This window comes from Cupriavidus sp. 96C5-1, assembly GCF_057798855.1.
Genome location: NZ_JBYOJU010000012.1, coordinates 55233 through 111412 on the forward strand (window position 1 = coordinate 55233; position 56180 = coordinate 111412).

At 64.9% G+C, this 56180-nt stretch carries 56 protein-coding genes and 1 tRNA gene (1 of these 57 only partly in view); 50 read left to right on the forward strand and 7 right to left on the reverse strand.

Features of this window, described 5'->3' with window-relative positions; all coding sequences use genetic code 11:
* Both msrP and msrQ read left to right on the forward strand, forming a co-directional pair.
* A protein-coding gene (gene msrP / locus AC3FOF_RS15565; RefSeq protein WP_017225326.1) for a protein-methionine-sulfoxide reductase catalytic subunit MsrP crosses the window boundary here: on the forward strand, window positions 1-887 show its 3' portion. 115 nt of this gene lie to the left of the window's left edge; 887 of the gene's 1002 nt are visible here — the last part of the coding sequence; its start codon lies beyond the left edge, outside the window; its stop codon occupies window positions 885-887.
* The gene (gene msrQ / locus AC3FOF_RS15570) at window positions 887-1585 is read left to right on the forward strand and encodes a protein-methionine-sulfoxide reductase heme-binding subunit MsrQ (RefSeq protein ID WP_017225327.1); all 699 of its coding nucleotides are present in this window, start codon (window positions 887-889) and stop codon (window positions 1583-1585) included. Before msrP ends, msrQ begins: the two co-directional genes overlap by 1 nt.
* A 98-nt stretch (window positions 1586-1683) precedes the next feature.
* Here msrQ and lysA read toward each other — a convergent pair whose 3' ends face one another.
* Window positions 1684-2952 carry a diaminopimelate decarboxylase gene (gene lysA, locus AC3FOF_RS15575; protein ID WP_488727112.1) on the reverse strand — a complete coding sequence of 423 codons (1269 nt, stop codon included), beginning with the start codon at window positions 2950-2952 and terminating at the stop codon, window positions 1684-1686.
* 356 nt (window positions 2953-3308) lie between these two features.
* Between lysA and cyaY the strand changes: the two genes are divergently transcribed.
* On the forward strand, window positions 3309-3644 hold the full coding sequence (gene cyaY, locus AC3FOF_RS15580; protein WP_035814322.1) for an iron donor protein CyaY: 336 nt from the start codon (window positions 3309-3311) through the stop codon (window positions 3642-3644).
* A 74-nt stretch (window positions 3645-3718) separates the two neighbouring features.
* On the opposite strand, the gene AC3FOF_RS15585 is transcribed toward cyaY, so the two are convergent.
* Entirely contained in the window at window positions 3719-6091 is a 2373-nt protein-coding gene (locus AC3FOF_RS15585; RefSeq protein WP_035814298.1) for a penicillin-binding protein 1A, read from the reverse strand.
* A gap of 370 nt (window positions 6092-6461) precedes the next feature.
* Here AC3FOF_RS15585 and pilM point away from each other — a divergent pair, with 370 nt between their 5' ends.
* The 11 genes from pilM (at window position 6462) to AC3FOF_RS15640 (ending at window position 22341) form a co-directional block, all read left to right on the forward strand.
* Window positions 6462-7532, forward strand: coding sequence for a type IV pilus assembly protein PilM (gene pilM / locus AC3FOF_RS15590; protein ID WP_488727076.1), 1071 nt, complete (start codon window positions 6462-6464; stop codon window positions 7530-7532).
* Between the two features lie 18 nt (window positions 7533-7550).
* Window positions 7551-8198, forward strand: a complete 648-nt coding sequence (locus tag AC3FOF_RS15595) for a PilN domain-containing protein (RefSeq protein WP_488727077.1) — start codon at window positions 7551-7553, stop codon at window positions 8196-8198.
* 2 nt (window positions 8199-8200) lie between these two features.
* Window positions 8201-8881 carry a type IV pilus inner membrane component PilO gene (locus AC3FOF_RS15600; RefSeq protein WP_276265921.1) on the forward strand — a complete coding sequence of 227 codons (681 nt, stop codon included), beginning with the start codon at window positions 8201-8203 and terminating at the stop codon, window positions 8879-8881.
* A complete protein-coding gene (locus AC3FOF_RS15605) occupies window positions 8878-9411 on the forward strand; it encodes a pilus assembly protein PilP (RefSeq protein WP_488727078.1) in 534 nt (177 codons plus the stop codon). The genes AC3FOF_RS15600 and AC3FOF_RS15605 overlap by 4 nt, the downstream gene beginning before the upstream one ends.
* Window positions 9408-11585, forward strand: coding sequence for a type IV pilus secretin PilQ (locus AC3FOF_RS15610; RefSeq protein ID WP_488727079.1), 2178 nt, complete (start codon window positions 9408-9410; stop codon window positions 11583-11585). Before AC3FOF_RS15605 ends, AC3FOF_RS15610 begins: the two co-directional genes overlap by 4 nt.
* Before the next feature lie 277 nt (window positions 11586-11862).
* Window positions 11863-12438, forward strand: coding sequence for a shikimate kinase (locus AC3FOF_RS15615; RefSeq protein WP_017228793.1), 576 nt, complete (start codon window positions 11863-11865; stop codon window positions 12436-12438).
* Window positions 12425-13531, forward strand: coding sequence for a 3-dehydroquinate synthase (aroB, locus tag AC3FOF_RS15620; protein WP_276265918.1), 1107 nt, complete (start codon window positions 12425-12427; stop codon window positions 13529-13531). The genes AC3FOF_RS15615 and aroB overlap by 14 nt, the downstream gene beginning before the upstream one ends.
* A 75-nt stretch (window positions 13532-13606) precedes the next feature.
* The gene (locus AC3FOF_RS15625; RefSeq protein WP_488727080.1) at window positions 13607-14746 is read left to right on the forward strand and encodes a deoxyguanosinetriphosphate triphosphohydrolase; all 1140 of its coding nucleotides are present in this window, start codon (window positions 13607-13609) and stop codon (window positions 14744-14746) included.
* A 123-nt stretch (window positions 14747-14869) separates the two neighbouring features.
* Complete coding sequence (locus AC3FOF_RS15630) at window positions 14870-15592, forward strand: transposase (RefSeq protein WP_035814308.1); 723 nt, start codon at window positions 14870-14872, stop codon at window positions 15590-15592.
* A gap of 372 nt (window positions 15593-15964) precedes the next feature.
* Window positions 15965-20740: a glutamate synthase subunit alpha gene (locus AC3FOF_RS15635; RefSeq protein ID WP_017228797.1), complete on the forward strand. Its 4776-nt coding sequence runs from the start codon at window positions 15965-15967 to the stop codon at window positions 20738-20740.
* Between the two features lie 137 nt (window positions 20741-20877).
* Window positions 20878-22341 carry a glutamate synthase subunit beta gene (locus AC3FOF_RS15640; RefSeq protein ID WP_488727081.1) on the forward strand — a complete coding sequence of 488 codons (1464 nt, stop codon included), beginning with the start codon at window positions 20878-20880 and terminating at the stop codon, window positions 22339-22341.
* 77 nt (window positions 22342-22418) lie between these two features.
* Here AC3FOF_RS15640 and AC3FOF_RS15645 read toward each other — a convergent pair whose 3' ends face one another.
* Window positions 22419-22958: a GNAT family N-acetyltransferase gene (locus AC3FOF_RS15645; protein WP_017228799.1), complete on the reverse strand. Its 540-nt coding sequence runs from the start codon at window positions 22956-22958 to the stop codon at window positions 22419-22421.
* Between the two features lie 320 nt (window positions 22959-23278).
* Between AC3FOF_RS15645 and AC3FOF_RS15650 the strand changes: the two genes are divergently transcribed.
* From AC3FOF_RS15650 to AC3FOF_RS15780, 27 genes are all read left to right on the forward strand, one after another.
* Complete coding sequence (locus AC3FOF_RS15650; RefSeq protein ID WP_276269308.1) at window positions 23279-24469, forward strand: tripartite tricarboxylate transporter substrate-binding protein; 1191 nt, start codon at window positions 23279-23281, stop codon at window positions 24467-24469.
* A gap of 163 nt (window positions 24470-24632) precedes the next feature.
* Window positions 24633-25454 carry an ABC transporter ATP-binding protein gene (locus tag AC3FOF_RS15655; RefSeq protein WP_017228801.1) on the forward strand — a complete coding sequence of 274 codons (822 nt, stop codon included), beginning with the start codon at window positions 24633-24635 and terminating at the stop codon, window positions 25452-25454.
* A complete protein-coding gene (gene mlaE / locus AC3FOF_RS15660) occupies window positions 25451-26227 on the forward strand; it encodes a lipid asymmetry maintenance ABC transporter permease subunit MlaE (RefSeq protein ID WP_017228802.1) in 777 nt (258 codons plus the stop codon). The genes AC3FOF_RS15655 and mlaE overlap by 4 nt, the downstream gene beginning before the upstream one ends.
* Before the next feature lie 48 nt (window positions 26228-26275).
* The gene (gene mlaD / locus AC3FOF_RS15665) at window positions 26276-26809 is read left to right on the forward strand and encodes an outer membrane lipid asymmetry maintenance protein MlaD (protein WP_488727082.1); all 534 of its coding nucleotides are present in this window, start codon (window positions 26276-26278) and stop codon (window positions 26807-26809) included.
* A complete protein-coding gene (locus tag AC3FOF_RS15670) occupies window positions 26806-27630 on the forward strand; it encodes an MlaA family lipoprotein (protein WP_017228804.1) in 825 nt (274 codons plus the stop codon). The genes mlaD and AC3FOF_RS15670 overlap by 4 nt, the downstream gene beginning before the upstream one ends.
* A 204-nt stretch (window positions 27631-27834) precedes the next feature.
* The gene (locus AC3FOF_RS15675) at window positions 27835-28458 is read left to right on the forward strand and encodes an MlaC/ttg2D family ABC transporter substrate-binding protein (protein WP_035814326.1); all 624 of its coding nucleotides are present in this window, start codon (window positions 27835-27837) and stop codon (window positions 28456-28458) included.
* Window positions 28459-28574: 116 nt separating this feature from the next.
* Complete coding sequence (locus AC3FOF_RS15680) at window positions 28575-28910, forward strand: STAS domain-containing protein (protein WP_488727113.1); 336 nt, start codon at window positions 28575-28577, stop codon at window positions 28908-28910.
* A gap of 247 nt (window positions 28911-29157) precedes the next feature.
* Window positions 29158-30108: an ABC transporter ATP-binding protein gene (locus AC3FOF_RS15685; protein ID WP_017228807.1), complete on the forward strand. Its 951-nt coding sequence runs from the start codon at window positions 29158-29160 to the stop codon at window positions 30106-30108.
* A 56-nt stretch (window positions 30109-30164) separates the two neighbouring features.
* Window positions 30165-30935: an ABC transporter permease gene (locus AC3FOF_RS15690; protein ID WP_276264975.1), complete on the forward strand. Its 771-nt coding sequence runs from the start codon at window positions 30165-30167 to the stop codon at window positions 30933-30935.
* 76 nt (window positions 30936-31011) lie between these two features.
* Window positions 31012-31257: a BolA family protein gene (locus AC3FOF_RS15695; protein WP_017228809.1), complete on the forward strand. Its 246-nt coding sequence runs from the start codon at window positions 31012-31014 to the stop codon at window positions 31255-31257.
* A gap of 171 nt (window positions 31258-31428) precedes the next feature.
* Window positions 31429-32679: a UDP-N-acetylglucosamine 1-carboxyvinyltransferase gene (gene murA, locus AC3FOF_RS15700; RefSeq protein WP_017228810.1), complete on the forward strand. Its 1251-nt coding sequence runs from the start codon at window positions 31429-31431 to the stop codon at window positions 32677-32679.
* A gap of 28 nt (window positions 32680-32707) precedes the next feature.
* Window positions 32708-33370 (forward strand): ATP phosphoribosyltransferase, encoded by a 663-nt coding sequence (gene hisG / locus AC3FOF_RS15705; protein WP_017228811.1) that lies wholly within the window; start codon window positions 32708-32710, stop codon window positions 33368-33370.
* A gap of 33 nt (window positions 33371-33403) precedes the next feature.
* Complete coding sequence (gene hisD, locus AC3FOF_RS15710; RefSeq protein WP_017228812.1) at window positions 33404-34741, forward strand: histidinol dehydrogenase; 1338 nt, start codon at window positions 33404-33406, stop codon at window positions 34739-34741.
* Window positions 34742-34829: 88 nt separating this feature from the next.
* A complete protein-coding gene (hisC, locus tag AC3FOF_RS15715; protein ID WP_488727083.1) occupies window positions 34830-35930 on the forward strand; it encodes a histidinol-phosphate transaminase in 1101 nt (366 codons plus the stop codon).
* A 4-nt stretch (window positions 35931-35934) separates the two neighbouring features.
* A complete protein-coding gene (gene hisB / locus AC3FOF_RS15720; protein WP_017228814.1) occupies window positions 35935-36528 on the forward strand; it encodes an imidazoleglycerol-phosphate dehydratase HisB in 594 nt (197 codons plus the stop codon).
* A gap of 120 nt (window positions 36529-36648) precedes the next feature.
* The gene (locus AC3FOF_RS15725; protein WP_017228815.1) at window positions 36649-37272 is read left to right on the forward strand and encodes a YchE family NAAT transporter; all 624 of its coding nucleotides are present in this window, start codon (window positions 36649-36651) and stop codon (window positions 37270-37272) included.
* A complete protein-coding gene (gene hisH / locus AC3FOF_RS15730) occupies window positions 37269-37922 on the forward strand; it encodes an imidazole glycerol phosphate synthase subunit HisH (RefSeq protein WP_035814311.1) in 654 nt (217 codons plus the stop codon). The genes AC3FOF_RS15725 and hisH overlap by 4 nt, the downstream gene beginning before the upstream one ends.
* A 91-nt stretch (window positions 37923-38013) precedes the next feature.
* Window positions 38014-38760 carry a 1-(5-phosphoribosyl)-5-[(5-phosphoribosylamino)methylideneamino]imidazole-4-carboxamide isomerase gene (gene hisA / locus AC3FOF_RS15735; protein ID WP_017228817.1) on the forward strand — a complete coding sequence of 249 codons (747 nt, stop codon included), beginning with the start codon at window positions 38014-38016 and terminating at the stop codon, window positions 38758-38760.
* 78 nt (window positions 38761-38838) lie between these two features.
* Window positions 38839-39609 (forward strand): imidazole glycerol phosphate synthase subunit HisF, encoded by a 771-nt coding sequence (gene hisF, locus AC3FOF_RS15740; protein WP_276264972.1) that lies wholly within the window; start codon window positions 38839-38841, stop codon window positions 39607-39609.
* A gap of 15 nt (window positions 39610-39624) precedes the next feature.
* Complete coding sequence (gene hisI / locus AC3FOF_RS15745) at window positions 39625-40032, forward strand: phosphoribosyl-AMP cyclohydrolase (protein WP_017228819.1); 408 nt, start codon at window positions 39625-39627, stop codon at window positions 40030-40032.
* Window positions 40029-40409 (forward strand): phosphoribosyl-ATP diphosphatase, encoded by a 381-nt coding sequence (locus AC3FOF_RS15750; RefSeq protein WP_017228820.1) that lies wholly within the window; start codon window positions 40029-40031, stop codon window positions 40407-40409. Before hisI ends, AC3FOF_RS15750 begins: the two co-directional genes overlap by 4 nt.
* 60 nt (window positions 40410-40469) lie before the next feature.
* A complete protein-coding gene (locus AC3FOF_RS15755; protein ID WP_017228821.1) occupies window positions 40470-40844 on the forward strand; it encodes a DUF4870 family protein in 375 nt (124 codons plus the stop codon).
* 140 nt (window positions 40845-40984) lie between these two features.
* Window positions 40985-41341: a histidine triad nucleotide-binding protein gene (locus AC3FOF_RS15760; protein WP_017228822.1), complete on the forward strand. Its 357-nt coding sequence runs from the start codon at window positions 40985-40987 to the stop codon at window positions 41339-41341.
* 224 nt (window positions 41342-41565) lie between these two features.
* Window positions 41566-41802, forward strand: a complete 237-nt coding sequence (gene tatA / locus AC3FOF_RS15765; RefSeq protein WP_017228823.1) for a Sec-independent protein translocase subunit TatA — start codon at window positions 41566-41568, stop codon at window positions 41800-41802.
* A gap of 172 nt (window positions 41803-41974) precedes the next feature.
* Window positions 41975-42484 (forward strand): Sec-independent protein translocase protein TatB, encoded by a 510-nt coding sequence (gene tatB, locus AC3FOF_RS15770; protein WP_017228824.1) that lies wholly within the window; start codon window positions 41975-41977, stop codon window positions 42482-42484.
* A 142-nt stretch (window positions 42485-42626) separates the two neighbouring features.
* On the forward strand, window positions 42627-43424 hold the full coding sequence (gene tatC, locus AC3FOF_RS15775; RefSeq protein ID WP_017228825.1) for a twin-arginine translocase subunit TatC: 798 nt from the start codon (window positions 42627-42629) through the stop codon (window positions 43422-43424).
* A gap of 244 nt (window positions 43425-43668) precedes the next feature.
* Window positions 43669-44760, forward strand: coding sequence for a porin (locus AC3FOF_RS15780; RefSeq protein WP_017228826.1), 1092 nt, complete (start codon window positions 43669-43671; stop codon window positions 44758-44760).
* 490 nt (window positions 44761-45250) lie between these two features.
* Here the strand turns inward: AC3FOF_RS15780 and AC3FOF_RS15785 are convergent, their stop codons facing one another.
* Window positions 45251-46447, reverse strand: a complete 1197-nt coding sequence (locus tag AC3FOF_RS15785; RefSeq protein WP_017228827.1) for a Do family serine endopeptidase — start codon at window positions 46445-46447, stop codon at window positions 45251-45253.
* A 19-nt stretch (window positions 46448-46466) separates the two neighbouring features.
* Here AC3FOF_RS15785 and AC3FOF_RS15790 point away from each other — a divergent pair, with 19 nt between their 5' ends.
* The gene (locus AC3FOF_RS15790) at window positions 46467-47213 is read left to right on the forward strand and encodes a Nif3-like dinuclear metal center hexameric protein (RefSeq protein WP_035814329.1); all 747 of its coding nucleotides are present in this window, start codon (window positions 46467-46469) and stop codon (window positions 47211-47213) included.
* A gap of 89 nt (window positions 47214-47302) precedes the next feature.
* On the opposite strand, the gene mscL is transcribed toward AC3FOF_RS15790, so the two are convergent.
* On the reverse strand, window positions 47303-47740 hold the full coding sequence (mscL, locus tag AC3FOF_RS15795; RefSeq protein WP_017228829.1) for a large conductance mechanosensitive channel protein MscL: 438 nt from the start codon (window positions 47738-47740) through the stop codon (window positions 47303-47305).
* A gap of 212 nt (window positions 47741-47952) precedes the next feature.
* Here mscL and petA point away from each other — a divergent pair, with 212 nt between their 5' ends.
* The 6 genes from petA to AC3FOF_RS15825 all read left to right on the forward strand — a co-directional run bounded on the left by petA (window position 47953) and on the right by AC3FOF_RS15825 (window position 52337).
* Window positions 47953-48570 (forward strand): ubiquinol-cytochrome c reductase iron-sulfur subunit, encoded by a 618-nt coding sequence (gene petA, locus AC3FOF_RS15800; RefSeq protein ID WP_017228830.1) that lies wholly within the window; start codon window positions 47953-47955, stop codon window positions 48568-48570.
* Between the two features lie 2 nt (window positions 48571-48572).
* Complete coding sequence (locus AC3FOF_RS15805) at window positions 48573-49976, forward strand: cytochrome b (protein ID WP_017228831.1); 1404 nt, start codon at window positions 48573-48575, stop codon at window positions 49974-49976.
* 37 nt (window positions 49977-50013) lie between these two features.
* A complete protein-coding gene (locus AC3FOF_RS15810; RefSeq protein ID WP_017228832.1) occupies window positions 50014-50757 on the forward strand; it encodes a cytochrome c1 in 744 nt (247 codons plus the stop codon).
* A gap of 267 nt (window positions 50758-51024) precedes the next feature.
* Entirely contained in the window at window positions 51025-51636 is a 612-nt protein-coding gene (locus tag AC3FOF_RS15815) for a glutathione S-transferase N-terminal domain-containing protein (RefSeq protein ID WP_017228833.1), read from the forward strand.
* A 69-nt stretch (window positions 51637-51705) separates the two neighbouring features.
* Window positions 51706-52200, forward strand: coding sequence for a ClpXP protease specificity-enhancing factor (locus AC3FOF_RS15820; protein ID WP_017228834.1), 495 nt, complete (start codon window positions 51706-51708; stop codon window positions 52198-52200).
* Window positions 52201-52261: 61 nt separating this feature from the next.
* A tRNA-Thr gene (locus AC3FOF_RS15825) sits at window positions 52262-52337 on the forward strand.
* Window positions 52338-52575: 238 nt separating this feature from the next.
* On the opposite strand, the gene AC3FOF_RS15830 is transcribed toward AC3FOF_RS15825, so the two are convergent.
* Entirely contained in the window at window positions 52576-52914 is a 339-nt protein-coding gene (locus AC3FOF_RS15830) for a DUF1484 family protein (RefSeq protein WP_488727084.1), read from the reverse strand.
* Window positions 52915-53264: 350 nt separating this feature from the next.
* On the opposite strand from AC3FOF_RS15830, the gene AC3FOF_RS15835 reads away from it, so the two are divergent.
* Together AC3FOF_RS15835 and AC3FOF_RS15840 are read left to right on the forward strand one after the other, a co-directional pair.
* Entirely contained in the window at window positions 53265-54317 is a 1053-nt protein-coding gene (locus AC3FOF_RS15835; RefSeq protein ID WP_488727085.1) for a restriction endonuclease, read from the forward strand.
* Window positions 54318-54610: 293 nt separating this feature from the next.
* Window positions 54611-55498, forward strand: coding sequence for an endo alpha-1,4 polygalactosaminidase (locus tag AC3FOF_RS15840; protein ID WP_488727086.1), 888 nt, complete (start codon window positions 54611-54613; stop codon window positions 55496-55498).
* 17 nt (window positions 55499-55515) lie between these two features.
* Here the strand turns inward: AC3FOF_RS15840 and AC3FOF_RS15845 are convergent, their stop codons facing one another.
* The gene (locus tag AC3FOF_RS15845) at window positions 55516-56046 is read right to left on the reverse strand and encodes a PH domain-containing protein (protein WP_017228837.1); all 531 of its coding nucleotides are present in this window, start codon (window positions 56044-56046) and stop codon (window positions 55516-55518) included.
* Window positions 56047-56180: the final 134 nt, after the last annotated feature.

The following is a 56180-nucleotide window of genomic DNA, read 5'->3' on the forward strand; positions in this document are numbered from 1 at the left end:
CAGCAGGGAGCACGCTGGCCCCGTGGTTCGCGCGCGATGCGCTGGCGCAGGCTCCGCGCGGCCAGAAGTTGCCGGCCACGCCCAATAACGCGTATGTCGTGACGGAGAAGCGCACGCCATACGAGGATGTCACCACCTACAACAACTACTACGAGTTCGGCACCGACAAGTCGGACCCCGCGCGCAACGCGGGCACCCTGCGTACCCGGCCCTGGCAGGTCGCGGTCGAAGGCCTGGTGAAGAAGCCCAAGGTCTACGATATCGACGAGCTTATGCGCCTGATGCCGATGGAAGAGCGCGTCTACCGGCTGCGCTGCGTCGAGGGCTGGTCGATGGTGATTCCCTGGAGCGGCTATTCCCTGGCCGAATTGATTCGCCGCGTCGAGCCGCAGGCCGGCGCGAAGTACGTGGAATTCGTCACTCTCGACGACAAGAAGCAGATGCCGGGTGTCAGCAGCCGCGTGCTGGACTGGCCCTATACCGAGGGCCTGCGCATGGACGAGGCCATGCACCCGCTGACCCTGCTGGCCTTCGGCCTCTATGGCGAGGTGCTGCCCAGGCAGAACGGCGCACCCGTACGCGTGGTGGTGCCCTGGAAGTACGGCTTCAAGAGCGCCAAGTCCATCGTCAGGATCCGCTTTGTCGACAAGCAGCCTGGCACCAGCTGGAACCAGGCGGCGGCGCAGGAGTATGGCTTCTACTCCAACGTCAATCCGGACGTGGACCACCCGCGCTGGAGCCAGGCCACGGAGCGCCGCATCGGCGAGGACAAGGGCAGTGGCTTTGGCGCCTTGTTCGCGCCCAAGCGCAAGACCTTGCCGTTCAACGGCTACGCTGCGCAGGTGGCCTCGCTGTACCAGGGCATGGACCTGAGGAAATTTTTCTGATGCCGTCCCCGGAACTCTCATCGCAGCGCCGGCCAGTACCCGCGGCGGCGGCAAGCGCGGCGCGCAGCGGTGGGCAGCCCGGTCTGGCCAATCTCGCCCCCGAGCGCCTGCGCAAGGTGAAGCTTGCGGTGTGGCTGCTTGCCATGCTGCCGTTCCTGCGCCTGCTGTATCTCGGCTTTACCGGCCAGTTCGGCGCCAATCCGCTGGAGTTCGTCACGCGTTCCACCGGCACGTGGACGCTGGTGATGCTGTGCGTCACGCTGGCGGTGACGCCGCTGCGCCGGCTCACCGGCTGGAACTGGCTGATCCGCCTGCGCCGCATGCTCGGGCTGTTCGCCTTTTTCTACGGGCTGCAGCATTTCCTGCTGTGGATCGGGGTGGACCGCGGGTTCGATGTGGCCTACATGATCAAGGACATCGCCAAGCGACCCTTTATCACGGTGGGCTTTGCTGCCTTCGTGCTGATGGTGCCGCTGGCTGCTACCTCCGCCGATGCCATGGTCCGGCGGCTGGGCGGCAAGCGCTGGCAATGCCTGCATCGCGCGGTGTATGCCATCGCCGTGCTGGCCATCCTGCACTACTGGTGGCACAAGGCCGGCAAGCACGATTTCGCCACGGTCTCGATCTATGCGGCGGCGGTTTTCGGCATGCTGGCGATGCGGGCCTGGTGGTGGTGGCGCAAGCCTGCGCGCCGGTGATCCGCCGGTCTTCGGCTGGCGCTCAAGATCGGGCGCGATCATATCCGGCCGGCCGCATGCCATCGCGGCCAGCCGGACGCGCCGGCGGGAAAGGCGCTTCAGCCTGCCAGCAGGCGTTCGTCGCGGAACAGGTCTTCCACGCGCTCGCGGCCGCGCACCAGGTGCACGTCGGCGCCGTCGACCATGACTTCGGCCGCGCGCGGGCGGGTGTTGTAGTTGGAGCTCATGACGAAGCCGTAGGCGCCGGCCGACATCACCGCCAGCAGGTCGCCCGGCTGCACTGCCAGCGCGCGGTCGCGGCCAAGCCAGTCGCCGGATTCGCACACCGGGCCGACCACGTCGTAGGTGATCGCGGCGCTGCCGTCCGCGTCACGCGACTGGACCGGCTCGATACGGTGGTAGGCCTCGTACATGGCAGGGCGCGCCAGGTCGTTCATGGCGGCATCGACTATGCAGAAGTTCTTGGCGGCGCCCGGCTTGAGGAACTCGACCTGGGTCAGCAGCACGCCGGCATTGCCCACCAGCGAGCGGCCCGGCTCGAACAGCACTTCGCGATGGCCATGGCCGCGCTCGGCCACGCGGTCCAGCAGCGTGCGGGCAAAGCCGGTGATGTCCGGCGGGGTTTCGTCGTCGTAGGTGATGCCGAGACCACCGCCAACGTCGATATGTTCCAGCTTGATGCCTTCGCGCTCGAGCGCTTCCACTACGTCCAGCACCTTGTCCAGCGCTTCCAGGTAGGGCGCGACTTCGGTGATCTGCGAGCCGATATGGCAATCGATGCCAGCCACTTCCAGGTGCGGCAGCGCGGCGGCGGCGCGGTAGGTGGGCAGCACGTCCTCGAAGGCCACGCCGAACTTGTTGCCCTTCAGGCCGGTGGAGATATACGGGTGGGTCTTGGCGTCCACATCCGGGTTGATGCGCAGCGATACGCGCGCGCGCTTGCCCAGGCTGCCGGCCACGGCGTTGAGGCGGTCCAGTTCGGGGATCGACTCCACATTGAACGACAGCACATCGTGCGCCAGCGCCAGTTCCATCTCGGCGGCGGTCTTGCCCACGCCGGAGAACACCACCTTGCGCGGATCGCCGCCCACCGCCAGCACGCGCTGCAGCTCGCCGCCGGAAACGATGTCGAAGCCCGCGCCGAGCTTGGCGAAGACCTGCAGCACGGCCAGGTTGGAATTGGCCTTCATGGCATATTGCACGCGCGCGCGGCGGCCCTCGCAGGCCTTGGCGTAGGCGTTGTAGGCGGCGGTCAGCGCGGCGCGCGAGTAGACGAAAGTGGGGGTGCCGTATTCGGCTGCGATGCGCGCGAGGGGGACGTGCTCGACGGCGAGCGCGCCGTCGTGGCGATGGAAGAAAGCGGTCATGGTTACTTGGCGGTGGGGGGGGGCGGCCGGGGCCGGTGCGGAACCCTGGGCTGCTGGCAGCGGCATGGCCGGATTGCTCAGGCCGGGATCCGGTACACCGGGCTGGGCCGGCGCGGGTGGCTGCTTGGGCATCACCAGCGGGCCGCGGATGCCGCATCCCGACAGCAGGGGCATCGCAAGGCTGGCGGCAATCGCCGATACAATCGCAACACGACGCAACATCGGGTCGTCCTTAAAGAGTCGTCCCGGGCCGATCCCTCCATACGGAATGGGGGCGGCGGGACCTGCGGAAATACGAAAACCTGTTCAACACGTTACCGGCCGAGCGGCGCTGGCCGGCGGCCCTGGAGTTTAGCATGCCCCCCATGAGTGAAAGTGAGTTCCTGGCCCTGGCCCAGCAAGAGCTGGACCGGCTGGAGAGCGCGGTGGAAACCGCCGCCGATGCGGCTGACGCGGATATCGAAATCAACCGCGCCGGCAACCTCATCGAGCTCGAGTTTGAAGACGGCTCCAAGATCATCGTCAACAGCCAGGCGCCGATGCAGGAGCTGTGGGTGGCGGCGCGCGCGGGCGGCTTCCACTTCCGCCACGACGGCCAGCACTGGATCGATACGCGCGGCGGCGGCGAGCTGTACGCGGCGCTGTCCGGCTATGTGAGCCAGCAGGCGGGGGTCACGCTGAAGCTGGCCTGACGCACCGCGCGGGAACGAAAAAGCCGGCTCGATCGAGCCGGCTTTTTGTTGGGCCGAAGCTCCCGGGGCGGATTTCAGCCCCCGCCGAACATCTCCAGGATGCGCTTCTTCTCCGCCTCGACGTCGGCAGGCGATTGCGTGCTCTCTTCCGGCTTGCCCGGCCATGGATCGCCCAGGCCCACCGAAGCCACGCCGGCGCCGCCCGCGTTTTCCTCGAAGGCCCAGTCGCCTCCCACCATCACCACGCCTTCCGGCGCCTGGCGCTCCGGGATCTCCGGCACGCCCTTGAGCATCTTGCCCATGTAACCCACCCAGATCGGCAGGGCCAGGCCGCCGCCGGTCTCGCGCACGCCCAGGCTCTTGGGCTGGTCGTAGCCCATCCAGGCGATGGCCACCAGCTTGGGCGTGTAGCCCGCGAACCAGGCGTCCACGGCGTCGTTGGTGGTACCGGTCTTGCCGGCCAGGTCGTTGCGGCCCAGGCGCTGCTTGGCGCTGTTCGCCGTGCCGCTGCGCACGACCTCGCGCAGCATGCTGTCGGCGATGAAGGCGGTGCGGGCGTCGAGCACGCGCACCGCATCCTCGCCGGCGCGCTGGGGCTTGGTCTCGGAAATCACGTTGCCGCGGGCATCGACCACCTTCTGGATCAGGTAGGGATTGACGCGGAAGCCGCCATTGGCAAACACCGAGTAGGCCCCCGCCATCTGCAGCGGGGTGACGCTGCCGGCACCGAGCGCCATCGGCAGGTAGGCAGGGTGCTTGTCGGCATCGAAGCCGAAGCGCGTGATGTAGTCCTGGGCGTACTGCGTGCCGATGGCGCGCAGGATGCGCACGGACACCAGGTTCTTGGACTTGGCCAGCGCGCGGCGCATGGTCATCGGGCCTTCGAACTTGCCATCGTAGTTCTTCGGCTCCCACACCTGGCCGCCGTTGTCGCTGATGCTCACCGGCGCGTCGTTGATCACGGTGGCGGGCGAGAAGCCCTTTTCCAGTGCCGCCGAATAGATGAACGGCTTGAAGCTCGAACCCGGCTGGCGCCAGGCCTGCGTCACGTGGTTGAACTTGTTGCGGTTGAAGTCGAAGCCGCCGACCATCGAACGGATCTCGCCGTCTTCCGGGTTGAGCGAGATAAAGGCAGCCGATACCTCAGGCAACTGCGTGACCGTCCATGCGCCTTTCTCGTCCTGCGTGACGCGGATGATCGCACCCGGGCGGATCTTGGCCTTGGGCTGCGCGTTGGACGCCAGCGAGGGCGCGATAAAGCGCAGCGCCTGGCCTTCGATGGTGGCGACTTCGCCCGACAGCAGCGTGGCCTGCACCTGCTTGGCGGAAACGCTGGTGACCACGGCCGAGCGCAGGTCGTCGCTGCCCGGGTGCTCCAGCAGCGCGTCGTCGATGGCCTGCTCGCGCTCGTCGGCGCTGGAAGGCAGGTCGATAAAGGCCTCGGGGCCGCGGTAGCCATGGCGGCGCTCGTAGTTCATGATGCCCGAGCGCACGGCCTCGTAGGCAGCGTCCTGGTCGGTCTTGTTGAGCGTAGTGTAGACGGTCAGGCCGCGGGTGTAGGTTTCCTCGCGGTATTGCGCGTACATCAGCTGGCGCACGATCTCGGCCACGTACTCGGCGTGGGTGGAGAATTCGTTGCCTTCGCCGCGGACCTTCAGTTCTTCATGGATGGCCTGCTCGTATTGCTCGGGCGTGATATAGCGCAGGTCGCGCATGCGCTGCAGGATGTATTCCTGCCGCACCTTGGCGCGCTTCGGGTTCACCACCGGGTTGTAGGCCGAAGGCGCCTTCGGCAGGCCGGCCAGCATGGCGGCCTCGGCCGGCGTCACGTCCTTGATCGACTTGCCGAAATACACCCGTGCCGCGCTGGCGAAGCCGTAGGAGCGCTGCCCCAGGTAGATCTGGTTCATGTACAGCTCGAGGATCTGGTCCTTGGAGAGGTTGGCCTCGATCTTGTAGGCCAGCAGCATCTCGTAGAGCTTGCGGGTGAAGGTCTTCTCGCTGGACAGGAAGAAATTGCGCGCCACCTGCATGGTGATGGTGGAGGCGCCCTGCGACAGACCGCCGCGCAGGTTGGCCAGGCCGGCGCGCAGCACGCCGACGAAGTCGACGCCGCCGTGCTCGTAGAAGCGGTCGTCCTCGATGGCCAGCACGGCCTTTTTCATGACGTCCGGGATCTGGGCGATCGGCACGAAATTGCGTCGTTCCTCGCCGAACTCGCCGATCAGCACGTTATCGGCGGTGTAGATCCGCAACGGGATCTTGGGCCGGTAGTCGGTGATGGTATCGAGCGAGGGCAGGTTGGGGGCGGCCACCAGCAGCGCGTATCCCACCAGCAGAGCCACCGCCACGATCCCGGCCACCAGCAGGCCCAGAGCCCAGAACGTTATCCGCATCCAGATCGGACGCCGGGCGGGCAGGGACGGCTTCTGTTGTGCTGTGGCCATAGGGAAATACCTAGTTAGAGGTGCCGGGATTATATCTCCCGGGATCGCCTGACCTCGGCGCGCTGTGGCGCGGCCGCCGCTATTGCGCTGTTACAAGATGTAATGGGATTGAGACCTGCATGAAATGAAAAGAAGGGCGGGGCGGAGCGGGGAAGGACGAGCGTCGGATTTTGGCAACGCTTTATGTGAGGGGCCCACGAAAAGCAATCGTGGTCAAACCGGCACATTGCCAGCGCCCCGTTTTTTAGTGAGAATCCACCAACTAAAAGAGCAAAACGTTTCATCCAAGAAACAATACAGACTCGCCAAATTAGAGCAACCAAGCCAAGGCGAGTTCAACGGTCAGGGGGTCACCTTGCGGCGAGGTATCTTGTCGGGGTTGTTGCGCCGTACGACGGTCGGCGTTGACATCGGGTCGTCCAGCGTTAAGGTAGTCGAGTTGTCGGTGGGCAGCGGCAAACAGGACTATCGCCTGGAGAAATGCGCCAGCGAATTGCTGGACCGTCAGGCCGTTGCCGATGGCAACGTGGTCAATATCGAAGCGGTGGGCATTGCCCTCAAGCGTGCGCTCGGCAAGGCCGGGATTCGCACCAGGGAGGTTGTGCTCGGCGTGCCCTCGATGCTGACGGAATCCCAGACCGTCAGCCTCCCGGACAATCTGTCCGAGGACGAACTCTATGTGCAGGTGGAATCCGAGGCGCATCGTCTCTATCCGCCATCGCAGGCCGTCAATTTCGATTTTGCCGTGATCGGCCCCAGCGAGACCGAGGGCGGCATCGGCGTGCGCGTGACCGCAGCCAACAGCGACCGCGTGCAGGAGCGCGTCACCGCCGCCGAGATGGCAGGGCTGAAGCCGCATGTGATGGATGTCGAGGAATACGCGGTCCAGCGCTCGGTGGTGCAGATGCTGGGCGTGCCGGCGGACATCAACGAGACCGATGCCAAGGACCTGCCCGTGGTGGCGGTGGTTCACCTCGGCGGCAGCCGTTCCAAGGCGATCTTCTACCAGGGCTGGAAAGAGCTCTACGAGCAACCGCTCAACAGCTACGGCGACCAGCTCACCCAGAGCGCGGCGCGCATGTTCACGCTGGACGCCCTCAAGGCCGAGATCAAGAAGCGCAAGAACACCCTGCCGGAAGCCTGGCGTACCCAGTTGCTGCAGCCCTCCCTGGAGGCGCTGGCGGCTGAGGTGCATGGCGCGGTGCGCAATTTCCTCGCGACTTCGAGCACTGGCCGGGTCGACGAGATCCTGCTCTCGGGTGGCCACGCATCGCTGATCGGCGTGCAGTCGGCCATCGAGCAGCAGGCCGGGATCACCACCACGCTGGCCAACCCGTTCGCCAACATGATGACAGCCGGCAAGGTCAACGAGCGCTATCTGCAGCGCGACCTGCCAGCCTACATCGTGAGCGCCGGGCTTGCGCTGCGCGGCCTGCAGTAAGCCAGCGAGGGAAGCCGCATGTCTATCAACACGATCCCGACAGTCAACCTGCTGCCTTACCACGAAGCCCGCAAGGCAGCGCGGCGCAAGAAGGTCTACACCATGCTGGGCGGGGCGGCGCTAGCCGGCGCGCTGGTGGTGGTGCTGGGCGGTGCGTATATCGATCACCGCATCGAAGCCATCTCCGGCCTGAACCAGGTGCTGGCCGCGGAGAATGGCCGCATGGATATGCAGATCCGCGAGGTCAACACGCTGCGCAAGGATATCGAAGGGCTGCTGCAGCGCCAGAAGGCCATCGAGGGCCTGCAGAACGAGCGCAACCGCCCCGTGCAACTGCTGGAGGAACTGGTGCGGCAGGTGCCCGAAGGCGTCTACCTGACCACGCTCAAGCAGAGCGGCGACGCGTTCACCGTGACGGGCATCGCCCAGTCGAACGAGCGCGTGTCGGAGCTGCTGCGCAATCTCGGCCAGGTGCAGTGGCTGGACAAGGCCGAGCTGATCGAATCCAAGGCCGTGATGATGACCAACAACCTGCGTGAACAGCGGCGCCTGTTCGACTTCTCGATGCGCTTCGCCTACCGCGCGCCGGAAGCGGCGGAGGACGGCAAGACGGGCAAGGCCGGCGGTGCGAGCGCCGCCAGTGCGGCAAACGGCGGGAAGGGCTGATCATGGCACTCGATAGCGAAATCTCGCTGGCCGCGCTGAACGATCTCGGCGCGCAGTTCCGCGGCCTCAACCTCAACGAGCCCGAAACCTGGCCGGCCGCGCCGCGCATCCTGTTCGCCGTTCTGGCGGCGGTGCTGGTATTGCTGCTGGGCTGGCAGTTCTACTGGAGCGGCAAGCTCGACGAACTGGATCGCAAGCACGCCGAGCAGGAAAGCCTGAAGCAGGCCTACCAGAGCAAGGTGGCGCAGGTGGCCAACCTGGACGCGCTGCGCAAGCAAAAGGCCGAAGTGGAGCAGCGCGTGGCGCTGGTCGAGCGCCAGTTGCCAAACAAGACGGAGATGGATGCGCTGCTGGCCGACGTGAACCACGCCGGCGTGGCGCGTGGCCTGCAGTTCGAACTGTTCAAGCCGCAGCCCGCCGTGCTCAAGCCCTACTTTGCCGAGATCCCGGTCAACCTGAAAGTCACCGGTCGCTATCACGACGTGGCGCAGTTCAATGCCGACGTTGCCGCGCTGTCGCGCATCGTGTCGATGCAGGGGATGCAGTTCACGACCGGCAAGGACGGCGGCCTGACGATGGAGGCCGTGGCAATGGCCTATCGCGCGCTCGACCCAGAGGAACAGGCGGCGCAGCGCAAGGCGGAGGCCGCTGCGGCCAAGACGGCCGCGGGAGCGAAGAAATGAGGCGAGCGATCCAGCTTTCGCGCCTGCGCGCCTGCGCCTGTGCGCTCGCCGGCGCTGCGTTGCTGGCGGCCTGCGGGGCCAGCGAGGAAGACGGCCTGCGCCAGTGGATGGCGCAATCCCGTGCCGCCAAGGCGCCGCCGCCGGCACCCTTGCCCGAACCCAGGCCCTACGTGCCGCGCGACTATGCCGGGCGCAACTCGCCCGAGCCCTTTGCCCAGAACAAGATCGGCGACCTCAACCGGGTGCTGGCGGAGTCGCCGGAATCCGGCCGCCGCCGCGAGCCGCTGGAGGATTACCCGCTTGAGAACTTCAAGATGCTGGGGTCGATGAAGAAGCGCGGCGAGACCTACGGCATCGTGCAGGTAGATAACAAGATCCACCACGTCAAGGTGGGGCAGTATCTCGGCCAGAACTATGGCCGGGTGGTCCGCATCAGCGATTCCGAGATCGTGTTGCGCGAATTGGTCAGGGAAGGGGTAGCCGAGTGGAAAGAGAAAATGACCAGCCTGAAGCTGGAGGGGGCGGCATGATCATGGGTCGCTGGTACCGCGCGCTCGCTGGCGCCGCGGTGATGATGCTGGTACTGGGCGCGCCGGCTGCATCGGCGCAATCTTCGACAACCGGCAACACGGTCAAGCGCGTGGATGCCAGCATGGTGGGCGAGCAGACCGTCTTCACCGTCGAATTGCAGGGACCGCCGGCGCAGAAGCCGGCGGATTTCACCACGCAGAACCCGCCCAAGCTCGCCATCGATTTTCTCGATACCGGCTTTGCCGCCGGACGCGCGCAGTACGACTATTCCGGCAAGCTGCTCAAGAGCGCCAATGTGGTGCAGATCGGCAATCGCACCCGTGTGATCCTCGACCTCGCCCGTGTGGCCAGCTATCGGACCGAGGTGCGCGGCAACCTGTTCGTGGTGCTGCTCGACAACGTTGCTCCGTCAGCGCGGGCGGCGGTGCCCACCTTCGCGCCCAGCTCCGCGCAGGCGCAGGCGGTGCCGGCGGACCGGCCCGCCGTGCGCAATATCGACTTCCGGCGCGGGCCGGATGGCGCGGGGCGCGTCGTGGTCGATCTTTCCGCGCGCGATTCCGGCATCAATATCGCGCAGCAGGGCCAGAACGTGGTGGTCGACTTCCTCAACGCGTCGTTGCCCGATGCCCTGCGCCGGCGCTATGACGTGACCGACTTCGGCACGCCCGTGCAGGGCATGCGGGCAGCGGACAACAACGGCAGCACCCGCCTGACCATCGAGCCGCGCGGCAACTGGGAGTACAGCTCCTACCAGACCGATACGCAGTTCGTGGTGGAGGTGCGCCCGGTCAAGGAGGATCCTGCCAAGCTGATCAGCGGCGCGGGCTTCCGCGGCGAACGGCTCTCGCTGAACTTCCAGAACATCGACATCCGCTCGCTGCTGCAGGTGTTTGCCGATTTCACCAACCTCAACATCATCACCAGCGAAAGCGTGCAGGGCAACCTGACGCTGCGGCTGAAGGATGTGCCGTGGGACCAGGCGCTGCAGATCGTGCTCGACGCCAAGGGGCTGGCCTCGCGCCGCAACGGCAATGTGCTGTGGGTGGCACCCAAGGCCGAGCTGGCCACCAAGGAAAAACTCGAGCTCGAATCGCAGCAACAGATCAACGACCTCGAGCCGATCCGAAGCCAGGTGTTCCAGCTCAACTACCAGCGCGCCGAGGACGTGAGGCGCATGCTGCTCGGCCTGGCCGCGGTGGGCAGCACCGGCGGTGCGGCAGCAGGCGCGCTTGGCAGCATGGGTGGGATCGGTGCTGTGGCTGGCGTGGGCGGCGCGGCAGCCAATACCCGCATGCTGTCCAAGCGCGGGTCGCTGACTGCCGATCCCCGTACCAACCAGCTGTTCGTGTCCGATATCGCGATCAAGCTGGAAGAAGTGCAGAGCTTCCTCGGCAAGATCGATGTTCCGGTGCGCCAGGTCATCATCGAGGCGCGCATCGTCGAGGCCAACGATAGCTTCAGCCGCAACCTGGGCGTGAGGCTGGGCTTTGCCTCAAAGACGGCCGGCGCCGGCTACGGCAACACCTACACCAATGTGGTGAGCCCGGTCACGCAGAACGCCACCTGGGACAACGGGCCCGCGCTGAGCCTGCCCGCGGCGGCGATCAACGGCGTCAACCCCGGCTCGGTCGCGGTCAGCCTGTTCAGCAATACGGCGGGCCGGTTCCTGGCGCTGGAGCTGTCTGCGCTGGAGGCGGATGGGCGGGGCAAGATCATCTCCAGCCCGCGCGTGGTCACCGCCAACAATATCAAGGCGCTGATCGAGCAGGGCACGGAGCTGCCCTACCAGGCAGCCACGTCCAGCGGCGCGACCTCGGTGCAGTTCCGCAAGGCCAACCTCAAGCTGGAAGTGACGCCGCAGATCACGCCGGAAGGCAACGTATTGCTGGACGTCGATGTCAACAAGGACAGCGTGGGCATCCAGACCACTTCGGGCTTTGCGATCGACACCAAGCACGTGCAGACACAGGTCCTGGTCGAGAACGGCGGCACGGTGGTGATTGGCGGCATCTATACGCAAACCGAGTCCACCAACGTCAACAAGGTGCCGCTGCTGGGCGACATCCCGGTGCTCGGCAACCTGTTCAAGGATAACGCCAAGGTGAACAACCGCACCGAGCTGCTGGTGTTCCTGACACCGCGGGTGCTCAACGATAACGTGTCGCTGAAATAGCCCCGGCCGCGCCGGATGCAGTAGACTGACAGGCCGCATCGATCCGATGCGGCTTTTTTATTGCCCAGGCGGTTGAGCTGGGCGAGGGTGCATGGCAGGCGTGCAAGGCTGGTCGCAAGGCGGGTTGCCTTGTGTCGATTGCGCCGCGCCACTTGCCCGGAACGTCCCAACATAAGAAGATGATGCAGTTTTCTACCGCGAGGACCGGCCAGAGACCCGGCTCCCGCCCGACACGCCAGTGACAGTCACCCGCCCGAACCTTTTCTTTGTTGGCCTGATGGGTGCCGGCAAGACCACCGTCGGCCGAACCGTGGCCCGGCGCCTGAGCTACCCCTTCTTCGATTCGGACCACGAACTCGAGGCGCGTTGCGGCGTGCGTATCCCGATCATTTTCGAACATGAGGGCGAAGCCGGTTTTCGCGACCGCGAAGCGCTGATGATCGACGAACTCAGCCAGCGCAGCGGCATCGTGCTGGCCACCGGCGGCGGCGCCGTGCTGCGGCCGGAGAACCGCGCCCACCTGAAGGCGCGCGGCACGGTGGTCTACCTGCGCGCCAGCCCGCACGACCTGTGGCTGCGCACCAGGCACGACCGCAATCGCCCGCTGCTGCAGACCGAGGACCCCAAAGGGCGGCTGGAAGCGCTCTATGGCGAGCGCGACCCGCTGTACCGCGAGGTGGCGGATTTCATCATCGAAACCGGCAAGCCTTCGGTGGCGCAGCTTGCTAATATGGTGTTGATGCAACTTGAGATGGCCGGTTTCACCGTGGCCGCCGAAGAGCCCGAAAGGGACGACGGCGAGTGTGCGGAAAAGCTCCCGGCGCAGGACCAGAATCACGATGATCACCCTTGAAGTCAGTCTGGGGGAGCGCAGCTACCCCATCCATATCGGCACCGGCCTGCTGGACCAGGCCGAATTGCTCCGCCCCCATGTGCGCGGGCAGCACGCCGTCATCGTCACCAATGAAACCGTGGGGCCGCTCTATGCCGCCCGGGTCCAGGCCACGCTGGCGGCGCTTGGCAAGACCGTGCGCACCGTGACCCTGCCCGACGGCGAAGCCTTCAAGCAGTGGGAAACGCTCAACCTGATCTTCGACGCGCTGCTGACCGCGGGCGCCGACCGCAAGACCACGCTGATCGCCCTGGGCGGCGGCGTGGTGGGCGATATGACCGGGTTTGCCGCCGCCTGCTATATGCGCGGCGTGCCCTTCGTGCAGATGCCTACCACCCTGCTGGCCCAGGTGGATTCCTCCGTGGGCGGCAAGACCGGCATCAACCACCCGCTGGGCAAGAACATGATCGGCGCCTTCCACCAGCCCAACGCGGTGATCGCCGATATCGACACGCTGCGCACGCTGCCGGAGCGCGAACTGGCGGCTGGCCTGGCCGAAGTGATCAAGCACGGCGCCATCGCCGATGCCGAGTACTTCGGCTGGATCGAGCGCAATATCCACGCGCTCAACGCCTGCGACCCCGACCTCATGATGCTGGCAGTACAGCGCTCCTGCGAGATCAAGGCCGCGGTGGTGGCCAAGGACGAGCGCGAGGGCGGCCTGCGCGCCATCCTGAATTTCGGCCACACCTTCGGCCACGCCATCGAGGCCGGCATGGGCTACGGCGAGTGGCTGCACGGCGAGGCGGTGGGCTGCGGCATGGTGATGGCGGCGGACCTGTCGCATCGCCTGGGATTCATCGATACCGAGACGCGCTCGCGCGTGGTGCAACTGACGCGCGCCGCCATGCTGCCTGTCGTGGCGCCGGAACTCGGCACCGACCGCTACATCGAACTGATGAAAGTGGACAAGAAGGCCGAGGCCGGCAGCGTCAAGTTCATCTTGCTGCGCAAGCTGGGCGAAGCCTTCATTACCACCGTGCCGGATCCTGACCTGCGCGCTACCTTGCAGCATGCGGTGCTCAGGCCGCCTACCGAGGCGCCGGTCGCCTGACGCGATCGGTTGTGCCTTGCAACCCCACCCGGGCGGCACACGGCCACCCGGGCGGATGCCCGACCGGATTGCCGCATGACCGACCTCGAAAGCCATCTCGCCCCTTATGCCGCCCGTTCCGCGCACACCCGCGGGCGGGTGCATGTTGAACCGCCCTCGTCGTCGCGCACGGAGTTCCAGCGCGACCGCGACCGCGTCATCCACAGCACGGCCTTCCGGCGGCTCGAGTACAAGACCCAGGTTTTTGTCAATCATGAGGGTGATCTTTTCCGCACCCGGCTCACGCATAGCCTGGAGGTGGCGCAGATCGCCCGCTCCATCGCGCGCAACCTGCGCCTGAACGAGGACCTCGTCGAAGCCATCTCGCTGGCGCACGATCTCGGGCACACGCCCTTTGGCCACGCTGGCCAGGATGCGCTGAACAACTGTATGAAGAACCACGGCGGCTTCGAGCACAACCTGCAGAGCCTGCTGGTGGTGGATGAGCTGGAAGAGCGCTATGGCGGCTTCAACGGGCTCAACCTGACCTTCGAGACACGCGAGGGCGTGCTCAAGCACTGCTCGCGCGTCAACGCCTCGGCGCTGGGCGAGTTGGGCCGGCGCTTCCTGGAGGGCACCCAGCCCTCGCTGGAAGCCCAGTTGGCCAACCTGGCGGACGAGATCGCCTACAACAACCACGATATCGACGATGGCCTGCGTTCCGGCCTGCTGACGCTGGAGCAGATGGACGAGGTGCCCATGTGGGGCCGGCACCGGGCCGAGGCGGTGGCAGCGTTCCCCGGCATCAACGGGCGGCGGGTCATCAACGAAACCGTGCGGCGCATGATCAACACGCTGATCGTCGACCTGATCGAAACCACCAGCCGCAATATCGCCGCTGCCAACCCGCGCACCATCGACGCGGTGCGGGCAGCCGGCCCGCTGGTGGCGTTCAGCCCGGCGGTGCGCGAGGAAGCGGTGGCGCTCAAGCGCTTCCTGTTCCGTCATCTTTATCGCCATTACCTTGTCATGCGCATGTCGGCGAAGGCGCAGCGCATCATCTCCGACCTGTTCGATGCCTTCATGGCTGACCCGCGCCTGCTGCCGCCGCAATACCAGGCCGGGCAGGGCCGCGATCAGTCCCGCCTGATCTCGCACTATATCGCCGGCATGACCGACCGCTACGCGATCCGCGAGCACCGCCGCATCTTCGCGGTCGACGAGGGCGGCAGCTGACGCCGCCCGGGGCAGCGGAAAAATTGGGGACGGATCAGCTGGCGGCTAGGCTATCATCGGGCATGGCATTCGCTTGAGACAGTGACCCGGTGGCCGCATGCCGCCGATCTTCTTCACCCCATCATGGCCCGACTTCCTCGTTTTTCCCCAGCCGCGCTGCCGGCGCTCGTGTTGCAACGCGGCAACAATCGCCAGCCGGTCTTTCTTGGTGCGGACGACTACCTGCACTACCTCGACTGCCTGCGCATGGCGGCGCGCGAGCATGACCTGGCGATCCATGCCTACGCCTTGCGGCCCAATCATGTGCATCTGGTGGCCACGCCACGGCATGCCGATTCGCTCAGCCTGACCATGCAGGCCGTGGGCCGCCGCTATGCGCGCTATTTCAACCGGGCCGCTGGCCGGACCGGCACGCTGTGGGATGGCCGCTTCCGCTCGGCGGTGTTCGATCCCGGGCAATGGATGCTGCCGGCGATGCTTTACGTGGAGGGCAACGCGGTGCGCGCGGGCGACGCGAGTGCGCCCGAGGCCGATCGCTGGAGCAGTTACCGCCATCATGCCGGCATCGAGGCCAGCCCCTTTGTAAGCGATCACTCTGCCTATTGGGCGCTTGGCAATACGCCGTTCGAGCGCCAGTCCAACTATCGCGGCGTGGTGGCCGAGGGCCTGTCGTCCATGACGCTGGCCACGCTGCGCAGTCACGCGCATAGCGGCTGGCCGCTGGGCGACGCCGCGTTCCTGGCGCAGCTCGAACGCCAGGGCGGGCGGCGTGTGCACCCGTTGCCGAAGGGGCGGCCGGCGGGCCGCACCGCCCAGGCCCGCGAGCCCGAACCCGATCCTGCGTAAAGCGGACGTCACGCCAAGCCGCGCAGCCGTGCGAGCCCTCCACGGCACGCACCGCAATGCACCATCTTTAGTGTGTCCCCATTTAAATGCCATCCCCGATGTGGTGCGGGGAAAATTATGATCTGACCCCATTTAAAATTTTTGCGGGACGGGAACGATTCTTTTATAGTTCCTCCACCCACATTCATTGTGCGGCGCGTCACGCTTGCGTACGCCGCTGCGGCCCCGCTGTCCCTCTTGTTGCCCCCGAGCCGGTTTCCAAGCCGGTCCAGGTGGAAGAGTGCGGTTCCCGTTCCGGTCTGCCTTGCTGGCTGCGCAGCCCTCACCGGAATCAAGCCCGTGGATCAATCGCAATCCCAATCGAAGCAAACGATGGCCCAAGCCCAGGCCGTAGCGTCTGAGGCCGCCGCGCTCGCGCCCGCCTCGCGTCCGCAGGCTCAGGGCATGTATGACCCCGCCAATGAACATGACGCCTGCGGCGTCGGCATGGTTGCCCACATCAAGGGCAAGAAGAGCCATGAAATCGTCCAGCAAGGCCTGAAGATCCTGGAGAACCTGGATCACCGGGGCGCGGTCGGCGCGGATGCGCTGATGGGCGACGGTGCCGGTATCCTGATCCAGATCCCGGACCAGTTCTACCGCGAGGAAATGGCCAGGCAGGGCGTGACCCTGCCGCCGTCCGGCGAGTACGGCGTGGGCATGATCTTCCTGCCGAAGGAACACGCTTCGCGCCTGGCCTGCGAGCAGGAACTCGAACGCACGGTGCGCCTGGAAGGCCAGGTCGTGCTGGGCTGGCGCGATGTGCCGGTGGACGCCGCCATGCCGATGTCGCCGACGGTGCGCACCACCGAGCCGGTGATCCGCCAGATCTTCATCGGTCGCGGCCGCGACATCATGACCACGGACGCGCTGGAACGTAAGCTCTACGTGATCCGCAAGACCGCCAGCCACGCCATCCAGGCGCTCAAGCTCAAGCACGGCAAGGAATACTTCGTGCCGTCGATGTCGGCGCGCACGGTGGTGTACAAGGGCCTGCTGCTGGCCAACCAGGTCGGCGAGTACTACCTGGACCTGCAGGACCCGCGCGCCGTGTCGGCGCTGGCCCTGGTGCACCAGCGTTTCTCCACCAACACCTTCCCGGCCTGGGAACTGGCTCACCCGTACCGCATGGTCGCCCACAACGGCGAAATCAACACGGTCAAGGGCAATGTGAACTGGGTCAACGCGCGTACCGGCGCGATCTCCTCGCCGGTGCTGGGCGACGACCTGCCCAAGCTGTGGCCGCTGATCTATCCCGGCCAGTCTGACACCGCCTCGTTCGACAACTGTCTCGAACTGCTGACGATGGCAGGCTACCCGCTCGTCCACGCGATGATGATGATGATCCCGGAAGCCTGGGAGCAGCACACGCTGATGGACGACAACCGCCGCGCCTTCTATGAATACCACGCCGCCATGATGGAGCCGTGGGACGGCCCCGCCGCGATCTGCTTCACCGATGGCCGCCAGATCGGCGCCACGCTGGACCGTAACGGCCTGCGCCCGGCACGCTTCTACGTGACCGAGGACGACGTCGTGGTGCTGGCTTCGGAAGCCGGCGTGCTGCCTTTCCCCGAGTCGCGCATCGTGCAGAAATGGCGCCTGCAGCCGGGCAAGATGTTCCTGATCGACATGGAGCAGGGCCGCATCATCGACGACAAGGAGCTCAAGGACAACCTGGCCAACGCCAAGCCCTACAAGAGCTGGATCGACGCCGTGCGCATCAAGCTCGACGAGCTGGACGCCAAGCCCGAGGACGTGGCCGCCGAGAAGAAGCCGTCGGCCAAGCTGCTGGACCGCCAGCAAGCCTTCGGCTACACCCAGGAAGACGTCAAGTTCCTGATGGCGCCGATGGCGCTGGCCGGCGAGGAAGCCACCGGCTCGATGGGCAATGACAGCCCGCTGGCGGTGCTGTCGTCCAAGAACAAGACGCTGTACCACTACTTCAAGCAGCTGTTCGCCCAGGTCACCAACCCGCCGATCGACCCGATCCGCGAGAACATGGTGATGTCGCTGGTGTCCTTCATCGGACCCAAGCCCAACCTGCTCGAGCTGAACAACATCAACCCGCCGATGCGCCTCGAAGTGTCCCAGCCCGTGCTGGACTTCAAGGACATCGCCAAGATCCGCAATATCGAGCACTACACCGGTGGCAAGTTCCGCTCCTACGAGCTGAACATCTGCTATCCGAAGGCGTGGGGCAAGGAAGGCATCGAGGCCCGCCTGGCCTCGCTGTGCGCAGAAGCCGTGGACGCCGTGCGTTCGGGCTACAACATCCTGATCGTGTCGGACCGCCGCGTCGATGCCGACCACGTCGCCATTCCCGCGCTGCTGGCAACTTCCGCCATCCATCACCACCTGGTGGACAAGGGCCTGCGCACCTCGGCCGGCCTGGTGGTGGAAACCGGCACCGCGCGCGAAGTGCATCACTTCGCCCTGCTGGCCGGCTACGGCGCCGAAGCCGTGCACCCCTACCTGGCGATGGAAACGCTGGCCGACATGGCGCAAGGCCTGTCGGGCGACCTGTCGCCCGAGAAAGCGGTCAAGAACTTCGTCAAGGCGATCGGCAAGGGCCTGCAGAAGGTGATGTCCAAGATGGGCATCTCCACCTATATGTCGTACACCGGTGCGCAGATCTTCGAAGCCATCGGCCTGTCGCGCGAACTGGTGCAGAAGTATTTCCATGGCACCGCATCGAATGTCGAAGGCATCGGCATCTTCGAGGTGGCGGAGGAGGCGCTGCGCCTGCACCAGGAAGCCTTCGGCGATAACCCGGTGCTGGAAACCATGCTCGACACCGGCGGCGAATATGCCTACCGCGTGCGCGGCGAAGAGCATATGTGGACCCCGGATTCGGTGGCCAAGCTGCAGCACGCCGTGCGTGCCGACGACGGCAAGGGCGCGTACCAGACGTACAAGGAGTACGCCAACATCATCAACGACCAGAGCCGCCGCCACATGACGCTGCGCGGCCTGTTCGAGTTCAAGGTGGATCCCGCGCGCGCCATTCCGCTGGAAGAAGTGGAATCGGCCAAGGACATCGTCAAGCGCTTCGCCACCGGCGCCATGTCGCTGGGCTCGATCTCGACCGAAGCCCACACCACGCTGGCCGTGGCGATGAACCGCATCGGCGGCAAGTCCAACACCGGCGAAGGCGGCGAGGACGAGAAGCGCTATCGCAACGAACTGCGCGGCATCCCCATCAAGAAGGGCGACACGCTGCAGGGCCTGCTGGGCTCCGAAGCGGTGGTGCGCGACCTGGAGCTGCAGTCCGGCGACTCGCTGCGCTCGAAGATCAAGCAGGTGGCCTCGGGCCGTTTCGGTGTGACCGCCGAATACCTGGCTTCGGCCGACCAGATCCAGATCAAGATGGCGCAGGGCGCCAAGCCGGGCGAAGGCGGCCAGCTGCCCGGCCACAAGGTCTCGGACTACATCGGCAAGCTGCGTTACTCGGTGCCTGGCGTGGGCCTGATCTCGCCGCCGCCGCACCACGACATCTACTCGATCGAGGATCTGGCGCAGCTGATCCACGACCTGAAGAACGTCAACCCGAGCTCCGATATCTCCGTCAAGCTGGTGTCGGAAGTGGGCGTGGGCACCGTGGCCGCGGGCGTGGCCAAGGCCAAGGCCGATCACGTGGTGATCGCCGGCCATGACGGCGGCACCGGCGCATCGCCGTGGTCGTCGATCAAGCACGCCGGCACGCCGTGGGAGCTGGGCCTGTCCGAGACGCAGCAGACGCTGATGCTCAACGGGCTGCGCAACCGCATCCGCGTGCAGGCCGACGGCCAGATGAAGACCGGCCGCGACGTCGTCATCGGCGCGCTGCTGGGCGCCGACGAGTTCGGCTTTGCCACCGCGCCGCTGGTGGCCGAAGGCTGCATCATGATGCGCAAGTGCCACCTGAACACCTGCCCGGTGGGCGTGGCCACGCAGGATCCGGTGCTGCGCAAGAAATTCCAGGGCAAGCCCGAACACGTGGTGAACTTCTTCTTCTTCGTGGCCGAAGAAGCCCGCGAGATCATGGCTCAGTTGGGCATCCGCTCGTTCGACGAACTGATCGGGCGTGCCGACCTGCTCGATACCAAGCCGGCCATCGAGCACTGGAAGGCACGCGGCCTCGATTTCACCCGCGTGTTCTACCAGGTACCGTTCCCGGCCGAAGTTCCGCGCTTCCATACCGACGTGCAGGACCACGGCCTGTCGCTCGAAGCCGGCAAGGCACTCGACCACGTGCTGATCGCCAAGGCACGCCCGGCCATCGACAAGGGTGAGCGCGTGTCGTTCATCCAGCCGGTGAAGAACGTCAACCGCACCGTCGGCGCCATGCTCTCGGGCGTGGTGGCCAAGCAGTATGGCCACGAAGGCCTGCCCGACGACACCATCCACATCCAGCTGCAAGGCACCGCCGGCCAGTCCTTCGGCGCCTTCCTGGCGCACGGCATCACGCTGGACCTGGTGGGCGACGGCAACGACTACGTCGGCAAGGGCCTGTCGGGCGGCCGCGTGATCGTGCGCGCACCGCACGAGTTCCGCGGCGACCCCACCCGCAACATCATCGTGGGCAACACCGTACTGTACGGCGCGATTGCCGGCGAAGCGTTCTTCAACGGCGTGGCTGGCGAGCGCTTCGCGGTGCGCAACTCCGGCGCGGCTGCGGTGGTGGAAGGCACCGGCGACCATGGTTGCGAGTACATGACCGGCGGCACCGTGGTGGTGCTGGGCGGCACCGGGCGCAACTTCGCGGCCGGCATGTCGGGCGGCGTGGCCTACGTCTTCGACGAGGACGGCCTGTTCGACAAGCGCTGCAATACCTCGATGGTCGCGCTCGAAGCGGTCCTGGCCGCGGCCGAGCAGGAGAAGGGGCAGTCCCAGGCCTCCTGGCACAAGGTGGGCGGCAAGCGCGAGCTCGACGAGAACATCCTCAAGGGCCTGATCGAGCAGCACTTCCGCTTCACCGGTTCCGAGCGCGCCAAGGCGCTGCTGGCGGACTGGACCACGGCACGCCGCAAGTTCGTCAAGGTCTTCCCGACCGAGTACAAGCGCGCGCTGGGCGAGATGTACGCCAAGGAACAGGACGCCAAGGACAGCGACCGCATCGCGGCCTGAGCCGGCCCGGGCGGCGAGCCCGACCAAGCATGAGCGAGCGGCGGCGCGCCTGGCGCGCCGCCGGTCTCACAAGATACTGACCTCACGGCGAGGCCGGCGCATGCGCCAGCCTCGCCTAGCAAGACCAAGGACGCAACATGGGTAAGGCGACTGGCTTTCTCGAATTTCCGCGCCAGAACGAAGGTTACGAGCCCGTAACCAAGCGCGTGAAGCACTACAAGGAATTCGTTTTCGCGCTGTCCGACAGCGAAGCGAAGATCCAGGGCGCACGCTGCATGGACTGCGGCATTCCGTTCTGCAACAACGGCTGCCCGGTCAACAACATCATCCCCGACTTCAACGATCTGGTTTACCGCCAGGACTGGAAGTCGGCGATCGAGGTGCTGCACCAGACCAACAACTTCCCCGAGTTCACCGGCCGCATCTGCCCGGCACCGTGCGAGGCTGCCTGCACGCTGGGCATCAACGAAGCCCCGGTCGGCATCAAGTCGATCGAGCACGCCATCATCGACAAGGCCTGGGAAGAAGGCTGGGTTGCCCCGCAGCCGCCCAAGCACAAGACCGGCAAGACCGTCGCCGTGGTCGGCTCCGGCCCCGCCGGCATGGCCGCTGCCCAGCAGTTGGCGCGCGCCGGCCATGACGTGACGGTGTTCGAGAAGAACGATCGCATCGGCGGCCTGCTGCGCTACGGCATCCCCGATTTCAAGCTGGAAAAGTGGCTGATCGACCGCCGCATGGAACAGATGCAGGCCGAAGGCGTGACCTTCCGTGCCGGCGTGATGGTGACCGACGGCGAACTGCCGGCCGGCATCAAGAGCTATGCGCGCGAGACCATCTCGGCCCAGTCCCTGCAGGACCAGTTCGATGCTGTCGTGCTGGCCGGCGGCTCCGAAGTGCCGCGCGACCTGCCCGTGCCTGGCCGCGACCTGGCCGGCATCCACTACGCGCTTGAGTTCCTGATCCCGCAGAACAAGGAAGTGGCTGGCGATGCGCCCAACCAGATCCGCGCCGATGGCAAGCACGTCATCGTGATCGGCGGCGGCGATACCGGTTCGGATTGCGTGGGCACTTCGAACCGCCATGGCGCCGAATCGGTCGTCCAGTTCGAACTGCTGCCGCAGCCGCCGGAAGAAGAGAACAAGCCGCTGGTGTGGCCGTACTGGCCGATCAAGCTGCGCACCTCTTCGTCGCACGACGAAGGCTGCGACCGCGACTGGTCGGTTGCCACCAAGGAATTCATCGGCGAGAACGGCAAGATCACCGCGCTGAAGGCCTGCCGCGTCGAGTGGAAGGACGGCAAGATGCAGGAAGTGGAAGGCAGCGAGTTCATCCTCAAGGCTGACCTGGTCCTGCTGGCAATGGGCTTCACCAACCCGGTGGGCTCGCTGCTGTCCGCCTTCGGCGTCGACACCGACGCCCGCAAGAACGCCCGTGCCAGCACCGAAGGCGAGCGCGCCTATCACACCAACGTGCCCAAGGTGTTCGCCGCTGGCGACGTGCGCCGCGGCCAGTCGCTGGTGGTGTGGGCGATCCGCGAAGGCCGCCAGGCCGCGCGCTCGGTCGATGCCTTCCTGATGGGGCATTCCGAACTGCCGCGCTGATGCGTTGATGCGCTGACGAATTCCCTTCGTCGCAAGACCCGCCCCGCGCAAGCCGGGCGGGTTTTTTTATAGCGCGCTCAGGCTGGCTGCAGCGTGCGGCACATCAGCACTGCGTCGTCGCCGTAGGCCGACAGTTTGGCCGACAGGGCGGCGCCGACGGGGACCAGATTCTCGTACCCGAGCCTGCGCCACCAGGCCGCGGCCGATTGCACGGCGATCAGGCGCGACGAGTCCAGCCCGGTTGCCAGCGCGGCCAGCCGCGCCGCCTGGTAGAGCGACTGTGCCAGGCCCTTGCCCTGGCCGTCCGGCGCCACCGCCATGTCGTGCACGAACCAGGTGAGCGCCGCGGGTTCGCCATCCCTGTCCCAGTGCCGCTCCAGCACGCCGTCGAGGGGCGGCAGGCTGTCCTGCGGCCACATATGGGTGAACAAATAGGCGGCCAGCGCTTCGTCCCGGTCCGCGTGCGCGGCCACCCAGCAGGTGGCCGGCGACAGCGCCAGCCGGCTGGCCAGCGCGGCGCCGGATTCGAGCAGGATGTCGCGGTAGCACCGGGCCTGGATCTCCAGCACGGCGGGCAGGTCGGTGGGCCGCATGGGCCGGAGGATGTATTCGCTCATGGTTGGCGATTATAGACAGCGCTGCCTGCCGCAGCCGTGGCGGTACGGCAAGGCGGCCGCTATCGGCTGCCCGTGCAAGGGCGTATTCAAGCGCCCCCGGCAAACATGGGAAAGCGGCCGTGCCGAAGCCCGCCGGCGGAGGCTGGGCAAGGGCGCCCCGGCCTTTCCACAGGGTTGTCCCGGCTATGGTTAACGTGGTCTGTGCGGTCCAGGGCAATCTTCGTAGAATGACCCGGACATTAAGAACAAAGACTGCCTCGCTAACCCCCTTTTCAGCCGACCCAGGTGTCGCGGGCAGTGCCCGTGGCTCGGAGGAATTGATGTCCGAAGTGCGCATTTTCTTGCGGCTTTGGCGAGGTAAGGCGACGTTGCTTCACCCCGCCGCAATGCCGGTTCGTTCACGGTTTGCCTTGCACGTCTGGCTTCGGCTCTTCATGGCCATTGCGCCCGTTTTTTGCACGCTCCGGCAGCGCGCGTCATGCCGTCTTGCGATTGGGCCGAGGGGGCTGGCGTTCTGTATCGCCAGCCTGCTGTCAGCCGCCAGCGGGCCTGGCCTGGCTCGGCCGGCAGTGCTGCAGGCAGTAGCGGCCCAGGCTGCATTCAACCGGCCCATCTCGTTTCCGGTCCGGCCGATCCGGCTGGTCGTGCCGTTCCCGGCCGGCGGCGTGCCGGATGCCGTGGCGCGCCTGCTGGCCGAGCGTCTGGCGGTACGCCTTGGCGTGCCGGTGGATGTCGACAACCGGCCCGGCGCGGGCGGCACCACCGCCGGCGATGTCGTGGCCAAGGCGAATTCCGACGGCCATACCCTGCTGTTCCACCAGGCCAACATGCTGATCCAGCCTGGGCTGGAGCCGGTGCCTTACGACGTGGTGCGCGATTTCACGCCGGTGGCGCGGGTGGCGACCATGCCGCTGTTCCTGGTGATCGATGCGCGCCTGCCGATGCGTACGCCGCAGCAATGGCTTACCGCGGTCAAGTCCAGTCCGGCATCCTATAGCTACGGCTCAGGCCAGGCCGGCAGCCCTGCCCACCTGTATGCCGAGTATGCCGTGCACGATGTGCCCAACGGGGTGCCGCTGGTGACGGCCAAAGGGGAGGGGGCGGTGGTGCAGGAGATGCTGGCCGGCCGCGTCAGCGCCTGTTTTTGCTCGTTCGCGGCGGTGCAGGCACATGTCAGGAGCGGCAACCTGCGGCTGCTGGGCGTGACGGGTGTGGCGCGCTCGCAACTGGCGCCGACCGTGCCCACCCTGCAGGAATCGGGGCTGGACGGCTATGGCGCCACGGCCTGGTTCGGCGTCATCGCCCCAGCCAGGACACCGCATGCCATAGTGGCGCGGCTGGCCAGCGAACTCGACAGCGTGATGGGCGAGCGCGAAGTGCGGGATCGCCTGCTGGCGGCAGGACTGACGCCGTTGCGGGATTCGCCGGAGGCGTTCGCCACCGCGATCCGCGCCGAATCGATCCAGTGGCAGGTGATCCTGCGGCAGGCCAGCGGCCAGACCGAGCCATAGGGGCTTCCAGGCAATCCAGGCGCGCCCCGGAAGCCGCCAGTCACCCCGCGCAATTGTGATGAAACAATTATTTGCGATTCCTGGATGTGAATTGCGGCCCACTGGCACGGGCAGCGCTAGGTAGTAGCCCTTATAATGGCGGACTGCCCAACACGGTGCCAACGTGACCGAATCCGCCTCAAACCTCGTCGAGCTCAAAGCTGTCGATTTCGCCTACGCGGCGAACGGCAAGCCTATCCTGTCGGGCCTTAGCATGCGCTTCCCGCGCGGCAAGGTGGTGGCTGTCATGGGCGGCTCCGGCTGCGGCAAGACCACCGTGATGCGCCTGATCGGCGGCCAGGTCCGGCCGCAGAAGGGCGAAGTGCTCTTCAATGGCGCCAATATCCCGGCGCTGGACCGCGGCGATCTGTACGCCGTGCGGCGCCAGATGGGCATGCTGTTCCAGTTCGGCGCACTGTTCACCGATCTCTCGGTGTTCGACAACGTGGCCTTCCCGCTGCGCGAACATACCGACCTGCCCGAGAGCATGATCCGCGACCTGGTGCTGATGAAGCTCAACGCGGTCGGCCTGCGCGGCGCGCGCGACCTGATGCCCTCGGAGATCTCCGGCGGCATGGCGCGGCGCGTGGCGCTGGCCCGCGCGATTGCGCTCGATCCCGCCTTGCTGATGTATGACGAGCCCTTCGCCGGGCTCGACCCGATCTCGCTGGGCCTGACCGCGCGACTGATCCGCAGCCTGAACGATGCGCTGGGGGCTACCACCATCATCGTGTCGCACGACGTCAACGAGACCTTCCTGATCGCCGATTACGTCTATTTCATCGCCAACGGCCGCATTGCCGCCGAAGGCGAGCCAGAGGCCCTGCGTGCCTCGACCGATCCCTTCGTGCATCAGTTCGTCCATGCCGAGCCCGACGGCCCGGTGCCGTTCCACTATCCGGGGCCGTCGCTGGCCGAGGACTTCTCGAGCGGAGCGTGGCGATGATGGGATTCTTCACGAGCATCGGCTCCGCCGTGCGGCAGTCGGTCAGCGGCCTGGGCCATGCCACCCGCATGTTCTTCACGGTGCTGGCCATGTCGCCGGCGCTGCTGCGCCGCTTCCGCCTGGTAAGCGACCAGATTTTCTTCGTCGGCAACCTGTCGCTGGTGATCATCGCCGTATCGGGCCTGTTCGTTGGCTTCGTGCTGGGCTTGCAGGGCTACTACACGCTCAACCGGTACGGCTCCGAGCAGGCGCTCGGCCTGCTGGTGGCGCTGTCCCTGGTGCGGGAGCTGGGGCCGGTGGTGACCGCGCTGCTGTTCGCCGGGCGCGCCGGCACTTCGCTGACGGCCGAGATCGGCCTGATGAAGGCCGGCGAGCAGCTGACGGCCATGGAAATGATGGCGGTCAATCCGCTGCAGCGCGTGATTGCGCCCCGATTCTGGGCTGGCGTGGTCGCCATGCCCGTGCTGGCGGCCATTTTCAGCGCCGTCGGGGTGCTCGGCGGCTATGTGGTTGGCGTGCAGATGATTGGCGTCGATGCGGGCGCCTTCTGGTCGCAGATGCAGGGTGGCGTGGACGTGCGTGCCGATGTGCTGAACGGTGTGACCAAGAGCTTTATTTTTGGCATTGCGGTGACGTTTATCGCCCTGTACCAGGGTTATCAGGCCAAGCCCACGCCGGAAGGCGTATCGCGCGCCACCACGCGTACCGTAGTGATTGCCTCGCTGGCTGTGCTGGCGCTGGATTTCCTGCTGACTGCGCTGATGTTCAGCTGACCAGCCGGTGCGGTCGCCGGAGCCGGAGTACTTGAAGAAGAGACGCAGATGAAAAGAAATACACTCGATTTCTGGGTTGGCCTGTTTGTCGTGGCGGGTTTCGTCGCGCTGCTGTTCCTGGCGCTGAAGGCCGGCAATATGAGCTCCCTGTCGTTCCAGGATACCTACACGGTACAGGCGCGCTTCGATAACATCGGCGGACTGAAGCCGCGCGCGCCGGTGAAAAGCGCCGGGGTGGTGGTGGGCCGGGTGGCCGATATCCGCTTCGACGACAAGACCTACCAGGCCACCGTGTCGATGAAGCTGGACAAGCAGTACCAGTTTCCCAAGGACACCTCGGCCAAGATCCTGACCTCCGGCCTGCTCGGCGAGCAATATATCGGCCTCGAGGCGGGCGGAGATCCGGCCATGCTGGCGGAGGGCTCCCGCATCACCATGACGCAATCGGCCGTGGTGCTGGAAAACCTGATCGGGCAGTTCCTGTATAACAAGGCCGCGGACGCAGGTGCCGGCGGCAATAGCAACAACAGCAACAATGCGAGCGGCAGCGCTGCCAGCGGTGCCGCAGGGGGGGGGAAATGAACGGCAAGGGTCTTCCCGCGCGCTGGCGCGCGGGCCGGAAGTGGTTGCTGGCGGCGTCGGCCGCCTCGTTGGTGGCGGGCTGCGCGACTGGCCCCACCGCCAACCCCAAGGATCCGATCGAGCCGTTCAACCGGGAAGTCTTCCGCATCAACGAAGATTTCGATAAAGGCGTGATGCGCCCGGTTGCCCAGTTGTACACGGATTACATCCCGTCGCCGGTCCGTACCGCGATCGACAATGCCTTCTCCAACGTCAGCGACGTCTATTCCGCGGTCAACAACCTGCTGCAGGGCAAGCCGACCCGCGCTGCCGAGGACTCCATGCGCGTGGCCATCAACAGCGTGCTGGGCATTGGCGGCCTGATCGACATCGCCACGCCGGCCGGGCTGCCCAAGTACAAGGAAGACTTCGGCCAGACCCTGGGCGTGTGGGGCGCGCCGGCCGGTCCGTACCTGGTGCTGCCCCTGTTCGGGCCCAGCACGGTGCGCGATACCGCCGGCATGCTAGTCGACCGCCAGATGGATCCATCAGCCTATCTCGACCCCGTCTGGGCACGCAATACGCTGACCGGCGTGCGCTTCGTCAGTACCCGGGCCTCGCTGCTGGGCGCCACCAACCTGATCGAGCAGGCCGCGCTCGACAAGTACTCCTTCATGCGCGATGCCTATCTGCAGCGCCGCGAGTACCAGATCTATGATGGCAACCCGCCCGAGCACGATGAAGATGGCGGGCCAGCCAAGACGCCGCCGGACGCCACGCAGGAAAAACAGGCGTTGCCTACGTCGCCCATGCAGATGCCCGGCGGTATCCGCCTGCGCTGAACGACGTCTGCCCAGGTCCGTGTCCGGGCTGTGAGCAGTGCAACAAATTATGTAGATGTGGCGCCGGATGCCCCGGTGCCGAGAACTCCCCGGGCTCGTCCGGTATCCAACGTGGGGAATGACCACTACCGGCCTTGATGCCGGGATGCGCAAGGGCCGCCGTACCGCGGCGTCCACTGCGTTTTGATCGACAAGGACAAAATGATGCTGAAGCGACTGTTGCTGCCTTTTCTTACCGTGGTTGCCTTTGCTGGCGCCGCCCATGCCCAATCGCAGGATGCCAGCACGCCTGACGGGCTGGTCAAGGCCGTGGTCGGCGAAGTGATGGCCTCCGTCAAGTCGGACAAGGACATGCAGGCCGGGAACATCAACAAGATCTCGGCGCTGGTGGAGCAGAAGATCCTGCCCAACGCGAATTTCCAGAAGACCACCCAGATCGCGATGGGCCGCAACTGGTCCAAGGCCACGCCCGAGCAGCAAAAGCAGATCACCGATGAGTTCAAGACCCTGCTGATCCGCACCTATTCCGGCGCCATCTCGCAGATCCGCGACCAGACCGTGCAGTTCCGCCCGTACCGTGGCAGCCCGGACGATACCGACGCCACCATCCGGACCCAGGTCATCAACAAGGGCGAGCCGATCCAGCTCGACTACCGCCTCGAGAAGACCCCGCAAGGCTGGAAGGTCTATGACATCAACGTGCTGGGCGCCTGGTTGACCGAGGCCTACAAGGGCAGCTTCAACACCATCGTCGGCCAGCAGGGCGTGGATGGCGTGATCAAGACGCTGCAGGACCGCAACCGCCAGCTTGCCAGCGCCAAGAACTGATTCCGCAATTCCGCCCGCCATGTCCTGGCGGGCGGGCCGCGCACGCAGCGCGGCCCGCCGATCTGTTCTACAATGGGCGCTCCCGCTTCTGCGGGCGTGCTTTTCCCCAGACTCGCATCCCCGGACCCTGCCAGATGCTTTCGCTCGACACCTCGCTGACCAACCGCAACGCCGCCGCCGTGCTGCGTGACGGGCTGGCACGCCTGGCCCAGGGCGAAGCCCGGGTCGACTGCAGCGGCCTGACCCAGGTCGATTCCGCCGCGGTCGCCGTGCTGCTTGCCTGGCAGCGCGATGCCGCCAGCCGCGGCCAGTCGCTCGCGATTGTCGGCGCACCGGCGCAACTGGCCGATCTGGTCAAGCTGTACGGTGTCGATTCCCTGCTGCAAGTGGCGCCCCAGGCGGTTGCCACGGGCACCCAGGGCGCGCAAGGCACCATTTCCCACCGACATTGAATCGGCATCCGTGGCAAGCTGCAGATCAGCGCTTGCTACCGCGATGCCCGGGCGATGGCTCGCGCCACGCCTCGCGCTCACAGCGGGACTGCTCCCGCATCCCCTATAATTCCGGGTTGTTCGACCGTTCCGGCGCATAAGGCACGGGCAAGGCACGGTCGAAGCACCCAGGCGGTCCCCGCCATTTCAAGGAGGCCGGCGTGCGAGCCAGAAAGAGCCCGACGCGCCTGCCAAACAGTATCCGGCCATGAAAGCCATCGAACTCAAAGACGTTCGCAAGCGCTACCGCAACCTGCAAGCGCTCAAGGGTGTCAGCTTCACCGTCGAGCGTGGCGAATTTTTCGGCCTGCTCGGCCCCAACGGTGCAGGCAAGACCACGCTGATCTCGATCCTGGCGGGCCTGAACCGTGCCGACTCCGGCAGCGTCAGCGTGCTCGGCCATGATGTGGTGTCCGATTACCGGCTGGCGCGGCGCATGCTGGGCGTGGTGCCGCAGGAACTGGTCTTCGATCCCTTTTTCACGGTGCGCGAGACCCTGCGCCTGCAGTCCGGCTATTTCGGCCTGACCCGCAACGACGACTGGATCGACGAGATCATGGCCAACCTGGATCTCACCAACAAGGCCGACGCCAATATGCGCCAGCTTTCCGGCGGCATGAAGCGGCGCGTACTGGTGGCCCAGGCGCTGGTGCACAGGCCGCCGGTGATCGTGCTCGACGAGCCGACCGCGGGGGTCGACGTGGAACTGCGGCAGACCCTGTGGAAATTCATCTCGCGCCTGAATCGCGAGGGACACACCATCATTCTCACCACCCACTATCTGGAAGAAGCCGAGGCCCTGTGCGACCGGATCGCCATGCTCAAGTTCGGCGAGGTGGTGGCGCTGGACCGTACCAGCAACCTGCTGAACCAGTTCGCCGGGCTGCAACTGGCGCTGACTTTCTCCCGGGGCGCGCTGCCCGCTGCGCTCGAGCCGCTGCGCATGCCCGCCAACCCGGGCGAACGGGCGGTACGGCTGCGGCTGTCGGGCTATCCAGCGGTGGAGCCGATCCTGGCCGCCTGCCGCGAGGCCGGTTGCGAGATCGAAGACATGGAAATCAACAAGGCAGACCTGGAGGACGTGTTTGTGCAGATCATGCGGCGCGAAGGCCACATGCCTGGCGCGCTGCCGGATACGGCGGTGGAGGCCGCAGCATGAAGATGCCAAGCGAATTCGACGGTACGCAGGACGCCATCAACACCCACCTTGCGCCGATGGCGGTGGGTGGCCTGGTGGGTTTCCGCACCTTGCTCTACAAGGAAGTGCTGCGTTTCTGGAAGGTCAGTTTCCAGACCGTGGCCGCGCCGGTGCTGACCGCCATCCTGTACCTGCTGATCTTCGGCCATGTGCTGGAGAACCGCGTGAAGGTGTACGACCAGATCAGCTATACCGCCTTCCTGGTACCGGGGCTGGTGATGATGAGCGTGCTTCAGAATGCTTTTGCCAATAGCTCTTCGTCGCTGATCCAGTCCAAGATCACCGGCAATCTGGTGTTCATCATGCTGCCGCCGTTGTCGCACTGGGAGATGTTCGGCGCCTACGTGGTGGCTTCGGTCGTGCGCGGCCTGGCCGTGGGCCTGGGCGTGCTGCTGGTCACAGCCTGGTTCGCCAACCTGCACTTCGCCTATGTCGCCTGGATCCTGGTGTTTGCCTTGCTGGGCGCGGCGATCCTGGGCACGCTGGGGCTGATCGCCGGGATCTGGGCCGAGAAATTCGACCAGCTCGCGGCCTTCCAGAATTTCCTGATCATGCCGGCAACCTTCCTGTCCGGTGTGTTCTATTCGATCCACTCGCTGCCTCCCTTCTGGCAGGCGGTGTCGCACGCCAACCCGTTCTTCTACATGATCGACGGCTTCCGCTACGGTTTTTTCGGCGTCTCCGACGTGGCGCCGACCTTCAGTCTCGCAGTCGTGGGTACGGCTTTCGTGCTGCTCGCGGCGATAGCGCTGCAGCTGCTCAAGAGCGGCTACAAGCTGCGCCACTGAGCGGCGGCCCGCCGCCCCGCCCGAACCTGCAAGCGAACCGACGCGACCTACAGCGAAACAACGCGAAAAGACAACCATGCTGCCTACACCCCAACAAGTCAGGGACTATATCGCCCAAGGCCTCTCCTGCGAACACCTGGAAGTGGAGGGCGACGGCCAGCACTTCTTCGCCACCATCGTCAGCGCCGAGTTCGATGGCAAGCGCCTGATCCAGCGCCACCAGCGGGTCTATGCCGCGCTGGGCGACCGCATGCGTGCGGAGATCCATGCGCTGTCGATGAAGACGCTGACGCCGGCCGAGTGGCAAGCGCAGGGCAAGTAAGACGGACCAGACAAGCTGGCCGCCCGACAGGCCGGACGCGACAATCAGGGCTAGCGCCATCCAGGCGGCCCACGGGTAACAGATGCCGCGGCAATGCGCCTTGACGCACGGTCGCGGACCGTAACGAATCATGCCGGACGCCGCCAGGCGGCCGGCCGGAATTGAAAGAACATGGACAAACTCGAGATCCAGGGCAATGGCCCGCTGCGAGGCGAGATCCGCGTTTCGGGCGCCAAGAACGCCGCGCTGCCGATCCTGTGCGCCGGCTTGCTTGCTGCCGATACCGTGTCGCTCGACAACGTGCCCAACCTGCAGGATGTGCGCACCACGCTCAAGCTGTTGCGCCAGATGGGCATGACGGCCGAGCAGGACGGCGCGCGCGTCACGCTGAACGGCACCGACGTGAACTCGCCCGAGGCCCCGTATGAACTGGTCAAGACCATGCGCGCCTCGATCCTGGTGCTGGGTCCGCTGGTAGCGCGCTTCGGCGAGGCACGCGTGTCGCTGCCCGGCGGCTGCGCCATCGGCGCGCGCCCGGTCGACCAGCACATCAAGGGCCTGCAGGCCATGGGCGCCGAGATCAGCATCGAGCACGGCTTTATCCATGCCCGCGCCAAGCGCCTGAAGGGCGCGCGCGTGGTGACCGATATGATCACCGTGACCGGTACCGAGAACCTGCTGATGGCCGCCACCCTGGCCGATGGCGAAACCGTGCTGGAAAACGCCGCGCGCGAGCCCGAGGTCACCGACCTGGCCAACCTGCTGGTCAAGATGGGTGCCCGCATCGAGGGCATCGGCACCGACCGGCTGGTGATCCATGGCGTGGAGCGGTTGCACGGCGCCAGCCATACCGTGATCGCCGACCGTATCGAAGCCGGTACCTTCCTGTGCGCGGCAGCCGCGACGCTGGGCGACATCGTGCTGCGCGGCGTGCAGCCGTCGATCCTGGACACCGTGCTCGACAAGCTGCGCGAAGCGGGCGCCACCATCGAGACCGGCGATGACTGGATCCGCCTGAAGCTGGACCAGCGCCCGCACTCGGTGAGCTTCCGTACCTCGGAATACCCGGCATTCCCGACCGACATGCAGGCGCAGTTCATGGCGCTGAACAGTGTCGCCGGCGGCGTGGCCCGCATTACCGAAACCATCTTCGAAAATCGCTTCATGCACGTGCAGGAACTCAACCGCCTGGGCGCCGACATTGCAGTGGAAGGCAATACCGCGGTGGTCACCGGCGTGCCCCGCTTGTCCGGCGCCAAGGTCATGGCTACCGACCTGCGTGCCTCCGCCAGCCTGGTGATCGCCGGCCTGGTAGCCGAGGGCGAGACCGTGATCGACCGCATCTATCACCTCGACCGCGGCTACGACCGGATGGAAGACAAGCTGTCGGCAGTGGGCGCCAAGATCCGCCGCATCGCCTGAGCGCGCACGACACGAACAAAGGACGCAGATGAGCCCCTCCCCTACCCAGCTGACGCTGGCCCTTTCCAAAGGCCGGATCTTCACCGAAACCATGCCGCTGCTGGAAGCGGCCGGAATCCAGGTCACCGAGGATCCGGAAACCTCGCGCAAGCTGATCCTGCCCACCTCCGATCCGGACGTGCGCGTCATCATCGTGCGCGCCTCGGACGTGCCGACCTACGTGCAATACGGCGCGGCCGATTTTGGCGTGGCCGGCAAGGACGTGCTGATGGAGCACGGCATGGCCGGGCTGTACGCACCGATCGACCTGAATATCGCCAAGTGTCGCATGTCGGTGGCGACCTCGGCCGGCTTCGACTATGCCAGCGCGGTGCGCCAGGGCGCGCGGCTGGCGGTGGCCACCAAGTATGTGCAGACCGCGCGCGAGCATTTCGCCAAGAAGGGCGTGCACGTGGACCTGATCAAGCTGTATGGCTCGATGGAACTCGGGCCGCTGGTGGGACTGGCCGACGCCATCGTCGACCTGGTCAGCACCGGTGGGACGCTGCGTGCCAACAACCTGGTCGAAGTGGAAGAGATCGTGCAGATCTCGTCGCGCCTGGTAGTCAACCAGGCAGCTCTCAAACTCAAGCGTGAGCGGCTAGCCCCGATTCTCGACGCGTTTGAACGGGCCTCCGCCGCGCTGGCCTGATGCCGCGCGAGAGAGGGCCTGGGGAATGGAGTCATGAACGAAAATTCTATGCAAAACCTGGCAATCCGCCGCCTTGATTCGACCGAGCCCGGCTTTGCCGCCGAGTTGCGCCAGGTGCTGGCCTTCGAAGCCGGCGAAGACGAGGCGATCGATCGCGCCGCGGCGCAGATCCTGGCCGACGTGAAGGCGCGCGGCGATGCCGCGGTACTGGAATACACCCAGCGTTTCGACCGCGTCGAAGCCGCCTCCATGGGCGCGCTGGAACTGTCGCAGGCCGAACTCGAAACTGCGCTCGACGAACTCGAACCCAAGCGCCGCGCGGCGCTGGAAGCCGCGGCGGCGCGCGTGCGCGCCTACCACGAGAAGCAGAAGATCGAGTGCGGCAGCCATAGCTGGGAATACACCGAGTCCGACGGCACCGTGCTGGGTCAGAAAGTGACCCCGCTGGACCGTGTCGGCATCTATGTGCCGGGCGGCAAGGCGGCCTATCCGTCGTCCGTGCTGATGAACGCGATCCCCGCACGCGTGGCGGGCGTCAAGGAAGTCATCATGGTCGTGCCCACGCCCGGCGGCGTGCGCAACGAGCTGGTGCTGGCCGCCGCGCAGATCGCCGGCGTGGACCGCGTGTTTACCATCGGCGGCGCGCAGGCGGTTGGCGCGCTGGCCTACGGCACGGCCACGCTGCCGCAGGTCGACAAGATCGTCGGGCCGGGCAATGCCTACGTGGCGGCCGCCAAGCGCCGCGTGTTCGGCACCGTCGGCATCGACATGATCGCCGGCCCGTCCGAGATCCTGGTGATCTGCGACGGCACCACCGATCCCGACTGGGTGGCGATGGACCTGTTCTCGCAGGCCGAGCATGACGAACTCGCGCAATCCATCCTGCTGTGCCCGGACTCCAACTACCTGGCCCAGGTGGAAGAAAGCATCCAGCGCCAGCTCGATTCCATGCCGCGCCGCGATGTCATCCGTGCCTCGCTGTCCGGTCGCGGCGCGCTGATCCGCGTGCGCGACATGGACGAGGCCTGCGAGATCGCCAACGCGATCGCACCGGAGCACCTCGAGATATCCGCCGAGAACCCGCGCCACTGGGCCGAGAAGATCCGCCACGCCGGCGCCATCTTCCTGGGCCGCTATACCAGCGAGTCGCTGGGCGACTACTGCGCCGGGCCCAACCACGTGCTGCCCACCTCGCGCACCGCGCGCTTCTCGTCGCCGCTGGGCGTGTATGACTTCCAGAAGCGCTCCAGCCTGATCGAGGTGAGCGAGCAGGGCGCGCAGATGCTAGGCCAGATCGCAGCCGAACTGGCCTATGGCGAGGGTTTGCAGGCTCACGCCCGCAGCGCCGAGTACCGCCTCAGGCGTAACTGAGGCACAGCGGCCGGGTTCCGGGTTTTTCCGGCGCCCGGCCGGGTAGCAGCAATCAGCACCGACAACCACCGACCAAAGAGGTATTCCAATGTCAGCAGTGCAGCCTTCCCTGATCGAACGCATCATCCGTGACGACGTACGCGCCATGGGCGCCTACCATGTGCCGGATTCGCACGGTCTGGTGAAGCTGGACGCCATGGAAAACCCCTACCGCCTGCCCGATGCGCTGCGCGACCAGTTGGCCGCGCGGTTGGCCGAGGTGGCGCTCAACCGCTATCCGGTGCCCAGCAGCGAAGCGCTGCGCGCGCGCCTGAAGACGGTGATGGAGGTGCCGGCGGGCATGGATGTGCTGCTGGGCAACGGCTCGGACGAGATCATCAGCATGCTGGCGCTGGCCGTGGCCAAGCCGGGCGCCAAGGTGCTGGCGCCGGTGCCGGGCTTCGTCATGTATGCCATGTCGGCCCAGTTCGCCGGGCTGGAGTTCGTCGGCGTACCGCTCAAGGCGGATTTCACGCTGGACCGCGCCGCCATGCTGGCGGCCATGGCCGAGCACCAGCCCGCCGTCGTCTACCTGGCCTACCCGAACAATCCCACCGGCAACCTGTTCGACGCGGCCGATATGGAGGCCATCGTGCGCGCCGCCCAGGGCGAGGTCTGCCAGAGCCTGGTGGTGGTCGACGAGGCCTACCAGCCGTTCGCCCAGGACACCTGGATGCCGCGCCTGGCCGAGTTCGGCAACCTGCTGGTGATGCGCACCGTTTCCAAGCTGGGCCTGGCCGGCATCCGGCTGGGCTACCTGGCCGGCGCGCCGGAATGGCTGTCGCAGCTCGACAAGGTACGCCCGCCGTACAACGTCAATGTGCTGACCGAGGCCACCGCGCTGTTCGTGCTGGAGCATGTCGACGTGCTCGACCAGCAGGCCGCGCAGCTGCGTGGCGAGCGCGCCACCGTGGCCAGCGCCCTGGCCGCTCTGCCGGGCGTGACGGTGTACCCCAGCGCGGCCAATTTCCTGCTGGTGCGCGTGGCAGATTCCGCCCGTCTGTTCGAAGGCGTGCTCGCGCGCAAGGTATTGATCAAGAACGTGGGTAAAATGCACCCATTGCTGGCCAACTGTCTGCGCGTCACGGTCAGCACTCCCGAAGAGAACGCGCAATTTCTCGCTGCCTTCCAGGCCGCGTTGCAGGATTAACACCATGCGTGTTGCAGAGGTCACCCGCAATACAACGGAAACGCAAATCCGCGTTTCGCTGAATCTCGATGGCACCGGCCGCCAGAAACTGGCGTCCGGCGTGCCGTTCCTCGACCACATGCTGGACCAGATCGCCCGCCATGGCATGTTCGACCTCGAGGTCGAAGCCAGCGGCGACACCCATATCGATGACCACCATACGGTGGAAGACGTCGGCATCGCGCTTGGCCAGGCAGTCGCCAAGGCGATTGGCGACAAGAAAGGCATCACCCGCTACGGCCACAGCTATGTGCCGCTGGACGAATGCCTGTCGCGCGTGGTGATCGATTTCTCGGGCCGCCCCGGGCTGGAGTTCCACGTGCCGTTCACCCGCGCGCGGGTGGGCAGCTTCGATGTCGACCTGACCATTGAATTCTTCCGCGGCTTTGTCAATCATGCCGCGGTGACGCTGCATATCGACAACCTGCGCGGCATCAACGCCCACCATCAGTGCGAAACCGTGTTCAAGGCCTTCGGCCGCGCGCTGCGCATGGCGGTGGAGATGGATCCGCGCGCGGGCAACACGATTCCGTCGACCAAGGGCACCCTGGTAGGCTGAATGCTGCCGGCGCGCCACTAGCCTCGCGTGCCGGCGCGTTTTGCTGCGCCGGCGAGAACCTCCGATCAATGCGGTACCAACGCGACATTTGCGCGAGACCAACCGGCTACGCCGAACCCGATGGATACGCTTAAGTCGTTCATCTCGCTGCTGGCACTGATCAACCCGATCGGGGCCATCCCGTTCTTCATCAGCCTGACCACCCAGCAGACCGAGGAAGAAAAGCTGCACACCATCAAGATCGCGTCGATCTCGGTGGCGACGGTGGTGGCCATCTCCGCCTTGCTGGGCCAGCAGATCATCGAGTTCTTCAATATCTCGGTGGCCTCGCTGCAGGTGGGCGGGGGCCTGATCATGATCATGATGGCCATGAACATGCTGAACGCCCAGACCGGGCGCACCAAGGCCACGCCGGAAGAAGAAGACGAGGCGGAGGCCAAGGCCAGCATCGCGGTGGTGCCGCTGGCGCTGCCCCTGCTGACCGGGCCGGGCTCGATCAGCACGGTGATCGTCTATGCAGGCAAGACCCAGCACTGGTATCAATTGCTGATCCTGGTCGCAATTGGCGTGGCGCTGGGTGCGGTGGTGTATATAGTGTTCCGTGCCGCCGACCCGATCGCACGCGTGATCGGGCGCACCGGCATCAATATAGGCACGCGCCTGATGGGACTGATCCTGTCGGCGTTAGCCGTAGAATTCATTGTGGACGGGCTGAAGACATTGTTGCCTGTTTTGAAATCATGACTACCATAGCAATTGTGGATTACGGCATGGGCAACCTGCGCTCGGTGGCGCAGGCTCTGCGTGCCGCGGCACCGGAAGCGGACGTGCAGGTGGTGGACCGGCCCGAGGCGATCCGCGCGGCGGACCGCGTGGTGCTGCCCGGCCAGGGCGCGATGCCCGATTGCATGGCCGCGCTGGGCGCGTCGGGCCTGCAGCAGGCCGTGATCGAGGCCGCCGCCAGTAAGCCCCTGTTGGGTGTGTGCGTTGGCGAACAGATGCTGTTCAACCTCAGCAAGGAAAGCAGGACGGAAGGCGGCGACACCCCGTGCCTGGGGCTGATGCCTGGCGAGGTGATCCGCTTTGAACTGGATGGCATGACCCAGCCGGACGGTTCGCGCTACAAGGTGCCGCAGATGGGCTGGAACCGCGTCAACCAGGTTCGTGCCCATCCGCTGTGGGCTGGCATCCCTGACCAAAGCTGGTTTTACTTCGTGCATAGCTACTTCGTCCATGCGCAGGATCCGGCGCATATCGCCGGCGAAACCGACTACGGTGTCTTATTTACGAGCGCGGTGGCACGCGATAATATTTTTGCCACGCAGTTCCACCCCGAAAAGAGCGCCGCCATGGGCTTGCAGCTGTACCGGAACTTCGTGCACTGGAATCCCTGAACCTCGATAGCGGCTTTATTGGGACCGGGCCGACCGGCCATGCTGGCCTAGGCTCAACTTTCTCTTTCACTCATACACGCTCTTCACACTTATGTTGCTCATTCCGGCCATCGACCTGAAGGACGGTCAATGTGTACGCCTCAAGCAAGGCGACATGGACCAGGCCACCGTCTTTTCCGAAGATCCCGCCGCCATGGCACGTCACTGGGTGGAGCAGGGCGCACGCCGCCTGCACCTGGTCGACCTGAATGGGGCGTTCGTGGGCAAGCCCCGCAACGAAGCCGCCATCAAGGCCATCATCGCCGAGGTGGGCGATGAAATTCCGGTCCAGCTCGGCGGCGGCATCCGTGACCTGAACACCATCGAGCGCTGGCTCGACGGCGGCTTGTCCTACGTCATCATCGGCACGGCCGCGGTCAAGAACCCCGGCTTCCTGAAGGACGCCTGCTCGGCGTTCGGCGGCCATATCATCGTCGGCCTCGACGCCCGCGAAGGCAAGGTCGCCACCGATGGCTGGAGCAAGCTGACCGGCCACGAAGTCGCCGACCTCGCACGCAAGTACGAGGACTACGGCGTGGAAGCCATCATCTACACCGATATCGGCCGCGACGGCATGTTGCAGGGCATCAATATCGATGCCACCGTGAAGCTGGCGCAATCCGCCGCGATCCCGGTGATCGCCAGCGGCGGGCTGCACAACCTGACGGATATCGAACGCCTGTGCAGCGTGCAAAAGGATGGAGTGGAAGGCGTCATCTGTGGCCGCGCGATCTATTCGGGCGACCTCAATTTCGCCGAAGCCCAGGCGCTTGCCGACAAGCTCGGCGCCGAGCAGTAAGACAACGCGCCTTTGCGCGCGACAATTGCAGCCACCGGTTCCCGCACGGGCAGGCGCCGGTGGCAGGCAAGGAATCTCATGCTAGCCAAACGTATCATCCCCTGCCTCGACGTGACCAACGGGCGGGTGGTCAAGGGTGTCAACTTCGTCGAATTGCGCGACGCGGGCGACCCGGTCGAGATCGCCCGCCGCTATGACGAGCAGGGCGCCGATGAAATCACTTTCCTGGACATCACCGCGACCAGCGATGGCCGTGACCTGATCCTGCACATTATCGAGGCGGTTGCGTCCCAGGTCTTCATTCCACTGACGGTGGGTGGCGGCGTGCGCGCCGTGGAAGACGTGCGGCGCCTGCTCAATGCCGGTGCGGACAAGATCAGCGTCAATTCCTCGGCCATCGCCAACCCGCAACTGGTCTCCGACGCCACGGCGCGCTACGGCTCGCAGTGCATCGTCGTGGCGATCGACGCCAAGCGCAGCTCGGCGCCCGGCGAACCGGCGCGCTGGGAAGTCTTCACCCACGGCGGACGCAAGGCCACCGGCCTGGACGCCGTGGCATGGGCGCGCGAGATGGCCGCGCGCGGCGCCGGCGAGCTGCTGCTCACCAGCATGGACCGCGACGGCACCAAGAGCGGTTTCGACCTGGAACTCACGCGCGCTGTCAGCGATGCGGTGTCGGTGCCGGTGATCGCCTCGGGCGGTGTGGGCGGCCTGCAGGACCTGGCCGATGGCATCAAGCTCGGGCATGCCGACGCTGTGCTGGCTGCCAGCATCTTCCATTACGGCCAGCATACCGTTGGCGAAGCAAAAGCATTCATGGCCCGCGAGGGCATCCCGGTGCGGATCTGAACACGGCGAACCGACATGGCAAAAAAGTGGCTTAACAGGGTGAAGTGGGACGACAACGGCCTGGTGCCGGTGATCGTCCAGGAAGTCGGCTCGAACGACGTCCTGATGTTTGCGTTCATGAACCGCGAGGCGCTGCAGCGGACGGTCGAGCTCGGCGAGGCGGTGTTCTGGTCGCGCTCGCGCAAGCGCTTGTGGCACAAGGGCGAGGAATCCGGCCACGTGCAGAAGATCCACGAGATCCGCCTTGACTGCGATGAAGACGTGGTCCTGCTCAAGGTCACCCAGAACGACGGCATCGCCTGCCATACCGGGCGCCATTCCTGCTTCTTCCAGAAGTTTGACGGCGACGCCGACAGCGGCGACTGGCAGACCGTCGAGCCGGTGCTCAAGGATCCATCCACCATCTACGCGGCCAAGCCATGAGCGAACAACAGCCGAGCAGCGCGGATGTGCTGGCCCGCCTGGCCGCCGTGCTGGAATCGCGCAAGCCGGAAAACGGCGGCGATCCCGACAAATCCTACGTGGCGCGCCTGTTCCACAAGGGCGATGACGCTATCCTGAAGAAGATCGGCGAGGAAGCCACCGAGACCGTGATGGCCGCCAAGGACGCGCGTGCCGCCGGCCTGGGCCAGGAGGCGGTCGGCAAGGTGGTGTACGAAGTGGCCGATCTCTGGTTTCACAGCATGGTGCTGCTGGCCCGCTTTGGCCTGCAGCCGGCCGACGTGGTCAACGAACTGGCTCGCCGCGAAGGCCTGTCCGGTCTCGAAGAAAAGGCCCAGCGCAAGACCGACGGCACCTGAAGCCCTGGCATGCCCCGGCCCGGCGGCACAGCGACAATCAGCCACGAGGAGCACAGACCGATGGCAGAGGTGATCACGACCGACCACGACCGGCTCGGCAGCCTGCGCAAGCTGATGCACATCCTTTATGCGCTATACGCCATATTTTGGCTGACTGGCGGCATCACCGCGCTGGTTGCCATCGTGGTCGGATACGTCAAGCGCGACGACGCGCAGGGCACGCTCTACGCCTCGCATTTCACCTGGCAGATCCGCTCCTTCTGGTGGTCGGTGGCGTGGGCCGTTCTGGGCGGCGCGCTGTTTGCCACGATGATCCTGATACCCCTGGCCTTCGCCGTGTGGGGCGTATTGTCCGTATGGATGCTGTATCGTATTGTCAAAGGGTGGCTCTACCTGAACGATGGCAAGCCGATGTACCAGGATCAGCGTTCCTGAAGGCGGGAAGGGCTGGGCAGCGGCCGGCCGCGGGCTGGCGCTGGCGGCCCGAACGGCCCTGAAATGCAGGCGGTCGGCCCCGGGGCCTGCCGTCCGCGACGAAAATTGCGACCCAATTTGCGACGCGCAATGAAATTTTCATGAATTCACAGCAAAATTGCCTCTTCTGCCGGATCGTGGCCGGCCAGCTTCCGTCGCGCAAGGTGTATGAAGACGACGAAATGCTGGCTTTCCACGATATCCACCCGAAAGCCCCGGTACACTTCCTGCTAATTCCCAAGTCGCATGTGGATTCGCTGGCCGATTGCGGACCCGGCGATGGCGCGGTGCTTGCTAAAATGATGTTGAAGGTGCCGGAGTTGGCGCGCGCGGCAGGCTGTGGCAACGGTTTCCGGACGGTAATCAATACCGGCCCGGATGGCGGACAGGAGGTGTACCACCTCCATCTGCACGTGCTCGGCGGACCGCGCGACCGGTGGAAGGTGCCGCTGCCCTGAGGGTCTGCGCCTGGTCCTTGCTGGTCCAGGGTGCGGGCGTCTGAGTCTGAAAGCCCCGACGTCGCGTATAAGGCCTGGCGGGCAGCCAAACCATGCAGGACCGCAGGCCGCGTGGCCTTCGGTCAGATGCCGTGCCGGCAACCGTCGCCCGGCATGGCCTTCAGTGACGGAACAACGAGCCGGGGGTGGCGAGGCGCCGCCGCTGGCTTCATCAGGAGCAGAAAATGGGTTCGTTTAGCATTTGGCACTGGCTCATCGTGCTGGTGATCGTCATGATGGTCTTTGGCACCAAGAAGCTGCGCAACATCGGCCAGGACCTGGGCGGCGCGGTCAAGGGCTTCAAGGATGGCATGAAGGATGCCAACGGCGAGTCCACGGATGCTCCGGCGGCTCCCGCCAAGGAACTGCGCGACGCCGGCACCATCGACGTGGAAGCCAAGGAAAAGTCGCGCCAGCAGTAAGCGCGGCAGAACGCTTGTCGGCACGCCCGATGTTCCCTTTCCCGGCTGCAATGCCTTGCCGGCCATGCCCGCCGCGGCAGGCTCGCCCGTGCGCGATAGCGCGCGCGGACGTCGGCAGCCGTTGCGGCAGCCTTGCCGCCCCCAGCGGCGGCTCCTTACTTCCGAACCTCGCATGATCGATCTCGGCATTTCCAAGCTTGCACTGATCGGCGCGGTGGCGCTGGTGGTGATCGGTCCCGAACGGCTGCCGAAGGTGGCGCGCACTGTTGGCGCGCTGGTAGGCCGCGCGCAGCGCTACATCAACGATGTGAAGGCGGAGGTCAGCCGTGAAGTCGAACTCGACGAACTGCGCAAGATGCGCACGGAGTTCGAGGACGCCGCGCGCGATGTCGAGCGCACCATCCACAAGGAAGTGCACGAACATAGCCAGGCCCTGAACGATGCGCTGACCGGTACCGATTCCAGCGCGCAGGGCGGGCCAGGCCAGGATAGCGGCTATGTGCCTTCCTGGGATATGGCGCACAAGGCCCACAATGGCCGCAAGAGCTGGCGCGTCAAGCAGGGTGCGCGGCCCGTGTGGTACAAGCGCCAGCACAATGTGCGCGTGTGGGCGCAGTCCGGCGCCGCGCGCGTCAAGCGCCACCGTCCCGCCACGGGCCCCGCACGCTCTTTCTTCGATTGAGCATGACGGAGCTTGTCCACACGCCGGTAGCCGGCCGGCCGCCGCTGTCTTTCGTTCCGGCCAGCGCGCCGCGCCGTCGTGCCGCCACCGATTCCGCCACCGATTTTTCGATGCCAGCCAGCCCGGCTGAGCGGTCCACGCCATGAGCGACTCACGTTCCCAAGATCCCCAAGACCCGCAGGACGAAGGTCAGCAGGAAACCTTCATCTCCCACCTGGTGGAGCTGCGCTCGCGTATCGTCAAGGCGGCGTCGGGCGTGATCCTGGTGTTCCTCAGCCTGATCTACTGGGCGCCGAACATCTTCAACCTGTTCGCCCGGCCGTTGATGGAATCGCTGCCCAAGGGGGGGCGGATGATCGTCACCGACGTCACCGGCTCCTTCTTCGTGCCGATGAAGGTGACGCTGCTGGTGGCCTTCCTGATTGCATTGCCCTGGGTGCTCTACCAGATCTGGCAATTCGTCGCACCCGGCCTGTACCAGCACGAGAAGCGGCTGATCGTGCCGCTGGTGAGCAGCAGCTACATCCTGTTTATCTGCGGCGTGGCCTTCGCCTATTTCCTTGTGTTCCCCACGGTCTTCCATTTCATGGCGCACTACAACGCGCCGCTGGGGGCCGAGATGTCGACCGACATCGACAAATACCTCGGCTTCGCCATGACCATGTTCCTGGCCTTCGGCATCACCTTCGAGGTGCCGGTGGTGGTGATCGTGCTGGTGCGCTTTGGCGTGGTCGAACTCGACAAGCTCAAGCAGATTCGTCCCTACGTGATTGTCGGGGCCTTCGTCATTGCCGCCGTGGTCACGCCCCCCGATGTGCTGTCGCAGTTGCTGCTTGCTGTGCCTCTGGTAGCACTCTATGAGCTGGGCCTGATCATGGCCCGTTTCGTCTCGAGGCCGGTCGTGGAGGACGAAACCGCCAGCGAAGCCCAGCCCGACTGAACGTACAACGGCTTCCCAAAACAAAGCTTGATGGCGCAACTTTTGCACCAAAATGGTGAAAAATGCAGCCCATGCTGTTGCGACATCACAACAATATCCGTCCGTAACCAAGGTTTACGACGAAAAAGCCTTCTGGCGGCCGGGGGGGCTGACCCATAATACGCTTCAGACGTGAGGTAAATGCGTCGCCCAAGCACTTGGGCAAGCCAAGATTTCCCAATCAGTTGACAAGGAAAGTGTCGATATGAAGATGAAACTGTTTGCAGCCGCTGTAGCTGCCCTGGCCGCTGGTGGTGCGTATGCCCAATCGAGCGTGACCCTGTACGGCGTGGTTGACGCTGGTCTGTCGTTCAACAACAAGGCTAACGCTACCGGCGACAAGCTGTACCGCATGACTTCGGGCAACCAGTCGGGTTCGCGTTGGGGCCTGCGCGGCGTTGAAGATCTGGGCGGTGGCCTGAAGGGCATTTTCGTCCTGGAAAGCGGCTTCAACACCGACACCGGCGGTCAAGCTGACAGCAACCGTCTGTTCAATCGCGGTGCCTACGTTGGCCTGCAGAACCAGTACGGCACCCTGACCCTGGGCCGTCAGCAGACCCTGATGTATGACTTCGGTCTGATCTATGATCCGATGGCGATTTCGACCCGCTACTCGATCACCTCGACCGCTGCTGAATACGCTTCGCGCGCCGACAACGCCGCCAAGTACGTTGGCACGTTCGGTGGCCTGACCGTCGCTGGTCTGTACAGCTTCACCAACAACGGTCAAGAAGTTGCTGGTCAGTTCCGCAGCGGCCGCGAATACAGCGTGAGCGCAAGCTACGCAGCAGGCCCGTTCTCGGTTGGTGCTTTCTATGACCAGACCAACAGCGTTGGTGTTGGCGCTGCAAACGCGGCTCTGATCCGCCGCGCCAGCGTTGCTGGTACCTACGCCTTCGGCCCGGCCAAGGTGTACGCTGGTTACCGTTATGCCAAGGCTGCCAACGGTGCTAGCCTGCCGGGCGCAACCATCAACAACGGTGCGACCGCTCTGACCAACACCGGCTCGAACCTGTACTGGGCTGGCCTGGGCTATCAGCTGACCCCGGCGTTCTCGCTGACCGGCGCTGTGTACTATCAAGACTTCCGTCAAACCAGCGCAGATCCGTGGCAATTCGTCGCTACGGCTGACTACGCTCTGTCGAAGCGCACCGACCTGTACACCTCGCTGTCGTACGTGAAGAACAAGAACGGTTCGGCACTGGGCGTTGACGGTTTCAACACCTCGTCGACCACCAACGTGCAGCAAGGCGCCAACCAATTCGGCGCAACCGTTGGTATCCGTCACAAGTTCTAATTTAATGCGGGCGTAAGCTCGCTTTAGATTGGCTTAGGCGCGAAACGCCGGCACCCGCAAGGGTGCCGGCGTTTTGTCGTTTGCCGGGCTGCGGAACTGCAGGCGGTGCCTTCCAATGATCCCCGCGCCCTCAGTAACGCTCGCAGATAGGATCGCGGGTGCCCTGGCCGTGAATGAATGCCACCTTGCGCCATGTGGAGGGGCAGCGGGCGCTGATCCCTTTGCGGCGGCAGGACGGAAAAAGGTGCGCTGCCGGGCCAGGGCGAGCCAAGGCTGCCCGGGGCGGCTGGCGGCCAGCCATCGCCAGCCACTTCCTGCAGCCTTTCGCGCTGGGTGCGCCTTTGCTCACGCAGCCCGTTTTTGCGCAGTATCAGGTACGCTCCGAAGGCCTGAGCAACACCCGCCGCGCAAAAAAGAAGACCCCGCCACAAAGGGCGGGGCCAGGTACTTGCCCAATACACCGGCTGGCGCCGGGCTTACGGTTTGATCGTCACTCTTCCTCATCCAGCGGCAGTGCGCGGCGCGGCGGCGGTGGCCGCTTGCCGATCATCACCGTCAGCTCGGTCGGCTTGCCGCGGCGCACGACCTTCATCTTCGCTTCCGCGCCCGGCTTCAATTGGGCGATGGCGTTGAGCAGCGCGGTGGTATCGCTGATGGCCTGGCCACCCACCGACACCAGCACGTCGCCCGGCTTCACACCCGCCTTGTCGGCCGGTCCGCCCTGGACCACGGCCGCGATCAGCGCGCCTTCCTTGGCTTCGAGCCCGAAGGACTCCGCGATCTCCGGCGTCATGTCCTGCGGCTCCACGCCGATCCAGCCGCGCGTTACCGAGCCGGTGGAGATGATCGACTCCATCACCTGCTTGGCGGTGGAAACGGGAATGGCGAAACCGATGCCCAGCGAGCCGCCCGAGCGCGAATAGATGGCGGTGTTGACGCCGAGCAGGTTACCCTGCACATCGACCAGCGCGCCGCCCGAATTGCCGGGGTTGATCGCCGCGTCGGTCTGGATGAAGTTCTCGAAGGTATTGATGCCCAGGTGGCTGCGGCCCAGTGCCGAGACGATGCCCATGGTGACGGTCTGGCCGACGCCGAAGGGGTTGCCGATGGCCAGCACCACGTCGCCCACCTTGACGTTCTCGATGCGGCCCAGCGTGATGGCGGGCAGGTCCTTGAGCGTGATCTTCAGCACGGCCAGGTCGGTTTCGGGGTCCGAGCCCACCACCTTGGCGTTGGCCTTGCGGCCATCGGTCAGCGCCACCTCGATCTCATCGGCGCCATCCACCACGTGGTGGTTGGTTAGAATGTAACCTTCCGCGCTGACAATGACGCCCGAGCCCAGGCTCGATACTGGCTCCTGGCGCTCCGGCAGGCGGTCGCCGAAGAAGAAGCGGAACCAGGGATCTTCCGACTGCGGGTTGGGCGAGTTCTTGTTGCTGCCGTTCTTGCTGGTGAAGATATTCACCACTGCCGGCATCGCCTGCTGGGCCGCTTCGCTGTACGAGCCCGGCGCGGAAGTGCCGGCTACGTTGGGGACGACTTCCTTCAGCGCGACGATGGGCGAACCGGATTGCACCGCCACCCGGCCGCGCTGCAGCCAATCCGGCTTGAGCGTGGCCACGACGAACCACACCGCCAGCACAACGGTGACAGCCTGAGCAAAGAACAGCCAAAAGCGGCGCAACATATTGGAGTTTGGGCAGGAAATGAAAACAAAAGAGCTTGAATTGTACTTGAACGACCTGCTTCAAGTGCCTCGCTACAAAGACTATTGCCCGAACGGCTGGCAAGTGCAAGGGCGTCCCGAGGTGGAGCACATCGTCACCGGCGTGACCGCGAGCCTGGCCCTGGTCGAAGCCGCCATCGAAGCCGGCGCCGATGCCATCCTGGTGCATCACGGCTACTTCTGGAAAAACGAAGATGCCCGCGTGGTCGGGCAGAAACATGCCCGCTTGAAGCGCCTGTTGGGCGCCGACGTGAATCTGCTGGCCTACCACCTGCCGCTCGACGACCACCCGGAGTTCGGCAACAACGCCCAGCTTGGCCTGCATCTCGGCTTCACACCCACCGGCCGCTTCGGCGCCGACCAGCTAGGCTGGACCGGCACCTTGCCGCAGCCGATGCCGCTGGCCGCGCTGGCCGCGCACGTGGGTGGCGTGCTCGCGCGCGAACCGCTCGCGATCGGCGATCCCGAGCAACTGATCCGTACCGTGGGCTGGTGCACCGGCGGCGCCCAGGGGTATTTCGATGCGGCGATAGCCGCCGGCGTGGATGCCTACCTGAGCGGCGAGATATCCGAGCCGACCACCCACCTGGCGCGCGAGAGCGGCGTTGCCTACCTGGCTGCCGGGCATCACGCCACCGAGCGCTTCGGCATCCAGTCCCTGGGCGAGCATCTCGCGCAGCAGTTCAGCCTGCGCCACACCTTCATCGATATCCCCAACCCGGTCTGAAGCCTCTGCCTCTGCCCCTGGCCGGCGCCGGCCAGGGGCAAGGGCAGGACGCCGGCGCGCGCGGGCCGGCTGTTCAAGGCTGGAGCGGCTTAAGAAGGCTGGCGCGTCTTCAGGCTGTCGCGGATTTCGCGCAGCAGCACCACGTCTTCCGGCGTGGCGGCCGGCGCCTCGGGCTTCGGCTCTTCGGCGCGCACCTTATTGATGGCGCGAACCATCATGAAAATAATAAAAGCCAGGATGAGGAAGTTGACCAAAATGGTCAGGAAATTACCGTAGGCGAATACCGGCACGCCCGCTTTCTTCAATGCGTCGAGCGTTCGTGGCACGTTCTCGGGCGGATCCGCCAACAAAATAAACATGCTGGAAAAATCGAGCTTGCCAATAACCCGCCCCACCACTGGCATGATCAGGTCATTCACCACCGAATCGACAATCTTGCCGAACGCCGCGCCGATAATCACGCCGACGGCCAGATCGATCACATTGCCGCGCATCGCGAAGGTCTTGAACTCCGACATCATGCCCATGCTTTTCTCCCACTGTTGCTTGTGTTGAACGGTCGTCAAGACAAAAGCCTGCCGGATCACTGCCCGTAACGCAAGCGTGGAGGCCATATCTCAACCAAACTGGCCGATTATCGTACAAAGGTGAGTAACTGTGCGCCTTTCAATGGCACATGTGACTAAGGTACAATTTACGGTTGACGCAAAATCTAATTTGACATCCCCTGGGGTTTGGAATGAGTGACCAGCAAAACGTGAAGAACGTGGATAAGGGTCGCCGCAATTGGTTGATTGCGACGTCAGTCGCTGGCGGCATCGGAGGCGTGGCGGTAGCGGTTCCGTTCGTCAGTACGTTTGCGCCGTCAGAGAAGGCAAAGGCCGCGGGAGCACCGGTCGAAGCCGACATCAGCGCCCTGAAAGCGGGCGAAATGATGACCGTCGAATGGCGTGGCAAACCAGTCTGGATTCTGAAGCGCACCGAGGAGATGCTCGCGTCGCTCAAGAAGACCGATGCGGAAGTCGCCGACCCCAATTCGGACGTCCCCTTCACCATGAAGACGCCCGAGTACTGCAAGAACGAAACCCGTTCGCGCTCCGAGCACAAAGACCTGCTGGTCGTGGTGGGCATCTGCTCCCACCTTGGCTGTTCCCCCTCCGGCCCCTTCGGCCCCGGTTCCAACCCGCAGCTTGGATCCGACCCCGGTTTCCTCTGCCCCTGCCACGGTTCGACCTTCGACCTGGCGGGCCGCGTGTTCAAGAACAAGCCGGCCCCGCAAAACCTCGACGTACCCCCCTACCAATTCCTGTCCGACACCAAGATCGTGATCGGCAAGGATGAAAAAGGAGACGCTTGACCATGGCGGCCGAAAAACAAGTCAAGACGACCGGCCTGCTTGGCTGGGTCGACGCACGCTTCCCCGCAACCCAGCTCTGGGAAGACCATCTTTCCAAGTACTACGCACCGAAGAACTTCAACTTCTGGTACTTCTTCGGCTCGCTGGCCCTGCTGGTCCTGGTCATCCAGATCGTCACCGGCATCTTCCTGGTGATGAACTACAAGCCGGACGGCACGCTCAACGCCGCCGGCATTCCCGTGGCCTATGCCAGCGTGGAATACATCATGCGCGAGGTACCCTGGGGCTGGCTGGTGCGCTACATGCACTCCACCGGTGCCTCGGCCTTCTTCGTGGTGGTCTACCTGCACATGTTCCGTGGCCTGCTGTACGGTTCGTACCGCAAGCCGCGTGAGCTGGTCTGGATCTTCGGCTGCCTGATCTTCCTGTGCCTGATGGCGGAAGCCTTCATGGGCTACCTGCTGCCCTGGGGCCAGATGTCGTACTGGGGCGCGCAGGTGATCGTGAACCTGTTCTCGGCCATCCCCGTGATCGGCCAGGACCTGTCGCTGTTCATTCGTGGCGACTACGTCGTCAGCGATGCCACCCTGAACCGCTTCTTCTCCTTCCATGTCATCGCCGTGCCGCTGGTGCTGCTGGGCCTGGTGGTCGCGCACATCATCGCGCTGCACGAAGTGGGCTCCAACAACCCGGACGGCGTCGAGATCAAGGCCAAGAAGGACGCGAACGGCATCCCGCTGGACGGCATCCCCTTCCACCCGTACTACTCGGTGCACGACCTGATGGGCGTGGGCGGCTTCCTGATGATCTTCTCCGCGGTGATCTTCTTCTTCCCGGAGATGGGCGGTTACTTCCTGGAATCGAACAACTTCTTCCCGGCAGACCCGCTCAAGACCCCGCCGCACATCGCGCCGGTCTGGTACTTCACGCCGTTCTACTCGATGCTGCGCGCCACCACCTCGAACTTCCTGCCGATCCTGTGGGTGTTCTTCGCGGTGCTGCTCGGCCTGGTGTTCCTGCGTAGCAAGGACACCCGCATCAAGCTCGGCGCGCTCGCCATCGCGGTGATCCTGGCCGTGGGCTTCTACTTCATCGACGCCAAGTTCTGGGGCGTGCTGGTGATGGGCGGCTCGGTCGTGATCCTGTTCTTCCTGCCGTGGCTGGACCACTCGCCGGTGAAGTCGATCCGCTACCGTCCGTCCTTCCACAAGACCATCCTCGCCGTGTTCGTGGTGGTGTTTGTCGTGCTCGGCTACCTGGGCGTCATGCCCCCGTCGCCGGTGGGTGAGAAGGTGTCGCAGCTGGGGACCCTGCTGTACTTCGCTTTCTTCCTGACCATGCCGCTGTGGAGCCGTGTCGGCCAGTTCAAGCCCGTGCCGGAACGTGTCACGTTCCACCCGCACTGAGCCCGGACGAACCCCGACAAGAGCACAAGGACACAAGATGAAAAAGCTGCTTTCGATTCTCGCGCTGGCCGGCGCCTGCTTTGCCGCCGCGCCCGCCATGGCCAGCGAAGGGGGCTATCCCCTCGAGCCGGCACCCGTGCAGACCAGCGATCTCTCCTCGCTGCAGCGCGGCGCCAAGCTGTTCGTCAATTACTGCCTGAACTGCCACGGCGCGTCCATGATGCGGTACAACCGCCTCAAGGACATCGGCCTGACCGACGACCAGATCCGCGAAAACCTGCTGTTCTCCGGCGACAAGGTCGGCGATATGATGACCATCGCCATGCAGCCGAAGGAAGCCAAGGCCTTCTTCGGTGCCGCCCCGCCGGACCTGTCGGTGATCTCCCGCGCCCGCGGCGACGACTGGCTCTACACCTACCTGCGCACCTTCTACCGTGACGACAACCGCGCCACGGGCTGGAACAACCTGGTATTCCCGAGCGTCGGCATGCCGCACGTGCTGTGGGAGCTGCAAGGCCAGCGCGCCGCCAAGTTCACCGAGGTGGAAGAGCACGGCGAGAAGGTCCACAAGTTCGCCGGCTTCGAGCAAATCACCCCGGGCAAGCTGAGCACGCTCGAGTACGACCAGTCGGTTGCCGACCTGGTCGGCTTCCTGGACTGGATGGCCGAGCCCGCCCAGAACCAGCGCAAGCGCCTGGGCGTGTGGGTGCTGATGTTCCTCGGCGTGTTCACCGTCTTCGCCTGGCGCCTGAACGCGTCGTACTGGAAGGACATCAAGTAACACGCGGTAAAGCCCCGGAGGGCCGGGGGCCTGAGGGGCGCAGGGCTGGAGTGGATGTTGTGTCAAAGCAACTCCGCTCCAGCCCTTTTTGCTTTACCGGCAACGTGCCGCGGCATCGCATGGCACCGCACTTGTGCACTTTGAAGCGCCCGCCCTCCCCAAAATAGCGTCAATATGTGCGCTAAACATCTCTAATTTGCTTTCTCCATATCGGTTCTGCCAGAATACCGATCCAGTCAACCGACCCAGCATCAAAGGAATCCAACCATGATGGTGTTGTATTCGGGCACCACCTGCCCGTTCTCCCAACGTTGCCGCCTCGTCCTGTTCGAAAAGGGCATGGATTTCGAGATCCGTGATGTTGACCTGTTCAACAAGCCGGAAGACATTTCGGTGATGAACCCCTACGGCCAGGTGCCCATCCTGGTCGAGCGCGACCTCATCCTGTACGAGTCGAACATCATCAACGAGTACATCGACGAGCGCTTCCCGCACCCGCAGCTGATGCCGGCCGATCCGGTGCAGCGCGCCCGCGCCCGCCTGTTCCTGTTCAACTTCGAAAAGGAACTCTTCACGCATGTCTACTCCCTCGAAAACGAGAAGGGCAAGGCCGCCGAGAAGAACCATGAGCGCGCCCGTGCCGCCATCCGCGACCGCCTGACCCAGCTCGCGCCGATCTTCGTCAAGAACAAGTACATGCTTGGCGAAGAGTTCTCGATGCTCGACGTCGCCATCGCCCCGCTGCTGTGGCGCCTGGACCACTACGGCATCGAACTGTCGAAGAACGCCGCCCCGCTGCTCAAGTACGCCGAACGCATTTTCAGCCGCCCGGCCTACATCGAAGCGCTCACCCCGTCGGAAAAGGTGATGCGCCGCTAAACCGGCCCACCGGCCCGAAGCCAATCGCCTCGGGCCGCCCGGAACGCGCCACGCGCCACTGGAAGCACAATGCCTGAAACCTCCACCAAGCCCTACCTGATCCGCGCCATCTACGAATGGTGCACGGACAACGGCTTCACGCCGTACATCGCCGTCTTCGTCGACGCCAACACCAGCGTGCCGCGCGAGTTCGTCAAGAACAACGAAATCGTGCTGAACGTCAGCTTCGACGCCACCAGCGGCCTGGACATGGGCAACGAGTGGATCAGCTTCAGCGCCCGCTTTGGCGGCATCTCGCGCAAGATCGACGTGCCCATCGAAAACGTGCTCGCCATTTACGCGCGCGAAAACGGCCAGGGCATGGCCTTCCCGGTGGAACGCAGCGTCCCCGAAACCCAGGCCGCCACGGAACGCGAGAACAATCCGCCGCCCAAGCTGGCCTCGGTGGAAAGCGAAGCGCCGGTCACCGCGCCAGCCAGCCAGGACCACGACGACGACGAACCCACGCCGCCGCCGGTCTCACGCATCGGTGCCCGCAAGCCGTCGTTGAAGGTAGTGAAGTAAGCGCAGGAAGCCATCGTCAATTTGCGCCGCATGCAGTAGAATCGCGGTCTGCACCAAATATGCCGGCTTAGCTCATCAGGTAGAGCAGTTGATTTGTAATCATCAGGTGGCGGGTTCGAGTCCTGCAGCCGGCACCAGTTTCAAATACCAAGCAGTACAGGGAAGTCCAGAAACCCGCGTGAGATCAAGCATCTACGCGGGTTTTTTGTTTGCCAACGTCCGCCAGGGTTCGTTGGCATCCGGGAGACTCTGGGGGCGCAATAGGGGGCATCGGCCCGCTTGGGGCTTGTCTCCCACCCGCACCAAGAAAGAGCCGCCCTCAAGGCGGCTCCATTCACGCGGCTGGATCACGTCGCGTTAGGTTGCGGGGGATGCTCAGAACAGCCGTTGAAGATCATCCACCGCGCGATCGAGCTGGCGCTTAAGCAATGTCAGTATGCAGTGCCGCCCACCATCGTCGGCGGATGCAGTGCTGGACTGATCGAGCAGCGTTAGCATCAAGCCAATTCCAGCGCTGACACGTAGCAGTTCATCGCAGCTTTCCATTGCCGTGTTGCGGACATGATCTCCACACGCTTCAAGTTGACCGACGATCTCCGCTGCACGATCCATCGCCTGCGGTTCATCTGCGCGGATTAATGGACCTAATTCGGCGATCAGGTAGCGTTGCTCCAAGCCTGCCAGCGGGCGCGATGATCCGGCGTGCTTATCCATGGGCTGTCTTGACTGGAGCTGACACCGTGGCACTGCTTAGGACAATGGCAGTCGTACTCTCTGGCTCGGCGCAAGCGCGTTGCCGCGAGCGATAGACGCCGGGAGGATTTGATCGAGCGGTAGGTGGATTAATTTGCTCGGAACGAGCGAAGACACTGGGCAATGCAGCCTCCTTGGAATAGGGCCGCGCGGGACGCGGCTGTACACCTTGGACATATTCAGGCTGCTAAACCCGATCACCGTTGTTTCGGTGATGGACCATTCTTGATTGCTCCGTTGCGAGTGTCAAGCGTACCCGTCAAGCCACATCACAATTTTAACAATTTGTGTAGTATTCGGCAGATCAAGCCTTGCAAACAACAAAACGGGCGGGTGCAATCATGGGTCGCAGAAGAAAAGAACCGGGGATTTCTGACATCTTGCTGGCGTCGCCGTGGTGGGTATCTGTCCTGCTTGGGGTCGGTGCGTATATCGGGCTGCATGCGATTATTCCGGCCATGCTGGCGGCGAATCCCTTCCTGCGCGGCATTGCCATGGTCGGCCGCGAGATGGCCTGGATACCTGCCGTCATGTTCTGCTTTCTTGGTCTGCTGTCCTACATCAAGACGCGTAGCACGGCGCAGGCCGGGTCCGAGGTCCCCCGCCCATCGAGCCCCCGCCCATCGAGCCCCCGCCCATCGAGCCCCCGCCCATCGAGCCCCCGCCCATCGAGCCCCCGCCAATCGAGCCGCCGCCCATCGAGCCGCGAGCGCGGCGGGTCTAGCCATGCGGCATCGCAGGCACCGTTGGCTCCGCCAGCGCCAGCGCCAGCGGCCGGCATCGCGGCGACTCCGGGGCTGGCGCCCTCCGCCCCGCCACAAATCCACGGATGGTCGCTCGCAGCTTTGGGCGTGCTGGAGTGGAAGCGCTTCGAGTTGCTATGCGTTGCGTACTACGAGCAACTTGGTTTCACAGTGACGACAGTCCCGCATGGCGCGGACGGCGGCATCGACGCCACGTTGTACAAGCAGGGCATGGACCAGCCGATGGCCCTTGTGCAATGCAAGGCGTGGCAAACGGCAGTGAAGGTGGAACCGGTCCGCGCGCTCGGCGGCGTCATGCATCAGCACAAGATCAAACGCGGCGTGTTCTGGTCGCTCAGTGGCTACACGGGTGAGGCGAAGAAGTATGCAGCCGAAGCGGGTATTCAGTTGCTGGACGGGGCGGGGATTCTGGAGCGCATCCAGAAGCTGGACCCGGCCCAGCAAGCAGGGTTGCTCAAACTGGCGTTCGATGGTGACCACAGGACGCCCACCTGCGCGGCTTGTGGGGTGAAGCTGGTGAGGCGGAATGGGCCGCGCGGCCCGTTCTGGGGCTGCACCAACTATCCGAGGTGCAAGGTGAAAATGAAGCTTGCCGCTTGAGGCTTCAGTCTACTCGCCAGACGCTGCAAGACAGCGTCTTTAGTCGCTCAGCTTCGGCAGGCGCGTTTCTATTTTCGCAGTCCGAAAGGAAGGTGAGTCGGAAGTATCGCTGTACCATCGCAAGCCGTAAATCAGATTAATCCGTGGTCATGTGGTCCGTCTTGGCCTCGTTACGCAGCTCGCATACCGTGATCCACGGCAAGCGCTCAAGATCGCCTTCTTCAAAGCCGACGTCCATTTTTAGAGCGCTTGCTTCAATCCTTGCAACCGTCAGCCATCAAATGGAACCACCCTTGATCTCAAGACTCGCATGCCTGGCCTGGCTGCTCCTGCCCGCCGCTCTGACGGCCTGCGGAGGGGATGGCGGCGCCGCGCAGTCGGGCGCCACCATCCAAACCGTATCGCCGGCCAAAGTCAGCGCCGCGGCTTCGTCGCCGGCGGCGCAAACGCCGGCCCCCACGCACTGGATGCCTGTCGCCACCGACACCTGGCAGCTGCAGTTGACCGGCACGATCAACACCAGCTACGCGGCGCAGGTTTATGACATCGATCTCTTCGATACGCCGCAAGCCACCATCGATGTGCTGAAGGGGCAGGGCAAGCGGGTGGTCTGCTATTTTTCCGCGGGCAGTTCCGAGAACTGGCGAGCGGATTTCAAGCAGTTCGCAGCCGCGGACATGGGCAAGGCCTTGTCCGGCTGGCCAGGGGAGCGCTGGCTGGATACGCGCTCGCCCAATGTGCGCAGGATCATGCAGGGGCGGATGGACCTGGCGAAGTCCAAGGGCTGCGATGGCGTGGATGCGGACAACGTCGATGGCTATACCAACGCGCCAGGCTTGCCGCTGACGGCGGCTACGCAACTCGACTACAACCTGTTCCTGGCGAACGAGGCGCATGCGCGGGGGCTGGCCGTGGGCTTGAAGAACGATGTGGACCAGATCGCGCAGTTGGCGACGGCGTTCGATTTCGCGGTGAACGAGCAGTGCTTCCAGTACAAGGAGTGCGCCAGCTACGCGCCGTTTTCCACCCAGGGCAAGGCGGTCTTCAACGTGGAGTACGCATCCAGGTACAAGGATGCGGCGACGCGCGCCGCGCTGTGCGCTTCGGCCAAGGCGGCGCATCTGCGTACGCTGGTGCTGCCGCTGAACCTGGACGATGCGTTCCGCTACGCCTGCGATTGAGGTAGCGTACGGCTGCTTCAGGCGGCCAGGCGCCGCTGCAGAGCCTCGGCATCCTGCACGCTAAGCAGGATGCCGTAGCCGAGCCTGGTGGGGAGGTAGAGCACGCGATCCGTGGTGACGGCGGCAAACAGCCTGCTGCCGTCGGCGCCGCGGTACCAGCCGGACTTGTAGCCCGGTACGCTGAAACCGTTCGTGCGCAGCCTGGGGCGCAGCGGGGAGCGCTCGCGCAGGTCCAGCACCTGCGCGCCGCCGGCCAGGTCGGAGAGCGGGATATCGATCGTATAGAAGCTGCTGCGCAGCCTGAACCTGCCGCCATCGAGCGACAGGGAGAAACGCCGCATGCAATACGCCAGCACGACAAAGGCGGCGCCCGTGATGCCAGGTATGAGCCGTGCGTCCGGCGCATGGCGTGCGCCGCCGGCCAGGTGCGCTGCCGCATAGGACAGCGCGAGCGGCAGCACCACGACCAGCAGGAAGAGCCATGCCAGCGTCTTGCCGCCGGCGGGCGTTACGGGGATGGGCTCACTCTCGGTGCGGTGGGTAGGCATGGGCTGTCGGGCTGCGATGCCCGGTGCGAATACCACATGATAGCGGTGATGGCAGCCGCCGGCGGAGCCGGACCTGGCCGCTGGATGGTTTGCGGCCCACCCTGAGCGCGGTGCACTGCTATGCGTCATGGCCT

Bases quoted from the DNA above. Each gene is read 5' to 3' on its own strand.
- msrQ (WP_017225327.1), top strand. From the start codon at position 887: ATGCCGTCCCCGGAACTCTCATCGCAGCGCCGGCCAGTACCCGCGGCG.
- lysA (WP_488727112.1), bottom strand. From the start codon at position 2,952: ATGACCGCTTTCTTCCATCGCCACGACGGCGCGCTCGCCGTCGAGCAC.
- cyaY (WP_035814322.1), top strand. From the start codon at position 3,309: ATGCCCCCCATGAGTGAAAGTGAGTTCCTGGCCCTGGCCCAGCAAGAG.
- AC3FOF_RS15585 (WP_035814298.1), bottom strand. From the start codon at position 6,091: ATGGCCACAGCACAACAGAAGCCGTCCCTGCCCGCCCGGCGTCCGATC.
- AC3FOF_RS15595 (WP_488727077.1), top strand. From the start codon at position 7,551: ATGTCTATCAACACGATCCCGACAGTCAACCTGCTGCCTTACCACGAA.
- AC3FOF_RS15600 (WP_276265921.1), top strand. From the start codon at position 8,201: ATGGCACTCGATAGCGAAATCTCGCTGGCCGCGCTGAACGATCTCGGC.
- AC3FOF_RS15605 (WP_488727078.1), top strand. From the start codon at position 8,878: ATGAGGCGAGCGATCCAGCTTTCGCGCCTGCGCGCCTGCGCCTGTGCG.
- AC3FOF_RS15610 (WP_488727079.1), top strand. From the start codon at position 9,408: ATGATCATGGGTCGCTGGTACCGCGCGCTCGCTGGCGCCGCGGTGATG.
- AC3FOF_RS15615 (WP_017228793.1), top strand. From the start codon at position 11,863: ATGGGTGCCGGCAAGACCACCGTCGGCCGAACCGTGGCCCGGCGCCTG.
- aroB (WP_276265918.1), top strand. From the start codon at position 12,425: ATGATCACCCTTGAAGTCAGTCTGGGGGAGCGCAGCTACCCCATCCAT.
- AC3FOF_RS15625 (WP_488727080.1), top strand. From the start codon at position 13,607: ATGACCGACCTCGAAAGCCATCTCGCCCCTTATGCCGCCCGTTCCGCG.
- AC3FOF_RS15630 (WP_035814308.1), top strand. From the start codon at position 14,870: ATGGCCCGACTTCCTCGTTTTTCCCCAGCCGCGCTGCCGGCGCTCGTG.
- AC3FOF_RS15635 (WP_017228797.1), top strand. From the start codon at position 15,965: ATGGCCCAAGCCCAGGCCGTAGCGTCTGAGGCCGCCGCGCTCGCGCCC.
- AC3FOF_RS15640 (WP_488727081.1), top strand. From the start codon at position 20,878: ATGGGTAAGGCGACTGGCTTTCTCGAATTTCCGCGCCAGAACGAAGGT.
- AC3FOF_RS15645 (WP_017228799.1), bottom strand. From the start codon at position 22,958: ATGAGCGAATACATCCTCCGGCCCATGCGGCCCACCGACCTGCCCGCC.
- AC3FOF_RS15650 (WP_276269308.1), top strand. From the start codon at position 23,279: ATGTCCGAAGTGCGCATTTTCTTGCGGCTTTGGCGAGGTAAGGCGACG.
- mlaE (WP_017228802.1), top strand. From the start codon at position 25,451: ATGATGGGATTCTTCACGAGCATCGGCTCCGCCGTGCGGCAGTCGGTC.
- mlaD (WP_488727082.1), top strand. From the start codon at position 26,276: ATGAAAAGAAATACACTCGATTTCTGGGTTGGCCTGTTTGTCGTGGCG.
- AC3FOF_RS15670 (WP_017228804.1), top strand. From the start codon at position 26,806: ATGAACGGCAAGGGTCTTCCCGCGCGCTGGCGCGCGGGCCGGAAGTGG.
- AC3FOF_RS15675 (WP_035814326.1), top strand. From the start codon at position 27,835: ATGCTGAAGCGACTGTTGCTGCCTTTTCTTACCGTGGTTGCCTTTGCT.
- AC3FOF_RS15685 (WP_017228807.1), top strand. From the start codon at position 29,158: ATGAAAGCCATCGAACTCAAAGACGTTCGCAAGCGCTACCGCAACCTG.
- AC3FOF_RS15690 (WP_276264975.1), top strand. From the start codon at position 30,165: ATGGCGGTGGGTGGCCTGGTGGGTTTCCGCACCTTGCTCTACAAGGAA.
- AC3FOF_RS15695 (WP_017228809.1), top strand. From the start codon at position 31,012: ATGCTGCCTACACCCCAACAAGTCAGGGACTATATCGCCCAAGGCCTC.
- murA (WP_017228810.1), top strand. From the start codon at position 31,429: ATGGACAAACTCGAGATCCAGGGCAATGGCCCGCTGCGAGGCGAGATC.
- hisG (WP_017228811.1), top strand. From the start codon at position 32,708: ATGAGCCCCTCCCCTACCCAGCTGACGCTGGCCCTTTCCAAAGGCCGG.
- hisD (WP_017228812.1), top strand. From the start codon at position 33,404: ATGAACGAAAATTCTATGCAAAACCTGGCAATCCGCCGCCTTGATTCG.
- hisC (WP_488727083.1), top strand. From the start codon at position 34,830: ATGTCAGCAGTGCAGCCTTCCCTGATCGAACGCATCATCCGTGACGAC.
- hisB (WP_017228814.1), top strand. From the start codon at position 35,935: ATGCGTGTTGCAGAGGTCACCCGCAATACAACGGAAACGCAAATCCGC.
- AC3FOF_RS15725 (WP_017228815.1), top strand. From the start codon at position 36,649: ATGGATACGCTTAAGTCGTTCATCTCGCTGCTGGCACTGATCAACCCG.
- hisH (WP_035814311.1), top strand. From the start codon at position 37,269: ATGACTACCATAGCAATTGTGGATTACGGCATGGGCAACCTGCGCTCG.
- hisA (WP_017228817.1), top strand. From the start codon at position 38,014: ATGTTGCTCATTCCGGCCATCGACCTGAAGGACGGTCAATGTGTACGC.
- hisF (WP_276264972.1), top strand. From the start codon at position 38,839: ATGCTAGCCAAACGTATCATCCCCTGCCTCGACGTGACCAACGGGCGG.
- hisI (WP_017228819.1), top strand. From the start codon at position 39,625: ATGGCAAAAAAGTGGCTTAACAGGGTGAAGTGGGACGACAACGGCCTG.
- AC3FOF_RS15750 (WP_017228820.1), top strand. From the start codon at position 40,029: ATGAGCGAACAACAGCCGAGCAGCGCGGATGTGCTGGCCCGCCTGGCC.
- AC3FOF_RS15755 (WP_017228821.1), top strand. From the start codon at position 40,470: ATGGCAGAGGTGATCACGACCGACCACGACCGGCTCGGCAGCCTGCGC.
- AC3FOF_RS15760 (WP_017228822.1), top strand. From the start codon at position 40,985: ATGAATTCACAGCAAAATTGCCTCTTCTGCCGGATCGTGGCCGGCCAG.
- tatA (WP_017228823.1), top strand. From the start codon at position 41,566: ATGGGTTCGTTTAGCATTTGGCACTGGCTCATCGTGCTGGTGATCGTC.
- tatB (WP_017228824.1), top strand. From the start codon at position 41,975: ATGATCGATCTCGGCATTTCCAAGCTTGCACTGATCGGCGCGGTGGCG.
- tatC (WP_017228825.1), top strand. From the start codon at position 42,627: ATGAGCGACTCACGTTCCCAAGATCCCCAAGACCCGCAGGACGAAGGT.
- AC3FOF_RS15780 (WP_017228826.1), top strand. From the start codon at position 43,669: ATGAAGATGAAACTGTTTGCAGCCGCTGTAGCTGCCCTGGCCGCTGGT.
- AC3FOF_RS15785 (WP_017228827.1), bottom strand. From the start codon at position 46,447: ATGTTGCGCCGCTTTTGGCTGTTCTTTGCTCAGGCTGTCACCGTTGTG.
- AC3FOF_RS15790 (WP_035814329.1), top strand. From the start codon at position 46,467: ATGAAAACAAAAGAGCTTGAATTGTACTTGAACGACCTGCTTCAAGTG.
- mscL (WP_017228829.1), bottom strand. From the start codon at position 47,740: ATGGGCATGATGTCGGAGTTCAAGACCTTCGCGATGCGCGGCAATGTG.
- petA (WP_017228830.1), top strand. From the start codon at position 47,953: ATGAGTGACCAGCAAAACGTGAAGAACGTGGATAAGGGTCGCCGCAAT.
- AC3FOF_RS15805 (WP_017228831.1), top strand. From the start codon at position 48,573: ATGGCGGCCGAAAAACAAGTCAAGACGACCGGCCTGCTTGGCTGGGTC.
- AC3FOF_RS15810 (WP_017228832.1), top strand. From the start codon at position 50,014: ATGAAAAAGCTGCTTTCGATTCTCGCGCTGGCCGGCGCCTGCTTTGCC.
- AC3FOF_RS15815 (WP_017228833.1), top strand. From the start codon at position 51,025: ATGATGGTGTTGTATTCGGGCACCACCTGCCCGTTCTCCCAACGTTGC.
- AC3FOF_RS15820 (WP_017228834.1), top strand. From the start codon at position 51,706: ATGCCTGAAACCTCCACCAAGCCCTACCTGATCCGCGCCATCTACGAA.
- AC3FOF_RS15830 (WP_488727084.1), bottom strand. From the start codon at position 52,914: ATGGATAAGCACGCCGGATCATCGCGCCCGCTGGCAGGCTTGGAGCAA.
- AC3FOF_RS15845 (WP_017228837.1), bottom strand. From the start codon at position 56,046: ATGCCTACCCACCGCACCGAGAGTGAGCCCATCCCCGTAACGCCCGCC.